Genomic DNA, 56,387 nt, shown 5'->3' with positions numbered 1-56,387 from the left:
TACTCGCCGTTCATCGCGCTGTTCCTGGCGATGGCGCTCTCGCCGCTGTTCGCGGTGCTGACCAAGGGGAAGTACTACATCGCCCGCGTCGACGACCTCGCGGAGCCGCTGCTGGACGCGGACGGGCTGCCGTCGGCGGTCACGCTGACGTGCACGGTGTGCGCGACCGACTTCGAGCGGCCGGACGTGGCGAACTGCCCGTTCCACTCGGGGGCGATCTGCTCGCTGTGCTGCAGCCTGGAGAAGGACTGCCACGACTCCTGCAAGACCGGTCCGGTCGCGCTCGCCATGCCGACGGTGCGGTCCGCGGACTGACCCCTCCCCGAACTACCGCTCCGGCTCGTGCCCTTCGGCGCGGGCCGGAGCTCCTGTGTACAGGCCGTCCATCAGGAGCCTGATCTGGCGGTCGGCCTGCCCCTTCCAGTCGCCGGCCACGTCCAGCCGCAGCAGGCCGCCCATGGCCCGGACCACGTCGGCCGTCTCCATGTCGACCCGGAGCGTCCCGGCCGCGACACCCGCGGTGAAGAGGGTGTCGATGGTGTCGTAGACCTTCGAGTACGACTCCTCCGCCCCGCCCGAGCGCAGCGCCTGGGACATGTGCTGCTTCGTGACGAGCAGGCCCGCCAGCCGGCCCATGAACTCGCGCAGCGCCCGGTCCGGCGGGAGGGTCGCGAGGAGGTCCGCCGCGTCGGCGCACAGCTGGTCGACTTCGTGCTCGTACGCCGCGAGGACCAGTGACTCCCGGCTCGGGAAGTGCCGGTAGAGGGTGCCGATACCGACCCCGGCCGCCCTGGCGATGGCGTCCAGCGGCGCGTCCTTGCCGGTGCGCGTGAACTCCTCCAGCGCCGCCGCCACCAGCTTCTCGCGGTTGCGGCGGGCGTGGGCGCGCACGGGCCGTGCGGGTCCCTGTTCGTTCATGCCGTACTCCCCTCCAGGCCGGTCACCGTACCGGGCATCCTGCCCACCTGCTTACCGGAGGATCCTCCGTTAATGTTCCGACTACCGGAGGATCCTCCGGTATCAGTCATCGTAACCACTGCGCACATCGAACGGAGTCATGCCGTGGACACGGTTTCTCTCGGTGACCTCACCACCTCCGCCCAGGGTCTCGGCTGCATGGGCATGAGCGAGGGCTACGGCCCGACCAGCTGGAACGACGCGATCGCCACCGTCCACCGGGCCCTCGACCTCGGGGTCACCCTCATCGACACCGCCGACGCCTACGCCTTCGGGCACAACGAGGTGCTGGTGGGCCGGGCCGTCGCGGGCCGGCGGGACGAGGTCCAGCTCGCCACGAAGACCGGCATCGACCGCATGGGCGGCGACGCCTGGGCGCTGCGCGGCGACCCCGGCTACATCAGGCGCGCCTGCGACGCCTCCCTGCTGCGGCTCGGCGTCGACCACATCGACCTCTACTACCTGCACCGGCCGCCGCAGAACGCCGAGATCGAGGAGTCCGTCGGCGCCATGGCGGAGCTGGTGAAGGAGGGCAAGATCCGGCACATCGGCCTCTCCGAGGTGAACGGCGAACTGCTGCGGCGCGCCCATGCCGTGCACCCGGTCACGGCGGTGCAGAGCGAGTACTCGATCTGGTCCCGGGACCTGGAGACGACCGTCGGGGACGCCCTGCGCGAGCTGGGCGTGGCCCTGGTGGCGTACTCGCCGCTCGGCCGGGGCTTCCTGACCGGCACGGTCGACGTGACCGCGCTGCCGGCGAGTGACGCGCGGCGGCGGCTGCCCCGGTTCCGGACGACGGACAACGACGTGATCGCGGACGCCGTCCGCACCCTGGCGCAGGCCAAGGGCGTGACCCCGGCACAGCTGGCGCTGGCCTGGGTGCGGGCCCGGGGTGCACACCTCGGGGTGCCCGTGGTGCCGATCCCGGGGACGAAGCGGGTGAAGTGGCTGGAGCAGAACGTGGCCGCCGCCGGCATCGAGCTGACCGCCGACGAGGCCGCCACACTGGACGGGCTGGCCGCGCGGACGGTGGGCGGCCGGTACTGAACGGCATCGGCGCCGGAACCGGGGCGAGGCCACACGCGCCGTGGCCGCGGCGCGTGTGACCGCCCTCACACGACCCGGGTCGAACTTCTCCCGCTCCACCCCGTCCTGCCGATGTCCCAAGAACCCACCGGACACGGAGAAGAACATGACCACGCCCCTGACCGATCCCCTGACCACCGGAACGCACACCGTCGAGATCGACGGCCTCGTGCAGCGCTACCACGTGCACGGCACGGGTCCGGTGTGCGTCGCGCACTCCGGCGGCCCGGGGATCGACTGGGAGTACCTGCGGATGCCCGAACTGGAGCGGCACCTGACGGTCGTCTACCCGGAGCCGGTCGGCAGCGGGGCCTCGGGCCGGCTGCCGTCCCACCCCAACGGCTACACGCGGGCCCGCTACAGCCGGTTCCTCGGCGCGCTCCTCGACCACCTCGGCGTTCCCGGGGTGCACCTGCTGGGCCACTCGCACGGCGGCTTCGTCGCCCAGTACCACGCCCTGCACCACCCCGAGCGGCTCGCCGGGGTGATCCTGTACGAGAGCCTGCCGGTGACCGGTCCCGAGCACACCGACGAGACCGTGCGCCAGGTGGAGGCGTTCGCCGCGCGGCACGCCGGCCACCCCGGGCTCCCCGAGGTCCTGGCCGCCTTCCAGGCCATCCCCACCGTCACCGACGACGCCGCGCAGACCGCCGTCGCCCGGGGGCTGTTCCCCGCCTACTTCGCCGACTACTGGGGCCGGGAGCAGGAGTTCGCGCCCATCCGGGCGGCGGTGCGGGCCACGTACGTCTCCGGCGTGGACGAGGACCTGTCCCCGATCGTCTTCGACGACCGGGCCGGACTCGGCAAGATCACCGTGCCCACCCTGGTGCTGGCCGGCCGCCACGACTTCATCTGCGGGGTGCGGTGGGCCGAGGAACTGCACAGCCTGGTCCCCGGCTCGGAGCTGGTGATCCTGGAGAACAGCGGGCACTTCGGCCACATCGAGGAGCCGGAGGCCTTCACGGCGGCGGTGACCCGGTTCGTGACGAGCGGCCGCTAGGCGAGCCGACTTCCCGAGAGAGAACGTTCCGAAAGAGAATCGGAGTCATGAGCACAGTCGTTGAGCCGTCCGTCGCCGAACAGTCCGAGGCCGAGGCGCTCTTCCAGTTCGAGACCCGGGCCCCCGAGTCCGTCCGCACCGCGCTCGGCATGAGCGCCGCACGCATCGGCGGCGGAGTGGTGCTGTCGATGACCGACGACGTCACCCACTTCTGGAGCAAGGCCCTCGGCTTCGGCGTCGCCACCCCCGTCACCGCCGAACTCGTCAAGGAGGTCTGCGACTTCTACCGCGCCGCGGGCACCCCGCAGGCCGTCCTCCAGATCGCCCCGGCCTTCCTGCCCGAGGACTGGGCGGACATCTGCGAGCGGGAGGGCATCACCGCGTCGGGCTCGGCCTGGGTGAAACTCGTCTGCCCGGTCGACGAGGCCGTCGCCCGCGCCGACGCGTCCGGCCGGTCCCCCGACGGGATCCGCGTCGCCCCGGTGGAGGCCGAACAGGCCGACGTATGGGGCGAGGTGATGATGACGGCGTTCGGCATGCCGGTCGAGCCCTACGCGCGGATGGCGGCCGGCAGCGTGGGGCAGCCCGGCTGGCATCCCCACGCGGCCTGGCTGGACGGGGAGTTGGTCGGCACGGGCACGATGTACGTCCGCGACGGGACGGCCCAGTTCTTCGCCGGCTCCGTCGCGGCGCACGCCCGCAACCGCGGCGGCCAGACCGCGCTGCTGGCCGCCCGGGCCCGCCGGGCGCAGCAGCTGGGGTGCGGGACGCTCGTCGCCGAGACCGGCGCCGAGACCCCCGGCACCCACAACCCCTCCCTGCACAACATGCTCCGCCTGGGCTTCGAGGTGGCCTACGAGCGCCGCAACTGGCCCTGGAAACCGACCGCCTGATCCGGCGGACCCGCCACCCGGACGCTGCGTGCCGCCACCGCTCCGGCGGCACGCAGCGCGGCCGTGCGTCCGGTGCGGCCGTGCGTCCGGTGCGGACCGGCTCGTCGGCCACGGCCACCGGCTCGCCCGCGCACCGGACGTCCCGGAGCGCGCGGGAGCCGGCCGCCTGCGCAAGGCCGTCGGGCAGCCGCTCGTCCACCGACGTCCACCGCGCGGACCGGACGCGGACCCGTCCGCGAGTCCGCCTCCGCCGGTGTGCGACCGGTCGTGGCGGCGTACCGGGTGGATGCCCGGGCCGGGCTCGCTCCCGGCGGCCTACGATGAGGCGCGTGTACTCCTGGAGCGAAGCCCTCACCCTGACCTCGGCGAGTGCCTGGGACGAGCTCTTCACCGGTCTGCACGGAGCCAGCCGGATCAGCGTGCCCGACCACGACGCGGCGTGGCGCGCCCGCCTGGAGTGGCAGCAGTCGACGGCGTACGGCGTCGCCCTGTGCGGCGGCGGGCGGGAGGTGGTGCAGCGGGAGACCCGGCACATCCGGTCCGACCCGCGGGGCACGTACGAACTCCTCGTCCCGCTCGCCGGTACCGCCTGGGTGGAGCAGGGGCCGTCGGCCGCGGAGATCCGGGCCGGGAGCATGGTGCTGTGCGACATCGACCGTCCGATGAAGTTCGCACACGACGCGGACTTCCTGTCGATCGCCTTCATCATGTCCGGCGAGGACGTCTCCGCGCGCAGCCGGATCGCGGCCGGCGAACCGCAGTTGCTCGGGGCCGAGCGCGGACTGGGCCGGATCGTCCGGCAGTTGACCACCACGCTCCACGAGGAGCGCGAGGAACTGTCGGAGACCACCTTCGACCTCGCCTGCGACCGGCTGCTCGACCTGGTGTGCCTGGCCGCGGAGGGCGGCACCGACACGGCGCCCGCCGGGCAGCGGGCGACGGTCGAGGCCGCGGTGCGCCGCTACGTACGGCAGCACGCCTGCGAACGGGACCTGGACGTCGTCGCCGTCGCGGGGGCGCTCGGCTGGTCGGTGCGCTATGTCCAGCAGGTGCTCCAGGAGGCCGGCACCACGGCCCGGGACCTGATCCGCCGCGAACGGCTGAACGCGGCCCGCGAACGGCTGGCCGGGCCGGGCTGGGCGTCGTACTCGATCGCGCAGATCGCGCACTCCTGCGGCTTCGGCAGTCACGCGTCGTTCGCGACCGCGTTCCGGGCGGAGTTCGGGACGACCCCGAGCGAGGCCCGGCGGCGACGCGCTAGCTGAAGTAGCGGCGCGGGTTGTCGACCAGCATCGTGGTCAACTGCTCCTCCGTGACGCCCGCTCGGCGCAGGGCCGGGAGGACCTGGTCGTGCAGGTGGGTGTAGTGCCAGTCCGGTGCGATCTGCTCCTTCACGCCGGGCGGGAACCAGTCGATGTGGCAGGACGCGTCGTGGGACAGCACCATCCGCCCGGCGAGCCCCCCGGCGGCGAGGGCCGCGACGGTCGCCACCCGCTGGTCGCCGGGGAGCAGGATGTCGAGGCCGAAGCGGTCCATGCCGACGTACGAGCCGTTGTCGATGAGTTCGTGCAGGTAGTCCAGGTCGGCGGTGTCGCCGCTGTGCCCGACGACCACCTTGCCGAGGTCCGCGCCCTCGCTGCGCAGGATCTCCTGGGCGACCAGGCCGGTGCGTGCGGTGGCGCTGGTGTGCACGGTGATCGGGGCGCCGGTCCGCAGCTGGGCCTGGGCCACGGCGCGCAGCACCCGCTCCACGCCCGGGGTGAGCCTGTCCTCGATCGCGCACTTGAGGAACGCGGCCCGGATCCCGGTGCCCGCGATACCCACGGTGAGTTCGCGGACGAACAGCTCGGTCATGCCCTCGGCACCGCCGAGCAGGGTGCCCGGGCCGTGGTAGCGGAAGTAGTCGGGGACGTCGGCCAGGGTGTAGATACCGGTGGCCGCCACGATGTTGAGGTCGACCTGCTCGTTGACCCGGGCGACGCGCGCGACGTCGCGGCCGAGGCCGATGCAGGTGGGGTCGACGATGGTGGTGACGCCGGTGGCGGCCAGCGCCTTGAGCCGGGTCACGGCGTCGTCGACGCGCTCCTGCTCGTCCCAGGTCTCCGGGAGGCTCTGCCGGAACTCCTCGCTGAGCACGAAGACGTGCTCGTGCATCAGTACGGTGCCGAGGTCGTCGGCGGGTACCGGGCCGCGGACCGTCTGGACCGTGGGGACCGTCCCGGCCGGGGAGTCGGTGGTCATGGGTTGTTGTCGCCTTCCTGCGCATGACGTGGGAAGACCGACTTTTCCAGCGCGGGGGCCACACCGTCTTTCCCGTCGACGCACGGTTCTTTCGCCTCGGCGTACTCCTCGGACATGAGCGGCAGCGAGAGATGGCCCAGGTCGCCGGGCGGGGGTGTGCGCAGCGACCACAGCGGAGGAGGGGTGCCGTCGGCGACCGCGGCCGGGGCGTCGGTCAGGTTCATGCGCTCGCGCAGGCGGCCGTAGAAGTCCATCGGCGCGAGCCGGACCACCCGCAGCCGGGTCGGGGCGGCGTACACGCCGATCCAGTCCCCCGGCTCCAGTACGCCGCGCACCTGGCCGTCGACGCTGACCGCGGCCTGCCCGGAGCGTTCCAGGACGCGCAGGCCGACCGCCTCGTTCGCGGCCGTGACGACCGAGCGGTTGAACGCCATGTGCGGGGCGACCGCGGTGAAGACGAGGCCCTCCGCGCAGGGCGAGACGACGGGCCCGCCGGCGGCGAAGCTGTAGGCGGTCGAGCCGGTCGGCGTCGCCACCAGCAGCGCGTCGGCGGAGTAGGAGGCGAGCAGCCGGCCGGAGACGTACACGCCGACGGAGACCTGGCGGTCCCGGGACAACTTCTCCAGGACGATGTCGTTGACCGCGGTGACGTGCAGGGGGATGCCCCAGTCGGTGTCCTCCTCGCAGTCCGTGCGCACCTGGGGCGGGGGCAGCAGCGGACCGCGGCCGTACTGCATCAGACGCTCCATGTCGGCGGGCACCTCAAGGCGCCGGGAGGCGCGCATGGTGAGCAGCAGTCTGCTGTCGACGGTGTACCGGTCCTCGCGGATCGCGTCCAGCGCCTCCCGCACCGAGCAGACCGGCACCTCGGTCAGGAAGCCGACCCGGCCCAGGTCGACGCCGAGGACCAGCGCGTCGTTGCGGGCGGCGAGCCGGGCGCCGCGCAGGAAGGTGCCGTCCCCGCCGAGGGTGACGATCAGGTCCGGGTCGCCCGCGGCCGCGACCTCCTCCCCGGAGTGGTGCCGTCCGCCGTCGTGCCACACGTCGATGTCGGTGCACCGCACGTCGTGCTCCGCCGCCCACGCCCGTACCGCGCGGGCCGCGTCCACCGCCTCCGCGCGCCCGCCGTGCACCACAAGTCCGAGCCCGTTCACCGTCATCTCCGCCTCCAGGACACCGTGGCCGGCTGCTGCTCCCACGCTGTCACGGACGGGGCGGATCTGTCGGGCGGAGCGGGATCACAGTCCGAGGGAGATGGCCAGCCGGGTGAGCTCGGCGGTGGTGTTGATGTCGAGCTTGGCGCGGATGCGGCGCAGGTAGGCGTCGACCGTGTGCCGGGAGAGCCCCATCAGCCGGGCCGCCTGGAGGTAGGTGCAACCCGCGGCGATGTGCTTCAGCGTCTCGCGCTCACGCGGGGCCAGCGCGACGGCGACGGTCTCGGTGTGCTGGGTGACTGCGGTGAAGCTCATGGGGGGTCCTTCGCATGCGCTCGGTCGAGATTGACCAATGTCGAGATTGACCAATAGGGGCGATTTGTCCGTTTACAAAACCCTGACAACGCGAGGTCATGACGCTGTCCGCCGACTGTCACAGGCGCGTCACAGGGACCTGGGGCCGGTGTGCCACGCGCCCGGGGTGGCAGCGGCGGCGGATTGGTGCTCATCGGCGGCCGGGATCATCCTGGGGAGAGAGTCGGCCGTGCAGGTTCCGCGAAGGATGAGCGGCGATGGAACGACGTCCCACCCCTCCCAGCCAACCGGCGCAGACGCACGCCGTGCCCCAGGGGGCCCGCACCGCCACGGTCACGGTCGACGAGCGGGGCCTGGTGTCCGGCTGGAGCGACGGTGCCCGGCTGCTGCTGGGGTACCCGCCCGCCGAGATCCTGGGACAGCAGGCCACCGGACTGCTCGCCGACCCCGACCGGGACGCGTGGCGGGAGGCGGCCGCCGGACCGCGCTGGAGCGGGACCGCGGCGCTGCGCCACCGCGACGGGCACCGGCTGGACCTGGACGTCCTGGTCCACCGCAGGCCCTCCGGCGAACGGCCGGGCGGCACGGAGTGGCTGGTGGTGTCCCCCGTGGCCGGCCCGGCGGCGGCCGCCGCGGGCGAGGCGCTCGGCGAGTGGGCCTTCCAGCAGTCGCCGTGCGTCGCGGCCGTCTTCGACGAGAGGCTGCGGCTGGCCCGGGCGAGCGTCGCGACGCAGCGCACGCTGTCGCTGGCGGAGGGGATGATGCGGGGGCTGCGGCTGACGGACGTCGTGCCGTACGAGGGCAGCGCCGAGGCCGAGGCCGGCATGCGACGGGTCCTGGACGGCGCCGGGCCGGAGGAGATCAGTCTCCATCTGGATCCGGCCGACCCGGAGCGCACCTGGCATGCGTGGCTCATGCCGCTGAAGGACGCGGACGGCCGGGTGCGGGCGGTGGCCCTGACGGCCCACGCCGACGCCTCCCAGCAGCTGGTACGGCGCCGGATGCTGCTGCTCAGCGAGGCCGGGGTGCGCATCGGCACCGGCTCCGACGCACAGCGCACCGCGCAGGAGCTGGCCGAGGTCGCCGTCCCCGCGTTCGCCGACGTCTGCGCCGTGGACCTGCTGGACGCCCCCCGGCACGGCGCACCGCCGCCCGACGGCGTCGCCCTGCGCCGGGCCGCCGTGCGCTCGGCACCCGACGGGCCGCCGCTCCCCCGGCCCTCCGGCGAGGTGCTGCGCTGCCCGCCGTGGTCGCCGCCGGGCCGGTGCCTGGCCGACGGGCACGGCAGGGTGTACCCGGCCGGCGACGAGGTCGTGGGCCGCTGGGCTCGGGAGGATCCGCAGGCCGCCGCCTGGGTCCGGGAGAGCGGGGCGCACTCACTGCTGGCGGTGCCGCTCAGGGCGGGCGACCTCACCTTCGGTGCGGCCCTGTTCGGGCGGAGCCGGCGCACCGAGCCGTTCGACGCGGACGACCTGTGGCTGGCCGAACAGCTCGCGGCCCGTACGGCCACCAGCATGCAGGGTGCCGCACGCACCCAGCGGCAGCACACCACCACGATGACGCTGCAGCGCAGCCTGCTCCCCCAGACCCTGCCCGAGCAGGCCGCCCTGGACATCGCCACCCGCTATCTGCCGTCGGTCAGCCAGGCCGGGGTGGGCGGTGACTGGTTCGACGTCATCCCGCTGTCCGGGACCCGGGTCGCGCTCGTGGTGGGCGATGTCGTCGGCCACGGCATGCGGGCCGCCGCCACCATGGGCCGGGTCCGCACCGCCGTCCGCACCCTGGCCGACGTCGACCTGCCGCCCGACGAACTCCTCAGCCACCTCGACGACCTGGTCGTCCATCTCTCCGCCGAGGAGGCCGGTGCCGACAACTCCCCCGACACCGCCGGCGGCGTGGGCACGACCTGCCTGTACGGCGTGTACGACCCCGTCACCCGGCGGCTCTGCGCCGCCCGGGCCGGCCACCCGCCGCCCGCCGTGGTCACCGCGGGCACCGTCCGCTTCCTCGACGTCCCGGCCGGACCCCCGCTCGGCCTGGGCGGGCTGCCCTTCGAGTCGTACGAGACGGAACTCCCCGAGGGCAGCCTGATCGCCCTCTACACCAACGGTCTGCTCGAACCCCGCGAGCACGACATCGACGAGGCCCTCGACACGATGTTCGCCGCGCTCGCCCGCCCCGCCCGGAACCTGGACTCCGTCTGCGACCGGGTCCTGACGTCCATGCTCACCCACCGCCCCGACGACGACATCGCCCTGCTCGTCGCCCGCACCCGGGCCCTGCACACCGACCGGGTCGCCACCTGGGACCTGCCCTTCGACCTCGCCGCCGTCGCCGAGGCCCGCAAACTGGCGACCGAGCAGCTGGCCGCGTGGCACCTGGAGGAGGCCGCGTTCATCACCGAGCTGATCGTCAGCGAGATGGTCACCAACGCGTTCCGGTACGGCCGGCCGCCCGTCCGGCTCCGTCTGATCCACGACGACCACACCCTCACCTGCGAGGTCTTCGACTCCAGCAACACCGCCCCGCACATGCGGCGGGCCCACACCTACGACGAGGGGGGACGCGGCCTCCTCCTGGTCGGCCAGCTGACCCAGCGCTGGGGCACCCGGCACGCAGGCACGGGCAAGACCGTCTGGGCGGAGCAGTACCTTGCCGAGGGCTGAGAGCCGGGGTTGCGTGCGCGGCTGAGCACTCCGCCGGAATTGCAGCGAAGCGCCGTCGTTCGTCTGCGGCGCCGTCGTGGCTGGTCGCGCAGTTCCCCGCGCCCCTTCGGGGCGCTGACCTGCTCAGCGACGGAACACCGGGCGGGCCCAGCCCGGCGGGCGCGGGGTGCGGGCCGCGTCCCGCCCGACCGTCGGCGGGCCGTCGGCCGACCGCTGCTCGGCCGGCTCCTCCGCCGCCCCCGCCGGACCGGCACCGTACGCGGCCAGCCGCAGTTCGCCCACGAACTCCAGGCAGGAGCCGTACCGGTCCTCGGGGACCTTGGCCAGTGCCCTCGCGAACACGTCGTCGAGCGCCGGCGGCAGCCCCGCCCGCACCTCGCTCAGCGCGGGCGGGGCGTCGTACTGGTGCGCCCACAGCAGCGCGATGTCCTCGTCCCGGACGAACGGCGGGCCGCCGGCGAGCATCTCGAAGACCACGCAGGCGAGGCTGTAGAGGTCGCAGCGGCCGTCCACCGGGCGCCCCGAGATCTGCTCGGGGGCCACGTAGTCCAGCGTGCCGACGAACTCGCCGACCGTCGTGAACCCCGTCAGCGACAGCGACTTCTTGGTGAGGCCGAAGTCCGTGAGATAGACGTGCTCCGGGTGGTCGCTGTCGGTGCCCTGCGCCACCAGCACGTTGCCGGGTTTCACGTCCCGGTGCACGAGGTCGTGCTCGTGCGCCGCGTCCAGCGCGGAGGCGACCTGGCCCGCGATCCGCAGCGCCGCGTCCACCGGCAGCACGCCCTCCTTGTCGAGCAGCGCGCGCAGGTCCGGGCCGGACACGTAGCGCATCGCGATGTACAGCACGCCGTCCGTCTCGCCGGCCTCGAAGATCGGCACGATGTGGGGGTGGTCGATGGCGGCGGCGACCCGTGACTCGTGGGTGAAGCGGCGGCGGAAGGTGTCGTTGCGGGCCATCTCGGGGGCCAGCAGCTTCAGGGCGACGGTCCGGTCCAGGCGCAGGTCCGTGGCGCGGTAGACGACGGCCATGCCGCCGCGTCCGATCTCGCCCTGGACCTCGTAGCCCGCGATGCGCGTCGCCATCACCCGTCCGCCCCGTAGCGCCGTAAACCTGCCCAAATCGTATCCAGGGGTGCGGTGCACGCGCGAGGCCGCTTGATCGGCTCCGCCGCCGCGGCCGGCGTCCGTGCCACCCTGCTGGTCGGTCCGCAGTCCCGGGGTGGTCGACCCCGTGCTCTCCAGTAGGCCCGCGGACCGCGAGCGGGGCACGTTCCGACAGTTCGGGACTTGACACGGGGCACAGGCACAGGGCGCGGGCACGGGGAGATCCGCGATCAGGAGGGCGTCGCCTGCCAGCCGGTCCAGCGCGACACTGTCACGAGGACGACCGGGCCGCCGGGTGGGCGCTCCCGGTACTGCGGGTACTTCTCGCACAGCGGCTCGACGACGTCCGCGTCGGCGGGAACCACCCTCGCCTCGCCGTCCGCCCGGACCCACCACAGGCGGTCCCAGTTCTCGTCGTACACGTCCACGAGCAGGCTGACGGCCGGCCGCGCGGCGATGTTGCGCAGCCGCTTGAGGCGGGGTGTGGTCTTGGGCTTGTGGTCCACCGCCGTGACGATCCCGTGGGCGCCGTGCCGTGCGAAGACGACCGGCACCAGATGGGGGCGGCCGGCCTCGTCCACGGTGGCGAGCCGGGCCACCCGGGCCGCGGCGAACCGGCGCCGTGCCTCGTCCCCGGCCAGCTCCGGCACCACGCACCCCGCCTCCCGCCTCCGTCAGACCCGGCCCAGCACGTCGAGCACGTCGGCGTCCGTCAGTTGCCCGAAGTCGTCGTACCACTGTCCGACCGAGCTGAACACGGCCGGCCGGCAGGGGCAGACGACGAGGTCGGCCTCGGCGGCGAGCGCGTCCAGGGAGTCGGGCGCGCCGACCGGGACGGCCAGCACGGTCCGTGCGGGGCGCCGGCCCCGGATGTGGCGCAGTGCGGCGCGGGCGGTGGAGCCGGTGGCGAGGCCGTCGTCGACGACGAGCACGGTACGGCCGCGCAGTTCGGGCGGCGGGCGGCCCTCCCGGTAGCGGCGCTCGCGGCGGCGCAGTTCCTGCCGCTCCCGTTCGACCACGGGGGCGAGGTCGTCCTCGGTCAGGCCCAGGTGGGCCAGGGTGGCCGGGTCGAGGAGCGGAGGGTCGTCCCCGGCGATCGCGCCGACGCCGAACTCCTCGTGGTGCGGGGCACCGATCTTGCGTACGACGAGCACGTCGAGCGGGGCCACAAGCTCCCGCGCCACCTCGGCGGCCACCGCCACCCCGCCCCGGGGCAGTGCCAGGACGACCGGGTCGGGCAGGGCGCCCTCGTCGCGCAACCCGGCCAGTGCGGCGGCGAGTTCGCGGCCGGCGTGCGCGCGGTCCCGGTAGCGCATGGGGCGTCCTCTCCGGCCGGGGTCGGCCCCCCTCCTCCATGGTCACACCGGGTGCGGCGGCGGGTGACATCGGAGGCGGGACGGTACGGCCCGGTGGGCGCCGGTCGCCGGACGAGGTCCGGTCAGTGGCCGGTGGGGGCGTCCCCGCGGAACGCCCCGGCCACCACGGGGACCAGCTGCCGCTCGATCTGCTCGGCGGACAGGGCGGCCAGCTCGGTGCCGATGGGCGCCAGGGCGAGCCAGTTCAGCAGGCCGGCCGCGCACCGCGTACGGAAGATCAGTTCCTCCTCGCCGACCCCGGGCAGGTTCGCGGTCAGCACCCGGAGGGCGTCCCGGCGGCTCCGGTCGAACTTGCCGGCCAGCCGGTCCCATCCCTCGGGCGGGTCGATGCCGACGCGCGCCACGGTCCGCATCATGGCCAGGTCCTGTCCGCCGGCCGCCAGCGCGCGCATCATCGGCCGGGCGAACGCCGTCGCCACGTCCTGCAGTGTCGCGTCGGATCCGAGCGCGTTGAGCTCCAGGAGCTGCGCGTCCAGATACCGCTCCAGCGCGTGCTCTATCGCGGAGTCGCACAGCGCCTTCAGCGACCCGAAGTGATAGCTCACCGCGGCGACGTTGGCTCCGGCGCGATCCGTGATCTCGCGGAGTGTCACGCCTTCCTGGCCTCGCTGCGCGAGCAGCTCCAGGGCGGCCGTCTGAAGGCCGTCCCGGGTACGCTGACCGGCCTCCCGGCGCAGATCCGTCCTTTTCGCCCCTGTCACGCCATGAAGTCAAGCAGTCGCTTGACTTCATTGTCAAACCATGCGCGACACACAATTCAAACAGTCGCTTGACAGCTCGCGCGGCCCGTCCATAAAGTCAATCGAGCGTTTGATTAACCAAGATGCGAGAGACGCCGTCGCGCCGGATCCCGTTCCCGGATCCCGCGCACGAACCTGGAGGAACACGACATGAAGCTGCTCAGCCGGAAGTCGATCACCGCCGCCACCGCAGTGGCGGTCCTGGGAGGTCTGTCCATAGCCGCCGTCCCGTCGCAGGCGGCAAGCCCCGCCCACAGCGGCGCGGCGGCCCACAGCAGTACCGCGGTCCCGGACCTGACCCACCGCCAGCTGGCGGAGCTGCCGCTCACGGACCGTCACCTGACCAGGCACGAGAAGCGGAATCTCGCGATCGTCCTGCGCGACTACCACGTGGCGGAGGGCAAGAGCATCGACGTCAAGACGTTCGTCGACAGCTTCGCCGAGGACGGCGTCTTCAACGGCATGGTCCCCGGCGTGGCCTACCGGGGCGAGGCGCTCGGCAACGTGCTGCCCTACATGGCCAACCTCTTCCCCGACGTCCACCGCGAGCTCAAGCGCATCACCGTGAACGGCGACGTGATCAGCATCGAACTGTCGATCCAGGGCACGTTCGAGGGGCCGCTGCAGTCGCCGGCGGGCACCGTCAAGCCGAACGGCGCGAAGATCGACGTACCGACCGCCGACTTCTGGTACCTGAAGGACGGCAAGGTCGAGCAGTTCAACTGCTTCGTCGGTTACTCGACCATGTACAAGCAGATGGGCATCGACTTCGACTGGGCCTCGGCCGTCAAGAACCACTGAGCCGCTTCCGGCGGGTGATGCGCGGCGCCACCGGCCGCCCATCACCCGCCGGCCCCTGCGGAGGAGGAAGCCGTCCGGCAAGGAGATTTCGATGACCACCGCACCAGATCACGAGTTGACCGCCGGGGTGAAGGTCCCCCTGGTCGGTTTAGGCACTTACCTCATCCCGGACGAGGAGGCCGCGTCCGCCGTCGGGAACGCCCTGGCCGCCGGGTACCGGCACATCGACACGGCCGAGGTGTACGGGAACGAGCGCGGCGTCGGCGAAGGACTGCGACGCGGCATGCGGCAGGAAGGACTCGAACGCGGCGACGTGTTCGTGACGACCAAGCTGTGGCCGCTGACGGAGGAACGCAGCAAGACGGGCGAGGAGACCCTGCGCTCCCTCGACGAGAGTCTCGACCGGCTCGGCCTGGAGCAGGTCGACCTGTATCTGGTCCACGCCACGTTCGGGCACGAGCAGCGCATGGAGCAGTGGCAGGCACTGGCCGAGGCCCACAGGAGCGGCAAGGCGCGTGCGATCGGCGTCTCGAACTTCGACGCCGCCCACATCGACGAGCTGATCGAGGCGGGGCTTCCCGTTCCGCACGCCGACCAGATCGAACTGCACCCCTGGTCGCAGAAGCCCCGGCTCGTCGCCCACCTGCGCCGGAAGGGCATCACGCCCATCGCCTACAGCAGCCTGGTCCCGCTGTCGACCTGGCGCACCGCGCCCGGCCACCTGAGCGGAAAGACGCGGGAGATGCGCGCCGAGGGCGAGCGCCCCGACTCCCCCTTCAAGAGGCTGGCGGAGAAGTACGGCGTGACCGAGGCGCAGCTCCTGCTCGGCTGGGGCGTGCAGAACGGCTTTCCGGTGCTTCCCAAGAGCACCGACCCGGCCCGCATGCGCGAGAACCTCGACGTCTTCTCGTTCCGCATCGACGACGCCGACCTGGACCGCATACGCGACATGGACCGCGGAGCGGGGATCGCCTGGGGCGAAGTGGACCCCACCACACACGGCTGACCAGCACCGGAGCCGCCCACCGCCACTCGGAACCGATCACCAGAAAATTCGTACACGCGTTCTATGCACTGTGTGTATAGTCCCGGCATGCCACTTTGGAGCACGCTTCCGAGCAAGAAGAGGGAAAGACGGCCCTCCGGGTTCCGATCCGCCACCGGAACCCGGTCCGGCCGTTTCCGTCTGCCGGCGCTCACCGCCGCGGCCGTGTCGCTGACCCTCGCCCTGGCGGGCTGCGCACAGGTCGACACGACCTCGCCCGCCGACGCCCGCAACCACGCCGGCACGACGACCCAGGCCCGGTTCGGGACCGTCGACTGCCGCGAGGCGAAGTGCATCGCCCTCACCTTCGACGCGGGGCCCAGCGAGAACTCGGCACGGTTGCTCGACATCCTCAAGGAGAAGCACGTCCCGGCGACCTTCTTCCTGCTGGGCAAGCGGCACATCGAGAAGTACCCGCAGTTGGTGAAGCGGATGGCGGCGGAAGGGCACGAGGTCGCCAGCCACACCTGGGACCACAAGATCCTCACGCGGATATCGGACCGACAGATACGCGAGGAGCTCACCCGCACCGACGACGCGATCGAGCACCTCACCGGGCGTAAGCCCACGCTGATGCGCCCGCCGCAGGGCCGTACCGACGCGAACGTGCACCGCATCTGCCGGCAGCTGGGCCTCTCCGAGGTGCTGTGGAGCGTGACCGCGAAGGACTACATGACCACCGACTCGGCGCTGATCGAGAAGCGGGTCCTGGACCAGGCCTCCCGGGACGGCATCATCCTGCTGCACGATCTCTACAAGGGCACCGTGCCCGCCGTTCCCGGCATCATCGACGCCCTCAAGGCGCGCGGGTACGTGTTCGTGACGGTCCCCCAGCTGCTCGCCCCCGGCAAGGCCGAACCGGGAAAGGTGTACCGGCCCTAGCCCCGCTGGCAAGCTTCTAACAAAATAATCATCGAAATTGTCAACAATCCTGGGCCTCCTTGCCTACAGTCGGGGACTCGACAGAGCCGCACAGCAACCCGCTGTACAAGGAGGTCCACGGGTGGAGATCAACCGCAGAACCGTTGTCCGCGGCGCCGCAGCCATGGCCGCGTTCGGAGTCGCCGAGGGCGCGGCGGGCACGGCCTTCGCCGGTACCGCGTCGTCGGCCGGCTCGTCGACCACGACCTCGGCGTACTCGCTGGAGCTCGACTCCACCGCCTGGTCGTACGACTCGGCCAACGACGTGTACTACCAGCTCGGCAAGGTGTACGTCACCGCCCCGGCCGCCACGGACATCGAGAACCTGTCGATCTACGTGCCGGGCGCCTATCTGACGGCCACCGCCAACAGCGACGGGACCACGTACACCGCGACGGTCAACCCGAAGGGCACCGTCGGCGCGTACTCGGGACGCACCGCGCCGATCGTGATCCCGGTCAACACCCCCGGCTACGCGGCCCAGAAGCCGGCCACGTCCTACAGCTACAGCAGCGTGTCGCAGTACCTCGCGGCCGGGCACATCTACGTGTGGCCGGGCCTGCGCGGCCGGGACAGCTCCACCAGCACCCGTTCCGACGCGGCCCCCTGGGGCGTGACCGACCTCAAGGCCGCCGTCCGCTTCCTTCGCTACAACCGGAGCCTCCTGCCCGGCAGCACGGACGACATCGTCCTGTTCGGCATGAGCGGCGGCGGCGCCCAGGACACCGTGGCCGGCGCGTCCGGCGACAGCCCCCTGTACCACCCCTACCTGCGCACGATCGGCGCGGCGATGGAGGATGCCAAGGGCCGCCCCCTCAGCGACGCGGTCGCCGGCGTCATGGCCTGGTGCCCGATCACCAGCCTGCACGAGGCCAACCTGTCCTACGAGTGGAACATGGGCCAGTTCGCCTCGACGGGCACGCGCGCGACGAGCACCTGGACCAGCGCCTACTCGGCGGACCTCGCGAAGGCCTGGCCCAGGTACGTCAACCGCCTCGGTCTGCGCGACGAGCGGGGCAGGCGTCTGAAGCTGACCGAGTCCGGCAGCGGCACCTACCTGGCCGGCAGCTACTACGACCACCTGATCGAGGTGATCACCACCTCGCTGAACAACTTCCTGGCGGACAACACCTTCCCGTACACCATCACGACGATGGGCGGCCCGCCCGGATCGGGCCAGACGGGCTCCTCCACCACGTACGAGACCGTCGACGACTACATCGCCTACCTCAACACGAACAGCACCTGGGTCACCTACGACGCCACGACCAACACCGCCACGGTGTCCGGCCTCGAAGGCTTCGTCACCAGCCAGAAGACGGCGAACAAGCCGGTCGGCGCGTTCGACGGCTACTCCCGCGCGCAGACCGAGAACGGCGTCTTCGCCATGGGGCTCAACGCCCCGGCGCACTTCGCACCGCTCACCCGTGACGTCGTCGCGGCCAACGAGTCGACGTACGCCACGTACTCCGACTGGAGCTCCGACTACGGCTCCTCGTCGTACGACAGCGACTTCGCGCTGAAGGACAGCGTCGGCAAGGACATGGCCTGGCGGGCCGACGCCTACAACCCGCTGTTCTTCCTCTCGCCCGCCTTCGCCGGCTACCGCCGGTCGCAGGTCGCGCGCCACTGGCGCATCCGCACCGGCATCATGCAGGGCGACACCGCCAACACCACCGAGATCAACATCGCGCTGGCCCTGCAGAACTACGGCATCCGCGACGTCGACTTCGCCACCGTGTGGGCCCAGGGACACACCCAGGCCGAGCGCACCGGCAACTCCACGACGAACTTCATCAGCTGGGTGGAGTCCGTCGTCAGGAAGTGACCCCCGGCCCGGACGGCCCGGGCACCTGACCGGCGAGCCTCGGTCAGGCGCCCGGGCACCGGAGCGGAGACGCCCCCGGCAGCTCGCTCGACGACGCCGCCGCCGGGATCCGAACCCCCAACTGCGCCTAGGACACCGGCCAGGTGAGGTGCAGCTCCTCCGGTGAGCGGTGGATCATCGTCGGCCGCATGGTGACCGGACGGCCCTCCGCCAGCCGCAGGTCCGGGAGCCGACGGGTCAGCTCCTCGACCGTGACCCGGAGTTGCTCGCGGGCCAGCTGGGCGCCGACGCAGGCGTGGGCGCCGAAACCGAAGGCGAGGTGGCGGGCGGGGGCGGCCCGGGTGATGTCGAACGTATCCGGGTCGGGGTGCCGCGCGGCATCCCGGTTGGCCGCCCCGAAGGCGACGAACAGCTCGGCCCCGGCCGGGAGTTCGGTGCCCGCGAGCGTCACCGGGCGGGTGGTGACCCGCCGGAAGCCCTGGAGCGCCCCGTCGTGCCGCGCCGCCTCCTCCACGGCGGCCGGGATCAGGTCGGGCCGCTCGCGGAGCAGGTCCCACGGGCGCCGGTGGCCGAGCAGGTGCAGGACGGTGGTGCCGATCAGCGCGGTCGTGGTCAGGTGCCCGGCGATCAGCAGGTTCTGCAGGTGGGCGACGGCCTCGTGGCGCTGTTCCAGGGGCAGTTCGGTGTGGCCGGGTTCGGTCACGGAGGCGACGATCTCCGTCGCCAGGTCCTCGCGTGGGTGCGTGTAGCGGTCGCGGGCACAGCGGTCGAGGACGTGCTGCATGGCGACGACGTCCTCGGCGGCGGCGATCTGCCCGGCCTCCGGCAGCGGCCGGAACAGCAACTCCTCTGCGCGGCGCCCGCCGTGCACGACGAGGGGCACGTCGGCGGGGTCGAGACCGACGATCCGTCCGATGACCTCGCCGGGCAGCCGCATGGCGTAGGCCGACATCAGCTCCACCCGGCCGTCCGCCACGAACCCGTCGACGAGGGCGGCGGCGCGGTCACGGGCGTACGGCACGGCCGCCGCGACCCGGGCCGGTGACAGCGCCCGCACCAGCGGCGCACGCAGCCGCTGGTGCCGTTCGCCGTCCGAGGTGACCACGACCGGCCGGCCGCCGAAGCCGCCGCCGAGCACGGCGAGCGCGGCGGGCGAGGGCATGACGTCCGGCCGTAACGCGTTCGCCGACGAGAACTCCTCGGTGCGGCGCAGCACTTCGCGGACGTCGGCGTCCCGGGCCACCAGCCAGGCGTCCAGTTCGGGCACCCGCACCAGCCCCTCGGCGGCCCGGGCCCGCGCGTACTGCGGATAGGGATCGCGCATCAGGTCGTCGAGCCTGTCGTGCAGTTCGTGTTCCACGAGACGCCCCCCGGGACGACGACGGCGGTACGGACCGCGCTCATGGTGCCGTACCGCCGTGCCGTCGCGACAGGGCCGTGCGCGGCCCCGGTCAGAAGACGACCCACCACCCTTCGCGGGCCGCCTGCTCGGCCGTGTACGACACCCCGTCGGCCTTGAGTCCGGTGGCGTCGAGGAGGGTGATCTCGCCGCCGTGGTTGCCGAGTCGGGCGCCGCCGGAGAGCGGCACGCCGAGGGCGGCGCCGGCGGCGAGGGGGCCGGCCGGGACCGGGGAGGCCTGGCCGATGCGGTCGAGGAGGCGCCAGCCGGTGAGGTCGACCGGGGCGGACGAGGCGTTGAGGAGGGTGACGGTCTCCGCCTCGGGGGCGGGGCCGACCGGGTTGACCAGCGCGGCGACGATCCGGACCGGCCGGTCGCCGGGGGCGGGGCGGGAGGTGTCGACGTCGGGGAGGGTGTGGCCGGTGACGTCGTCGGTGTGCCAGGCCTGGCTCTGGAAGGCGAGGAAGATCCCGACCCAGCGCTCGGCGGCCTGGTCGTCGCCCGGGAAGCGGATCAGCAGTCCGCCGTCCTGCCAGACCCCGTCGTCGCCGGTGAAGCGGCCGCTGTTGCCCTGGTTCATGTGGATGTCGTGGACGCCGTTGCCGGGCAGGAAGCCGAACACCTTGTCCTTGACGCCGGTCTCGGGCCCCCAGCGCTCGCCGAAGAGGTACAGGCGGGCGCGGGAGTCGTCGACGGCCCGCCGGACGTAGTGGTCGAGAAGGTCGGCCAGGTCGTTGTCGGGTCCGGAGCGGTCCGCCGGCAGGACCCGCATCTTCGCCGGGTCGAAGAGGTTGCCGCGGACGAAGTCGAGGTTGGGGCCGCCGGGCCCGGGCGGCAGCGTGTTCCAGCCGCTCGCCAGACCCGCCAGGCGGGCGGTGAGCGGGTGCTTGAAGTCGTCGTCGACGAGGTAGAGCAGTTCGGCGGGCTTCTGCTGCGAGAGGACGTTGACCGCGGCCCGGTAGTGGACACCGGCGTCGTCGGCGAGGTGGATCTGGTAGTGCGGGCTGTCGGCGGCGCCCTCGCGCCGGGTGTCGACCGCCCTGGTGATCAGTACGCCATAGGTCTTCAACGGCATGATGACCAACTCCCCGTGAAGGCAGGCGGTTTGCCCGCCATGGCGGGAATCGTACGGGTCCCGGACCGGCGGCGGCCGGGGTTGGACGAATCTGCCGTTCATGTGAACATCCCGTGTGCGACCCGCGCCCGGTGGCCGGTTCCCTACGATCGTGCCGTGGTCAATTTCCTCCTTCAGCGGACGGCTCCGCTGCCGATCGACGAGGCGTGGCGCCGGCTCACGGAGTGGTCCCGGCACGCCGACGTGGTCCCGCTGACCCGGGTCACCGTGCTCACCGATCCCCCGACCCACGAGGGCACGATGTTCGTGGCCCGCTCCGGGTTCGGGCCGCTGTCGTTCGACGATCCCATGGAGGTCACCGTCTGGGAGCCGCCGCGGGACGGCGGCTCCGGCCGGTGCCGGCTGGTCAAGCGCGGCCGGGTGGTGCTCGGCTGGGCCGAACTGGAGGTGCACCCCGGCCCCGGCGGCCGTACCCGGGTGGTCTGGCACGAGGAGCTGCGGATCCGGGGGCTGCCGTCGCTCTTCGACCCACTGGTGCGCCGGACGTCCCGGGCCGTGTTCGGACGGGCGGTCAACTCGCTGCTCCGGCGGCCCTGACCGCGGTGCCGTACGACCGCCGGCCCCTTGGCAGACCCCGGCCGCAGGATGGACAGTGGCCGTCCGGTGCCGAACGGTCGCCGTGGGTCGATGCGGCCGGGAGGCTCGAAGGTGGCGTTCTTCTCGCCCGGGGAAGCGAAGCTGTTACGGGAGGCCGGGCATCCGCGCGGGTGGGCCCGCGGCGAGGTGCTGATGCGGGAGGGCGAGGAGGCCCACTCCGTCGTCCTGCTCACCGACGGCCTGGTCAAGGTGACGGTCGACTCGGCCAACGGCTACACCAGCCTGCTCGCCCTGCGCGGCCCCGGTGAACTCCTCGGCGAGTTCTCCTGCATAGACGGCCGGCCGCGGGGTGCCACGGTCACCGCGATGCGCCGCAGCGAGGGCACGGTGGTCGCCGCGGAGGCCTTCCTGCGGCTCCTGGAGCGCGACCCGGGCCTGTGCCTGTCGGTGCTGCGCAGTGTCGTGGGCCGATTACGGGACTCCGACGGGCTGCGCGCCGAACAGGGCGCCCGCACCACCCGCGCCCGGGTCGCCGGGCTGCTCGTGAAACTCGCCGTGCAGTACGGCTCGGCCGCCCCGGAGACCCTGCCGGGTGCCGTCGCCGTGCAGGTCAACCAGCGTGAACTCGCCGCCGCCACCGGGGCGTCCAGGGAATCGGTGGTGCGCTGCCTGCGGGCCATGCAGCAGGAGGGCCTGGTGGCCACCCGCCGGGGACGGACCGTCGTACTCGACCTCGCGGGGCTGCGACGCTGGGCCGAGGACTGAACCGACGCGCTCGCGGCCCCGTGCGACCCGCGTGCAACCCGCGTGCACTCCGGGTGCATGAGAACGGAACTCCCGGCGCCGAATGCGTCATTTGACGCTGTACGGCGGCTGTGAAGGCGCTTCCATCGTCCCCTGGCGCCCGGACCGGTACGGCGATCGGGGGAACGGACCGGGCGCTCCGGGGGAGCACACCGGGACGGCCGCCGACAGGGGGAGCTAGGCCACCGACCCGATCCGCCGCGCCGGGGTCTGTGATGACGTCGCGTCGTGGTGGATCGGGGTGTGCGCCCCGGTCAGGGAGATCCCGCTGCCGCCCCGGCGGTTCGCGACGATCTCGGCGGCGATGGACAGGGCGGTCTCCTCGGGCGTGCGGGCGCCGAGGTCGAGGCCGATGGGCGAGCGGAGGCGGGCCAGCTCCAGCTCGGTGACGCCGACCTCGCGCAGGCGTTCGTTGCGGTCCAGGTGGGTGCGGCGGGAGCCCATCGCGCCGACGTAGGCCACCGGGAGGCGGAGGGCGAGCCGGAGCAGCGGGACGTCGAACTTGGCGTCGTGGGTGAGGACGCACAGGACGGTACGGCCGTCGACCGGTGTGCGCTCCAGGTACCGGTGGGGCCACTCGACGACGATCTCGTCGGCCTCCGGGAAGCGGGCCCTGGTGGCGAAGACGGGGCGGGCGTCGCACACCGTCACGTGGTAGCCGAGGAACTTGCCGACCCGCACCAGTGCGGACCCGAAGTCGATCGCGCCAAAGACGATCATCCGGGGCGGGGGGACGGACGACTCGACCAGCACCATGAGCGGTGCTCCGCACCGAGAGCCCTGCTCTCCGATCTCGAGGGTGCCGGTGCGGCCCGCGTCCAGGAAGGCGGCCGCCTCGGCGGCGACCGTGCGGTCCAGCTCGGGATGGGCGCCGAAGCCGCCCTCGTGGGAGCCGTCGGCGTCCACGAGGAGGGCGCGGCCGAGGAGTTCCGGCGGCCCGGTGACGATCCGTGCGACCGCCGCCGCGTCCCCGTGCGCGGCGGCGGCCAGCGCGGCCGCGACCACCGGACGGACGGGGTCGTCCGCCCGTACCGGTGTGACGAGGATGTCGATGACGCCGCCGCAGGTCAGGCCGACGGCGAAGGCGTCGTCGTCGCTGTACCCGAAGCGCTCCAGGACGGTCTCCCCGTCCTCCAGCGCCTGCCGGCACAGCTCGTACACGGCACCCTCCACACAACCGCCGGAGACCGAGCCCACGGCGGTGCCCTCGGCGTCCACCGCGAGGGCGGCCCCGGGCTGCCGCGGCGCACTGCCGCCGACCGCCACCACGGTGGCCACGGCGAAGTCCCGCCCGTCGGCGACCCACCGGTTCAGCTCCTCGGCGATGTCGAGCATGTCTGGGTCTCCTCACGGAACAACGGATGCGTAGAGGGTGCGGTGAGCCGCGGGCTAGTTCACGCCCAGCCAGCTCTCAATGGGATGGAGGGCGAAATAGACCAGGAAGATCCCTGTGAGACCCCACATGAATGCCCCGATCTCCCGCGCCCTGCCCTGAGCTGCCTTGATGGAGGTGTACGAGATGACGCCGGCGGCCACGCCGGTGGTGATGGTGTAGGTGAACGGCATCAGGACGACCGTCAGGAACACCGGGATGGCGGTGCCCCGGTCGGCCCAGTCGACGTGCCGGGCGTTCATCAGCATCATCGCGCCGATGACCACCAGGGCGGCCGAGGCGACCTCCTGGGGGACGATCGCGGTGAGCGGGGTGAAGAACAGGCAGGCCGCGAAGAAGAGTCCGGTGACGACGGAGGCGAGGCCCGTGCGGGCGCCCTCGCCGACGCCGGTCGCCGACTCGATGAAGACCGTCTGGCCGGAGCCGCCGGCCACTCCCCCGATCGCGCCGCCCGCGCCGTCGATGAACAGCGCCTTGGACAGGCCCGGCATCCGGCCCTTGTCGTCGGCCAGTTTCGCCTCGGTGCCGACGCCGATGATGGTGGCCATCGCGTCGAAGAAACCGGCGAGCACCAGGGTGAAGACGATCACCGCCACCGTCATCGCGCCGACCTTGCCCCAGCCGCCGAACGCGACGTGCCCGAAGAGCGAGAAGTCGGGCATGGAGACGGCGGAGCCGTGCAGTTCGGGAGCCCCGTTGGCCCACTGCCGGGGGTCGACGGCCCCGAGGCCGTTCAGCACGGCCGCCACGAGGGTGCCGCCGATGATGCCGATCAGGATCGCGCCGGGGACGTTCCGGGCCTGCAGCATGAAGATCAGCAGCAGGGTGCCGGCGAAGAGCAGCACCGGCCAGCCGGCGAGTTCGCCCGCGGGGCCGAGGGTGACCGGGGTGGCCTTGCCCTGGTGGACGAAGCCGGACTTGTAGAAGCCGATGAGGGCGATGAACAGGCCGATGCCCATGGTGATGCCGTGCTTGAGGGCGAGCGGGATCGCGTTCATGATCATCTCGCGCAGGCCGGTGACGACCAGGAGCATGATGACGACGCCGTACATCACGCACATGCCCATCGCCTGCGGCCAGGTCATCTCCGGGGCGACCTGCGAGGAGAGCACGCCGGAGACGGAGAGGCCGGCGGCGAGCGCGAGGGGCACCTTGCCGACGAAGCCCATCAGCAGCGTGCTGAAGGCCGCCGCGAACGCCGTCGCGGTGATCAGCGCCTTCTGGCCGAGGGTGTCCCCGGCCGCGTCCTTGCCGGACAGGATCAGGGGGTTGAGCAGGAGGATGTACGCCATCGCCATGAAGGTGGTGACGCCGCCGCGCACTTCACGCGCGACGCTCGATCCTCGCCGGGATATGTGAAAGTACCGGTCGAGCCAGGACCGTCCGGCCGGGACGCGGGTGCCTTCTCCCGCGTCTTCGGCCGTCGCCCTGGGTTCGAGTGACTGCTGGGTCATGATGCCGTCTCCCAAGGTTCACAGGGGCCCCCGCGGCCGCCGCTGGGCAGACGCCTGCGGCGGTACGGGATTTGGGAAGTGCATGACCCGGGGGACGGCCCGGAGGTGCACGCTTGTGGGTTCGGCGCCGGGGAGTTGAGCAACTGCCCGGCGCCGGGCTGCCGTTGTCCGGCGGTGTTACGCGTTGCCCGTCAGGTGTTCCGGGCGGACCGGTGTCCTGTTCAGCTCCAGGCCGGTCGCGTTGCGGATCGCCGCGAGGACGGCCGGGGTCGAGGACAGGGTGGGGGCCTCGCCGATGCCGCGCAGCCCGTACGGGGCGTGGTCGTCGGCGAGTTCGAGGACGTCGACCGGAATGGTCGGCGTGTCGAGGATGGTCGGGATCAGGTAGTCCGTGAAGGACGGGTTCCTGACCTTCGCGGTCTTCGGGTCGACGATGATCTCCTCCATCACCGCGATGCCCAGGCCCTGGGTCGTACCGCCCTGGATCTGGCCGACGACGGAGAGCGGGTTGAGCGCCTTGCCGACGTCCTGCGCGCAGGCCAGCTCGATCACCTTGACCAGGCCCAGCTCGGTGTCCACCTCGACGACCGCGCGGTGGGCGGCGAAACTGTACTGGACGTGGCCGTTGCCCTGCCCGGTGTGCAGGTCGAACGGCACGGTCGCCCGGTGCCGCCACTCCGCCTCGACCTCCACGGCCTCGTCACCGAGGACGTCCGCCAGGTCGGCGAGCACCTCACCGCCGTCGGTGACGACCTTGCCGCCCTCAAGGAGCAGCTCGGCGGTGGCCCAGGCCGGGTGATAGGTGCCGAACTTGCGGCGGCCCAGCTCCAGGACCTTCTCCCGGACCAGCTCGCAGGAGTTCTTCACGGCGCCGCCGGTGACGTACGTCTGCCGGGAGGCCGAGGTCGAACCCGCCGAGCCCACCTGGGTGTTGGCCGGATGGATGGTCACCTGCGCCACGCCCAGCTCGGTGCGCGCGATCTGCGCGTGGACGGTCACCCCGCCCTGCCCGACCTCCGCCATCGCGGTGTGCACGACGGCGACGGGTTCGCCGCCGACCACTTCCATCCGCACGCGTGCGGTCGAGTAGTCGTCGAAGCCCTCGGAGAAGCCCACGTTCTTGATGCCGACCGCGTAGCCGATGCCGCGTACGACGCCCTCGCCGTGGGTGGTGTTGGACAGACCGCCGGGCAGCTGCCGTACGTCCGCGCCCTCGCTGCTCTCCCACTGGCGCTCGGGCGGCAGCGGCATCGCCTTGACCCGGCGCAGGAGTTCGGCGACCGGGGCCGGCGAGTCCACCGGCTGGCCGGTCGGCATGACGGTGCCCTGCTCCATGGCGTTCAGCTTCCTGAACTCCACCGGGTCCATGCCGAGTTGCTCGGCGACCTTGTCCATCTGGGCCTCGTAGGCGAAGCACGCCTGGACCGCGCCGAAGCCGCGCATCGCGCCGCAGGGCGGGTTGTTGGTGTAGAGGGCGATGGCCTCGATGTCGACGTCGTCGACGACGTACGGGCCGATGCCGAGCGAGGAGGCGTTGCCGACGACGGCCGGGGAGGCGGAGGCGTAGGCACCGCCGTCGAGCACGATCCGGCACTTGACGTGGGTCAGCTTGCCCTCGCGGGTTGCCCCGTGCTCGTAGTAGAGCCGGGCCGGGTGGCGGTGCACGTGGCCGAAGAACGACTCGAAGCGGTTGTAGACGATCTTCACGGGCTTGCCGGTGCGCAGGGCCAGCAGGCAGGCGTGGATCTGCATCGACAGGTCCTCGCGGCCGCCGAACGCGCCGCCGACGCCGGACAGCGTCATCCGCACCTTGTCCTCGGGCAGGCCGAGGACCGGGGCGATCTGGCGCAGGTCGGAGTGGAGCCACTGGGTGGCGATGTAGAGGTGGACGCCGCCGTCCTCCTCGGGGACCGCGAGCCCGGACTCGGGGCCGAGGAAGGCCTGGTCCTGCATGCCGAAGTAGTACTCGCCCTTGACGATGACGTCGGCCTTCTTCGCCGCCTCGTCGGCGTTGCCGCGGATGATCGGCTGGCGGTGCACGATGTTGGGGTGCGGGACGTGGCCGATGTGGTGGTCGTCGCGGTTCTCGTGGACGTGGATCGCGTCCGGGGCGGTGGCGGAGGCCTCGTCGGTGATGACGGGCAGCTCGCGGTACTCGACCTTGATCTTCGCGGCCGCGCGGCGGGCGGTCTCCGGGTGGTCGGCGGCGACGATCGCGACCGGCTCGCCGTGGTGGCGCACCTTGCCGTGCGCGAGGACCGGGGTGTCCTGGATCTCCAGGCCGTAGTTCTTCACCTCGGTGGGCAGGTCGTCGTACGTCATGACGGCGTAGACGCCGGGCTGGGCGAGGGCCTCGCCGGTGTCGATCGAGACGATCTCGGCGTGCGCGACCGTGGAGCGGAGGATCTGGCCCCAGAGCATGTCCTCGTGCCACATGTCGGACGAGTACGCGAACTCGCCGGTGACCTTCAGGGTGCCGTCCGGGCGGAGGGTCGACTCGCCGATGCCGCCCTTGGTCTGGGAACCCTGGGTGACCTTGGTGGGAGTGCCGAGGGGGGCGCTGTTGGTGGGCATCCGGTTCAGACCGCCTCTCCCTGCCGGGCGGCCGCGAGGCGGACCGCGTCCATGATCTTCTCGTAGCCGGTGCAGCGGCACAGGTTCCCCGAGAGCGCCTCACGGATGTCCGCGTCGGTCGGGTTGGGGTTGCGTTCGAGCATCTCGTCGGCGGCGACGAGGAGGCCGGGGGTGCAGAAGCCGCACTGGACGGCGCCGGCGTCGATGAAGGCCTGCTGGACGGGGGAGAGTTCGGTGTGTTCGCCGGTCTGGGAGTCGGAGGGGGGCTTGGGCTGCCAGCTCTTTGAAGTGTCACGCGTGACATGTGACATAGCACAGGCATCCGCCCCGCCGCAGGCCCGCTGCCGCGCGAACTCCGCCAGCCCCTCCACGGTCACGACCTCCCGCCCCTCCACCTGTCCGGCCGCGACCAGGCACGAACACACGGGCACGCCGTCCAGCCGGACGGTGCAGGACCCGCACTCCCCCTGCTCGCAGGCGTTCTTGGAACCGGGCAGGCCCAGGCGCTCCCGCAGCACGTACAGCAGGGACTCGCCCTCCCACACGTCGTCGGCTTCCTGCGGACGTCCGTTGACGGTGAAGTTGACGCGCATCAGGCCACACTCCCCTTCTGCTGAGTGGTGCCGCGGTACGACTCCCAGGTCCAGGTCAGGGTCCGGCGGGCCATCACGCCGACCGCGTGGCGGCGGTAGCTCGCGGTGCCCCGGACGTCGTCGATCGGGTTGCAGGCGGCGGCGCACAGGTCCGCGAACTGCTTGGCGACCGACGGGGTGATGATCTTTCCGTTGTCCCAGAAGCCGCCCTCGTCGAGCGCGGCGTTCAGGAAGTCCTCGGCGGTCTTCGCCCGCACCGGCGTGGGGGCGGCCGAGCCGATCCCGGTCCGCACGGTCCGCGTCTCGGGGTGCAGGGCGAGCCCGAAGGCGCACACGGCGATCACCATCGCGTTGCGCGTGCCGACCTTCGAGTACTGCTGCGGTCCGTCGGCCTTCTTCACGTGGACCGCGCGGATCAGCTCGTCGGGCGCGAGGGCGTTGCGCTTGACGCCGGTGTAGAAGTCGTCGATGGGGATGAGCCGGGTGCCGCGTACCGACTCGGCCTCGACCTCGGCGCCGGCCGCGAGCAGCGCGGGGTGGGCGTCGCCGGCCGGGGAGGCGGTGCCGAGGTTGCCGCCGACGCCGCCGCGGTTGCGGATCTGCGGGGAGGCGACGGTGTGCGAGGCGAGGGCCAGGCCGGGCAGCTCGGCGCGCAGATGCTCCATGATCCGGGTGTACGGGACGGAGGCGCCGAGCCGTACGCTCTCCTCGCCGGTCTCCCATTCGTAGAGTTCACCGATGCGGTTGAGGTCGAGGAGGTACTCGGGCCGGCGGTGGTCGAAGTTGATCTCGACCATCACATCGGTGCCACCCGCGATCGGCACTGCGGTGGGGTGCTCGGCCTTCGCGGCGAGCGCCTCCTCCCAGCTGGCGGGGCGAAGGAAGTCCATGACCGGCTCTCTTCTCCGTCTCGTGAGTCTCGTGAGTCGTGCGGATTGAGCCAATCCGTGTGCGGCGGGCCCGGCTCGTTCATGTCCTGTTAACGCGGAACGACGCCAGTACACCGCCCCTTACTCCGGCGGGGTCAGTCACTGAAACCATGAAGGAGTTGGCTGGCCAGCACGGGCATCTTGTAGATTCGTATGAACGGGGGTCATCAGTAACCTCCTGGTCTTCCTGTGGAAACGCAGGAAACGCCCTGGCAGCCGTCGGTTGCGGTCCGGCGACCCTTGGTGACGGCCCGCGGACCCGCCCGTCCGGGCGCCTCACTCGTGACCCTTCATGATTCATCGTAGATTTCGAGACACAGAACGGCGGCGACGAGATGCGGCTGCGCGCACTGCTGGACACCGATGCGCTGGGCCTGCGGCTGCTCGGCGGCGAGGACGAGCTGGACCGTACCGTGCGCGGGGTCATGACCACCGACCTGCGCGACCCGAGCCGCTACCTCTCCGGCGGTGAGCTGGTACTGACGGGCCTGGCCTGGCGCCGGGACGCGGCGGACTCCGAGCCGTTCGTACGACTGCTGGTGCAGGCCGGGGTGGTCGCGCTGGCGGCCGGTGAGGCGGAGCTGGGCGCCGTCCCGGAGGACCTGGTGGTGGCCTGCGCGCGGCACCGCCTCCCGCTCTTCGCGGTCCACGAGTCGGTGGCCTTCGCGACGATCACCGAGCATGTCGTACGGCAGGTCAGCGGCGAGCGGGCCGGGGACCTGGCGGCCGTCGTGGACCGGCACCGGCGGATGATGACGTCGGGTCCGGCGGGCGGCGGCCCGGACGTGGTCCTGGACCTGCTCGGCTCGGACCTCGACCTGCGCGCCTGGGTGCTGTCCCCGGCCGGGCGCCTCATCGCGGGCTCCAAGGTGTCGGGGCCCGCGCTGCCCGCCGACGTCTGCGCCGGGCTGGCCGCCGAGCACCTGGCCGCGACCCGCACCGGCCGCCGCGGCCCGCACCGCGTCCTCCTCGACGGCACGACCTACTCCCTCTTCCCGATCCGTTCCAGCGGCCGTTCCGCGCAGGGTGCCCGGGACGTGCGGGAGACCGTGCTGTCGGACTGGCTGCTGGCCGTGGAGGCGGACGCGGGCGACTGGCCCGAGGAGCGGCTCGACCTGCTGCAGGGCGTCACCCAGCTGATCGCCGTCGAACGCGACCGCCGCGACGCGGCCCGCACGGTGCGGCGCAGGCTCGCGCAGGAGGTCCTCGAACTGGTCCAGACGGGCGCGGCCCCGGCCGAGATCGCCGCCCGGCTGCGGGTGGCCGCCCCGGTCCTGCTGCCGGGCCTGGGCGCGGCCCCGCACTGGCAGGTGGTCGTCGCCCGCGTCGAGTGGGACGGCGGGGAGGTCGAGGGCGGTCCGGTGGCCCAGTCCCTCCTGGAGGAGATCCTGGTCGACCCGCTGGCGACCGGCCCGGAGCCCTCCGACCGGATAGCGGTGGCCCACACCGGCGACGAGGCGATCGCCCTGGTCCCGCTGCCCGCCGTCGTCGCCGAGCACGACGGCTCCGAGTCCGGCATCCATGCCGACGCCCTTCTGGAGGCCGTACGGGCCCCGCTGGCGGCGGGGCTCGACGACGACGGCCGGGTCACCCTGGGCGTCAGCGCGGCCGTGCACTCCGCGGAGGGGTTGCGCGGCGCCCTGGAGGAGGCCCGGCACGCCCGCCGGGTGGCGGCGGCCCGCCCGGGCCGGGTCTGCGCGGCCGGCCACCAGGAGCTGGCTTCGCACGTCCTTCTCCTGCCCTTCGTCCCCGACGACGTCCGCCGCGCCTTCACCGCCCGGCTGCTGGACCCGCTGCGGGACTACGACCGCCGTCACCGTGCCGAGCTGATCCCCACCCTGGAGGCGTTCCTCGACTGCGACGGCTCCTGGACCCGCTGTGCCACCCGTCTCCACCTGCACGTCAACACGCTGCGCTATCGCGTGGGGAGGATCGAGCAGTTGACGGGCCGGGACCTGTCGCGGCTGGAGGACAAGCTCGATTTCTTCTTGGCGTTGCGGATGAGCTGAGGTCACGCGGGCGTGCGACCGGCTCGCGCCAAGTGCCGCCGCCGTCCCACGACTTTGTGAAATTATTCACCCACCCTCTTGGCCCCGCGCGGCGATCAGTGCTGGAATGCGGCCACCACTTCACTGCTCGACGGCGCGCTAGGGGAGGGCAACGTGGCGTACTCCGCCATGTCTGGGAACGGAACGACCGCTGGTGACGATCCGCTCCAGACCGCGGTATGGCGGCTGCGCTCGCGGGCCTGCTGGACCGACGCGGCGGCTTTGCTGCCGTCGGACACCGCGGCGTTCACCCTGCAGCGGGCGGGGCTGATGGTCGAGCGGTGCCTGTACACCGAGCGGGGCTGGGAAGAGGCCGAGGACGCGCTGCGGACGGCGGAGGCGGTGGCCCGGACCGACGAGGAGCGGGGGGCGGCCGCCTGCGAGCGCGGCCAACTCGCCTACGCGGCCACGCTGCACGGTGTCCGTGACCGGGCGGACGAGGCGCGGGCGGCGCTCGGTCGGGCGGCCGCGCTCATCCCTCCGGGGGCGTCGGGGCGGGCCCTCCTCGACTTCCGCCGGGGCCTCCTGGCGGAGAACCTCACCCGCTCACCCCAGGCGGCCCGCGCCGCCTACCGCCGCGCCCACGCCGCCGCCACGGCCCACGCCGACCCGCTCCTGCTCTCCTTCACCTGGCGGCACCTGGCCGGACTGGCGCTGCGGGACGGGGAGTTGGCGGAGGCCCGGCACGGTTTCGCGGAGTCGCTGCGGATCCGGGAGGAACTGGGTTACCTGGTGGGCACGGCCCCGGCCCTCGCCTCCCTCGCCGACACGGAGTCCGAGCCGGAGGCGTCCCGCCTGCGCGAGGAGGCAGGCCGCCTCTTCCGCCTCCTGGGCGGCGTCCCGACGTGGCTGGCCAGGCAGCTCACCCCACCGTCCCCGGGAGCGGCAACGGCGTGACGGCCGGCGGCGGGGGGGTGTCACTTACCGGCGTTAGCAGGGTGCCTCCCCCAGCCTTCGGCCGGGGGGACCCCCAGCGCCCACCCGTGCCGCCCCAGCGGCACGACTGCCCGCGGCTCATGCTTTTAGGGGCGCGGGGAACTGCGCGACCAGCCACGACGCACCCGCGCCCGGCACACGGTCCGCACCCCGACGGCGAGCCGCCGCCGCAAACACCCTCCCCCGTCAGCCCGCGGCAGCGAAATGTCCGGTCACCAGCCGCCGCACGGCATCCAGCTCCCCCGAGATCAACGCCTCCAGCAGCGCCGCATGCTCCGCCGCGTCCGCCATCAGGTCGGCCCGAGCCCCGCGCAGCGGAACCGCACGGCGGTGCAGGTCCTCGGCGATCTGCACCAGCTGCTCGTTGCCCGCGAGGGCCAGCACCGCCCGGTGGAACGCCCGGTCGGCCTCCGCGTACGTCACCCGGCACCCCGTCGCCGCCGCCCGCACCGACTCCTCGGCGAGCGGCCGCAACGCGGCCCACCGCTCGGTCGGCACGCTGCACGCCAGCCGCAGCATCACCGGTGCCTCGATCAGCGCCCGCACCTCGGCGAGTTCCGCGAGCTCGCGAGCGCCCCGCTCGACGACCCGGAAGCCGCGGTTGGGCACGACCTCGACCGCGCCCTCCAGCGCCAGCTGCTGCATCGCCTCGCGCACCGGCGTCGCGGAGACCCCGAACCGCTCCCCCAGCGCCGGCGCCGAGTACACCTCGCCGGGCGCCAGCTCCCCGCCGACCAGCGCGGTGCGCAAGGCGTCGAGGATCTGCCCGCGTACGGACGCCCGCTGCACGGCGGGCCTCGGCTGCGGGATCGGCCGCTCGCTGTGCGTGTGCTCACCCCGCGCGGCCGGCGGGCCGGCGGGGAAACCGGGCGCCTCCCGCGCCGTCTCCTCGGACCGCGACTGCGCCGGCACCCTGGCCGTCTCGGCGGGAGCCGCGTGCGCGCGCTGGTTCACGGGTCCTCCTCCGGGCTCGTCGGCACTTGGGTCATTAACGGCGGGTTGTTACTTGTCCGTCAAGCACCTTAGGCGCACAAGGCGCTGGTTCAAATTTCCGAACGGGTGGGTAAGGTAAGGCTTACTTATCTGGCAGTCGGCCCTCACCCGATCGGCGGTAGTCCATGATCTCCCCCGTCTCCGCCTCCTACGCCCGCCTCACCGAGGTCTGTCCGGACCTGGCGGTCACGGAGCTGGGGCCGGGCGAGGCGGCACCCCGGGGCGGCGACTGGGTCTGCGCGGCCGAGCTGGCGGCGGGCGGTCCCGGTCTGGACGCCTTCCTGGCCTGGGACGAGGACCAGATCCTGCGGGACGAGGGAAGGCCGGCCCGCCCCGACGTGGTCGCGACCTTCGGCCTGCACCGCTACGGCTGGGCCGCCTGCCTCCTGATCACCCTCCCCTGGTTCCTGGACCGCCGGGTCCCCCGCCTGCCCGCGACCGAGGTGTCGTACGACCGCACGGCGGGCCGGATGGCCGTACGGGTCGCCTCCTTCGCCTGCCTCCCGGGCGACCCGGCGGCGGCGCTGCCCGGCGCGGTCGTCGTGGCCGGCGAGGAGGCGCTGCGGGCCGAGGTGCGGGCGGCCGTCGCCGAGCACCTGGAACCGGTCCTCGGCGGCTTCGGACCGCGGATGCGGCGGCGCGGGCGCGCCCTGTGGGGCATGGCGACCGACGAGGTCGTCGAGGGGCTCTGGTACATCGCCGGCCTGCTCGGCGAGGAGGCGCGGGCCGTACGCGAACTCGAACGGCTGCTCCCGGGCGCGACCAAGCCGTACGTGGGCTCGGCCGCCTTCCGGGTGCTGTCAGGACCGGCCGGGGAGCCGCTGCCCACCCGGGACCGGGCGAGCTGCTGCATGTACTACACACTGCGCCCCGAGGACACCTGCGCCACCTGCCCGCGTACCTGCGACGACGTCCGGATCGCCAAACTCGCGGCGGCCGCGGCGGCCTGAGGCTTCCTCAGGCGGGACGCGGTCCCGCCCCCGGGACACAGCACCGCACGGCATCCACTAAGATCGCCATCGGCAGGAGCGTCCCTGCGGGGACAGGGAATTCACAACTTCCTCACTTGCCGCAGGAACTTTCCGAGGAACCACCCGTATGGGTAGTCTTACTCGAACTCAGCTCCCGCCCCTCACGCGGCAGTTCGAGCAGAATGCCGCCCTGGGGCATCCCCTTGCACTTCCTTGGCGGCCTCTTGCCCCGAAACCCCCTGAGGGCCAGTGGGGTTGGGCCACTATGGCGGGCGATACGCCCTATCCCAATGCAAGGGACCCCTAGATGAGACTGACCGACATATCGCTGAACTGGCTGCTTCCCGGCGCCGTACTGCTCCTGGGCATGCTGGTCGCGGTGGCGGTGCTCGCGCGCTCCAAGCGGTCCGGCGGGGAGCACGCGAAGGACGACTCGTGGGAGCGCAGCGAGGAGCGCCGCCGGCGCAAGGAAGCCGTGTACGGCACCGTCTCCTACGCGCTCCTGTTCGCCTCCGCGTCGGTCGCGGCGGCCCTCTCGTTCCGCGGGCTGGTCGGCTTCGGCCAGCAGAACCTCGGCCTCTCCGACGGCTGGGAGTACCTCGTGCCGTTCGGTCTGGACGGCGCGGCGATGTTCTCCTCCGTCCTCGCGGTGCGCGAGGCGAGCCACGGTGACGCGGCCCTCGGCTCCCGGATACTCGTGTGGACGTTCGCGGGCGCCGCGGCCTGGTTCAACTGGGTGCACGCGCCCCGGGGCGTCGACCACGCGGGCGCTCCCCAGTTCTTCGCCGGCATGTCGCTGTCCGCGGCCGTCCTCTTCGACCGCGCGCTGAAGCAGACCCGCAAGGCCGCCCTGCGTGAGCAGGGTCTGGTGCCGCGTCCGCTGCCGCAGATCCGTATCGTCCGCTGGCTGCGTGCCCCCCGCGAGACCTACAAGGCCTGGTCGCTGATGCTCCTCGAGGGCGTGCGCAGCCTGGACGAGGCGGTCGACGAGGTGCGCGAGGACAAGCGGCAGAAGGAGACCAACCGGCTGCGCCGCCGCGAGCAGGACCGTCTGGAGCGGGCCCAGCTCAAGGCCATAAGCCGGGGCCACCGCGGCTTCGTCGGACGTGGCCGGCAGGACGAGGTGCAGCACCAGGTCGAGCGCGCCTCGCAGCCCACTGCGGAGCCTGCCATATCGGCGCCGGAGCAGCTGCCCGTACGCCAGCGGCCCTCCCTTCAGCCCGTCCGCAAAGGGTCTGACCCGATCACGGTCGACCTGACCGCGGAGGACGACACAATGGCGCTGCCGCGCCTCGACTCCCTGGAGCGCAAGCTCAAGGACCTTGAGCAGCAGTTCGGCTGATCACCTGCTGCCGTATACACAACGGGACGGGGGCGTGACCTTCAAGGTCACGCCCCCGTCCCGTTGTGTATACGGCCCCGGCCCCCGTCAGGCGGCCTCCGCGTCCAGTTCGAACCACACCGACTTCCCGACCTCGTGCGCCTGCACGCCCCACGCGTCCGCGAGGGAGTCGACCAGCACCAGGCCCCGGCCGTGTGTGCCGTCGCCGGTGCCCGGGGTGCACACCCGCGGCCTGCGGGCCACGAAGTCCCGTACCTCCACCCGCAGTTGGCTGGGTTCCACGACCGCCGTCAGGACCGCCTCGCGGTCGGTGTGGACGAGCGCGTTGGTGACGAGTTCGCTGGTGAGCAGTTCCGCTATCTCGGAGCGGCCGGGACGCCCCCAGTGCCGCAGCAGTTCCCGCAGTTCCCTGCGCGCCTCGGGCACCGCCCGCAGGTCCGACCGTCCCAGTCGGCGCCTGAGCTGTGACGCGTGCCCCCGTTCCGTCGTGTCGGTCTCTTCCCCCGCCGTCTGCGCCGAGGAGGCCCCGATGGCCACGGGACCGCCCCCTCGTGCCTGACTGTTCATGACCCCCGCCCGCACGCTGTTGCCGGATCCCCTCCTGATCGAACACGTTCACGGGATCCATGCCCGCTCGGGCACGGGCCAGTCATGTCACGTCGATGACGACCGGGTGTTCGGCCAAGTCCCGGGTCCGCTCCGGCCCGTACGTCGCCGCCCGGACCGTCCCGTACGCGCCAAGGGTGCCGCGGACCCGGCGTGATTCAGCCCCGCACGCAACCCCCCGAGCTGTTTCACGCGGTCCGCGGCACCGGCGAACCTGGCCGAAAGCCGACCTCCCGGCTACTTGCCCCCGAGGCCCTTGGTGCCGATGTGAATGATCTTGTGGGTGGAGCGGGTCATGTCGACGACCAGCTTCGTGGTGACGTTGCGGCTCCAGGTGAGGGTGATGGCGGCCTCCGTGTAGTCGGCCGTACCGTTGTCCGTGACCTTCCATTTGAGCGGGGTGTTCTGGGCCCGCAGCACGCCGTCCGCGTGCTCCCGGTTCTCCCAGGCCTTGAGCTTCTTCAGGTAGGTCGGGTCGATGTAGTAGGCGCGCAGCGCGGTGGACAGGTGGCCGCTGCCGTCCGGGGCGCTCTCCGCGTCGATGTAGGCGCCGTAGAAGTCGGCGATGCGGGTGATGTTGTCGGCCGGGCTGCCGGCGACGCTGCGCGGAGCGCCGGCCGAGGCCTGGGCGGTGACGCCGAGCCCCAGGGCCACGGCCACGACGCCGGCGGTGAGGACGGCGCGGGTCTTGCTGCTCATGTCTGATTCCCCGTGTTCTGTGTGTGCGGTGTGCGGTGATGGTCTTCCGGGGCCGTCCTCCCGTCCCCCGAACGGGAGGACGGCCCCGGTTCCTGCGGTGGCCGTGGGTCAGTGGAGCTTGTGCACGGCCGTGACGGTCGTCTTCTTGAACGCCTTCACCGGCGCGTCCGCGAAGCCGCCCATCCGCCCCCAGTCCACGACGGTGACGGTGCGCCCCTCCCGGCCGACCGAGAGCAGCCGGATGTCGGTGGCGCCCCAGGAGGTCACGGTGTGCAGGGCGTAGACATGGGCGCCGTTCCCCACCGGCAGGGTGCCGTGGTCCCGGAACGCGGCCTGCATCGCCGGATCCTCCATCTCGATCCGGTCCGCGCAGGACACGATGTCCTCGTCGAGCTTCGCGAACCGGCCCTTCGCCACCCTGACGCTGGGCAGCTCGGCACTGATCTGACGGGCAGTCGTGTCGAGGTCGGTCCGGAACTCCCGGAACCAGGTGTCCTGGCCGCTGCCGAGCGCGACGCCCACGCAGATGTCCTGCCTGTCCTCCTCCGGTATGCCGGCGATGACTCTGCCTGCGGTCCAGGACGTGCCGGGCTGCGCCGGCAGGTCGGCCGCCGTGAGGAAGCCGGGCGGCTTCGGGGCGGCCGCCGCCGGGGCGGCGAGTGCGGTGCCGACGGCGAGTGCGGCGCCGGCGAGTGCGGTGAGCGCGCCTGCTCGGGTGCGCTTGGGCATGGCTGATCCCCCGTGGGTTCGGTGCATGGGTGCGGGATGCCGCCGACGGCGCCGGATGGTCGGTCCGGCCCTGGTCGGTGCGACACCAGAAGCATCGGCCGTCACCTCGCCGGACGGCAACGGCCACCGGCCGTTTCACCGGCCTGGAACCATCCCAGCCCTGCTGACGTGCAGGTATATGAGTGCCTGGGATACGGACGAGCGGGGGAAGGTGCCGGTGCGCGACGACGTCGGGGAGTTCGCGGCGCTGCTTCGGCAGTTGAAGGACCGTACGGACCGGAGCTACGGCTCCCTGGCCCGCCGCCTGAACATGAACACCTCCACCCTGCATCGCTACTGCGCGGGCGAGGCGGTGCCGCTGGACTTCGCTCCGGTGGAACGCCTGGCCGCGTTCTGCGGGGCGACACCGCAGGAACGGCTCGAACTCCACGAGCGCTGGCTGCGCGCGGTCGCGGCACGCCAGCGACCGCGCGCCACGGAGGGCACGGAGGGCACGGAGGGCACGGACCCCACAGAGACCGCCGGACTCGCGGACAGCTCCGGCTCCGCGGAGGCGGAACCGCAGACCCCGCGAGCCCTCGGCGCAGAACCCTCGACGAAAGCGGCCCCGGCCGCCCGCCCCTGGTACCGGCGGCGCCGCACACTGGTCGCCTCGGCGGTGGCCACCGCCCTGCTGGCGACACTCGGCACCCTGGCCGCCCTCCCGGACGACCGGGCGGCCGGCGGCACCGCGGCCCGGGGCACCGGCTCCTCCGACACCACCGCCGCCGGCGACGCCCAGCGGCACGGCACCGGCCGCACCGGCCCGGCGCCGGATCCCACCTCGGCCACCCCGTCGTCCTCCGCCTCCCCGGACGGCGCCAAGACCTCCTCCCCCACGGACCGGAGCACGCCCGGCACCCCGGTCCCGACCGCCGTCCCCCTCACCTGGACGGCCGACTCGCAGCTCTGGGAACTGGGCTGCGACCACGACTACGTCATCGACAAGCAGCCGGCCCAGGTCCCGCCGCCGCCCGCCCCGCAGGACGCCGGCACCTGGGCGGCCACCCAGAACGCGGTGCACGGCGGCAACACCATGGTGGACGTCTCCGTGCAGGGCCGTTCGTCCACCGCCGTCGTCCTGGAGGACCTGCGGGTGCGTGTCGTCGGCCGTACGGCCCCCGCGCCCGGCATCGCCTACTCCATGGCCGACGGCTGCGGCGGCGGGCTCACCCCGCGCTACTTCGACGTGAACCTGGACAAGGACCGCCCCATCGCCCGCCCGGTGGCCGGTGAGGGCCCCGACGGGAAGACCGTCTCGACGATGCACCTGCCCTACCGGGTGTCCGCCACCGACCCGGAGGTGCTGCGCGTCAAGGCGAGCACGGTCGGCTGCGACTGCCGCTGGTACCTCGAACTCGACTGGTCGTCACAGGGCCGCAGCGGCACGGTCCGGATCGACGACCACGGCCGCCCGTTCCGCACCAGCTCCATCAAGGGCCTGCCGCACTACTGGTACGGCTTCGTGGACGGCGTCCGCCAGTGGGTGCCCACCGACTGAGCGAGGGGTCCTGTCACGGCCTGGGCACGTTGCGCAGGTTGGAGCGGGCCATCTGGACCATCCGGCCCACGCCGCCGTCGAGGACCATCTTGGACGCGGAGAGCGCGAAGCCGGTGACCATCTCGGCCTTGATCTTCGGCGGGATGGACAGCGCGTTGGGGTCGGTGACCACGTCGACCAGGGCCGGGCCCTTGTGGTTGAAGGCGTCCTTCAGCGCGCCCGCGAGCTGCCTGGGCTTCTCGACCCGCACCCCGTAGGCCCCGCAGGCCAGCGCCACGGCGGCGAAGTTGGGATTGGTGTTGGCGGTGCCGTACGCGGGCAGCCCCGCGACCAGCATCTCCAACTCGACCATGCTCAGCGCGGAGTTGTTGAACAGCACCACCTTCACCGGCAGGTCGTACTGGACGAGGGTGAGGAAGTCGCCCATCAGCATGGCGAATCCGCCGTCCCCGGACATCGACACGACCTGCCGTCGCCGGTCGGTGAACTGGGCGCCGATCGCCATCGGCAGCGCGTTGGCCATCGAGCCGTGCGAGAAGGAACCGATGACCCGGCGGCGGCCGTTGGGCGAGATGTAGCGGGCCGCCCACACGTTGCACATGCCGGTGTCGACGGTGAACACCGCGTCGTCGGCGGCGAGTTCGTCGAGGACCGAGGCCACGTACTCCGGATGGATCGGGACGTGCTTCTCGACCTTCCGGGTGTACGCCTTCACCACCCCCTCCAGCGCGTCCGCGTGCCTCTTGAGCATCCGGTCGAGGAACCGCCGGTTCTCCTTGGCCCGCACCCGCGGCACCAGACAGCGCAGCGTCTCGCGCACGTCCCCCCACACCGCCAGGTCGAGGCGGGAGCGGCGGCCGAGGACCTCGGGGCGGACGTCGACCTGCACGATCTGCACGTCGTCGGGGAGGAAGGCGTTGTACGGGAAGTCGGTGCCGAGCAGGATCAGCAGGTCGCACTCGTGGGTGGCCTCGTAGGCGGCGCCGTAGCCGAGCAGTCCGCTCATGCCGACGTCGTAGGGGTTGTCGTACTGGATCCACTCCTTGCCGCGCAGGGCGTGGCCGACCGGGGACTTGATCTTCTCCGCGAGTTCCATGACCTCCGCGTGGGCGCCGGCCGTGCCGCTGCCGCAGAACAGGGTCACCTTGTCCGCCGCGTCGATCATCGCGACGAGCCGGTCGAGTTCCTCGTCGCCGGGGCGGACGGTCGGCCTGGAGGTGACGATGGCCGCCGAGGCCGACTGCTCCGGGGCGGGCTCGTCGGCGATGTCGCCCGGCACCGAGACGACACTCACCCCGCTGCGGCCGACCGCGTGCTGGATGGCGGTCTGGAGCAGCCGGGGCATTTGCTTCGGGCTGGAGATCAGCTCGCTGTAGTGGCTGCACTCCTGGAAGAGCCGGTCCGGGTGGGTCTCCTGGAAGTAGCCCAGGCCGATCTCACTGGAGGGGATGTGGGAGGCGAGGGCGAGCACCGGAGCCATCGAGCGGTGGGCGTCGTACAGGCCGTTGATCAGGTGCAGGTTGCCCGGGCCGCAGGAGCCGGCGCAGGCCGCCAGCGACCCGGTGATCTGGGCCTCGGCGCCGGCCGCGAAGGCGGCGGTCTCCTCGTGGCGGACGTGGATCCAGTCGATGGCGGAGTTGCGGCGGACGGCGTCCACGACCGGGTTGAGGCTGTCGCCGACGACGCCGTAGAGGCGGCGCACGCCGGCGCGGACGAGGATGTCGACGAACTGCTCGGCGACGTTCTGCTTGGCCATGGCGGTCGGGCACCCTTCGGCTGCGCGGATCTCCGGCTCCCCCCTCCCTCCCCCGCGATGCCCTTCCATGTATCCACAGCCGCCGCGCTCACGCCTCCCAGACGGCCGCCGCCGTACGGTCGTCGGCGTACCCCTTGACCCGTACCTGGGCGTCTGCGAGGAACGCGGCGAGGCCCGGCGGGGTGCGGCCGGACCAGCGCCGGGCCAGGTAGGCGCAGAGCGCGGGCTCGCCGCGCAGCGGTTCGGCGAGGCCGCCCGTGCACATCACGAGCGCATCACCCGGGCGGGCTACCGAGGCCCGGAACAGGAACGGGTCGCGGGGCGGTTCGGGGGCCGGTTCGTAGGGGCTCGGCGGGGTCGGGATGCCGAGGTCCATGGTGAGCCGGTCGCCGTCCGGGGTCTCGGAGGGCAGCGAGCCGAAGCCGAGCACGGGTTCGCCGGCGGTGTCGGTGTCGACGCGCGGCTCGATGTCCTGCCACTCGCCGCCCCGGAGCCGGAACAGCCCGCCCTCGCCGACGCCGAAGAAGACCCGGGTGCGGCACTGGGGGTGGGCGGGCAGGAGGAGGCAGCGCAGGCTGGCCGTGTACTCCTCGGTGGCGATGCCCTGTTCGGCGGCGCTGGCGCGGAGCTTGCCGAGGCTGCGGTCGGTGAGCCGGTGCAGCCCGGACTTGAGGTCGCCGCGGCGGGCGGCCTGGATGTCCTCGGTGAGCCGCTGGTGGCTGCGGCCCACGGCCCGGGCGATCCACTCGCACACCTCGGCGGCGGCCCGGTGCGCGCCGGGGGTGGCCCGGGCGCCGGTGGCCATGGCGACGAGGACCAGGGCCTGCTCGCCGGCCCCGAACCGGGCGGTGAGCAGGGCGTCGCGGCGCGGCTCGCCCCGGAACCGGGCGGAGTCGCCGCGCTGGGAGACGGCCCGCAGGGTGCAGGCGCCGTACCGGGCGCCGTCCAGGACGGTGTCGGCGACCAGGTCGTCCAGTTCGTCGGGGTCGGCGGCGGGCAGGGCGGTGGGCTCGGCGTCGTAGGTGGGCGGTCCGGAGCCGACGTAGTCCACGGAGGAGGCCGAGGCGGCGGACCCGGCCGGGGTGGCCACGGCAGCCGAGGCGTCCGGGACCGCCAAGGCGCCCCAGGCGTCCAGGGCGTCCGCGCCCGCCAGGGCTGCCGTTTCCGCCCTTTGCACCGGCGCTGCCATTGCTGCCGGTGCTGTCGGTGCTGTCGGTGCTGTCGGTGCGGCATGCGGCGGCAGCGCCGGCAGGTCGGGGCGGGTCGCGGGATGGGAGTCGGCCGGGGCGTCGTCGTCCGCCTCCAGCAGCTCCTGGTCCTCCTCGTCCCACGGCCAGGTCTTGGGAGCGGCCCTGGTGTCCTCCGCGGGGGCGGCGGCCGCCCGCTGTGCCGGCACGGTCGGCGGTGCCTGCTCGTCGCCCGGTTCCGCGGTGACGCCCCGCCGTCCCCCCACCGTGTTCTTCGCCGAGGCGAAGCGGTCGTCCAGGGAATCGGGTGCGGCCGTGGGTCCGGTGTCCTCGGTGGAGTCGTCGTACAACTGCCCCCACCAGTCGTCGTCATGACGGGTGGGCCTACCCCCTGGCTGGCTCATGCCCCTAATTGTCCACCGCACGGGCCGGATGAAAACGGGGCATCCGGAAAATCCCGCACCCGACCTCGTCTCGAACGGCGTGTCGAGGGACATCTCGAACATCCGTACAAGGAAAGGGAATCGACGACACGCGCGGGACGGGCGGCGCGGACGGTACGGACGACGCGGGCGCGGCGCACGAGAGGGACAGGGCGCGGCCGGCGGAGGTGACGGAAGTGCCGGGGGCTGACACGTGTGAGTCGCCGGGTGGTCCCACCCCCCACGGGAGAACCACCCGGCGACACCGGAGTGACCGGCCCCAGATCCCCTACGCGTACGCGCGTCATGGGGCCGGTCACCGTTCGCACGGCCGAACGCCGGGGCGCCGGCCGGAAGGCCAGATTGTGACGGGTCTTCCTGACGGTCAGCTGTGAACGACGGATCGGTTTCCCGTGCGAAGGTGCTGCGGTGACGTGATCTTGGCAGAGTGACGCGCGGTACGGCGATGATGTGCCCCGGCGGGTTTGCGCCGTGGCCGGTTCCCGCCATGCCATCGGGGATCGAGGGAGGATTGCGGGTCGATGCTGGCAGCGCTGGGGCTGGACGAACGGGACGAGTCGGCGTACCGGGCGCTGGTGTCCGCGGGCGCCGCCGACGTGCCCGGCCTGGCACGGCGGCTGACGCTGGCTGAGCCGGACACCGAGCGGGCGCTGCGCCGGCTGGAGCGGCACGGGCTGGCCGCCCGGTCCTCGGGACGGCCGGGCCGCTGGGTGGCGGCGCCGCCCGGGGTCGCGCTGGGCGCGCTGCTCACCCAGCAGCGGCACGAGCTGGAGAAGGCGGAGCTGGCGGCGGCGCTGCTTGCGGAGGAGTACCGGGCGGCGGCCGCCGAGCCCGCGGTGCGGGACCTGGTGGAGGTGGTGACCGGTGCCCCGGCCGTCGCCCGGCGGTTCCGCCAGCTCCAGCTGGGCGCCCTGGACGAGGTGTGCGCGCTGGTCACGGACAAGCCGGTGGCCGTCACCGGCGCGGAGAACGACGCGGAGGAACAGGCCGCGCACCGGGGTGTCCGCTACCGGGTGGTGGTGGAGCGGCCGGCGCTCGACCTGCCGGACGCGCTCACGGAGCTGACGGCGGCCCTGGGCCGGGACGAGCAGGTGCGGGTGGCGGAGCGGGTGCCGACGAAGCTGGTGGTCGCCGACCGCGCGCTGGCGCTGGTCCCGCTCACCTCCCGCACCGCGGAACCCGCCGCCCTGGTGGTGCACGCCAGCGGCCTGCTGGAACTCCTCTGCGGCCTGTTCGAGTCGGTGTGGCGGGAGGCGCTGCCGCTGCGCCTCGGCGCGAGCGGGGTGCGCGAGGAGCAGCCGGACGGCCCCGACGCCACCGACCTGGAGGTGCTCTCGCTCCTGCTGGCCGGCCTGACCGACGCGAGCGTCGCCAAGCAGCTGGACCTCGGCCTGCGGACGGTGCAGCGCCGGGTGAAGCGGCTGATGGAGCTGGCCGGGGTGGCGACCCGGCTGCAGCTGGGCTGGCACGCGTACGAGCGGGGCTGGGTGACCCGGAACTGACCTGCGCGTCCCGCGGTCGTCCGGCACTCTGGGCAGATGGGAGCAGGGGAACTCCTGCTGGTCGGCCTGGTGCTGGTGCTCGGCCTGTGCGGGGTACTGGTGCCCGGGGTGCCGGGGACGGGACTGGTGTGGGCCGCGGTGCTGTGGTGGGCGCTGTACGACCCGCGCCCGGTGGCGTGGTCGGTCCTGGTCGGGGCCACCGTGGTGCTGCTGACGGCGCTGGTGGTCCGCTGGGTCCTGCCCCCGCGCCGGCTCCGGGCGAGCGGCGCCACCCCCCGGATGGCCGTGTACGCCGGCACCGGCGCCGTCCTCGGTTTCGTCCTGCTCCCCGTCGTCGGCGCGATCCCCGGTTTCATGGCCGGGATCTACCTGCACGAGCGCCTCCGTCTCGGCCGGCCCGCCGAGGCGCGGGCCGCCCTGCGCACCACGATGAACGCGGGCGGCTCCAGCGTGCTGGCCGAGTTCCTCGCCTGCCTGCTGGTCACGGCCGGCTGGCTGACCGCGGTGATCTGGACCGCGGGCTGAGGACTGAGGGCTGAGGGCTCAGAGCAGGTCGGCGAGCGGGACGGCGTCGGCCAGGGCGCGCGCGCCGGCGTCGTTGAAGTGCAGGTGGTCGCCGGGGTCGTAGGCGGGCCGGATGCGGTCGGGCTGCTGCGGATCCCGTACGACGGCGTCGAAGTCGACGTACGCGTCGAAGATCTGCCCGGTGCGGATCAGCGCGTTCACCTGCTGCCGTACCGCCTCCCGGGCGTCGGTGTACGCGCTGTACCCGGCGTACGGCGTCAGGGTCGCGCCGACCACCCGGATGCCCCGCTCGTGGGCACGGGTCACGATGGTCCGGTAGGCCCGGACGAAGTCCTCGGGGTCGGTGGTCTCCGGGGTGCCCTTGATGTCGTTGATGCCTTCGAGGAGGACCAGGGTCCGGACCCCGCTGCGGTCGAGCGCGTCGGCGTCCAGGCGGTTGAGGGCTCCCGGTCCTCCGGTGCTGTCGAGCATGAGCCGGTTCCCGGAGATGCCGGCGTTGAGGACACCGATCGGGAAGGGCCGCAGGCGGTCCGCGAGGCGGTCGGGCCAGCGGTGGTCGGCGTCCATGCTGGTGCCGTTGCCGTCGGTGAGGGAGTCGCCGAAGGCGACCACGGTGCCGCGGGTCACGGCCCGCACGTCGACGCCGGTGACGTAGTACCAGTGGCCGGTGGTGGCGGTGTAGGCGTCCCCGTCCTCGTCGTCGGCCCGCCCGGCGCCGTCCTTGGCGAGGTAGCTGGTCCGCAGCGCGACCCGGTGGTAGGTGGCGGGCCCGGAGTCGCCGGGGGTCTCGACGCTGACCAGCAGATCGGCGGCGGCCGGGACGGCGAGCGGCACCGGGTCGCTGACCAGGTCCTGCCCGACGGGGACGACGGCGGTGCCGGCGCCCGTGAAGGTGGCGGCGCGCATCGACCCGGGTACGGCGTCCGGGCCGGCGCCCTGCCGCAGGGCGACGGTGACGGCTCCGAGCCGGAGCGGGGCGCTGCCGAGCCGGTTGCTGACCCGCACGCGGACCGCGCTGCCGCCGACGCTCAGGTGAACGACGTTGCGGAACGCGGCGCCGGGCACCGCCGGGTCGGTACCGGAGGGCGCGGCCTCCCAGCTTCCCGCCCAGAGCGAGGGCGCGGCGTCGGCACCGGCCCGCCCGGTCACCCCCACCACCGGCAACAACGCCACCGCGAGCAGCCGCCCGACCCTGCGCATCCACACCTGCCCTTCCGAAGGCCCACTGGAGGGGAAGGTGACATACGGGCGATGCCGCGAACGGCAACTCGACCGGGAGACCACTCGGGTGGCGGAGCGCGGACGGGGTCGTCCTTTCGACCAGCCGCGGGCAGTCGTGCCTTACGGAACGCCGTCGAGCGAACCCCGGCTGCTCCCCGGCTCTCCGTCCGCCAGCAGGTGCCGGACGGCGTACGACCGCCAGGGCCGCCACTCGTCCGGTACGTCGAGTCCGGGCGGGGCGACGTCGGGGTCGGCGAGGGCGCGGACGCGGATGGTGGCGAGGGTGCCCGGGTCCATCCCGGGCAGCGCTCGCAGCGCCGCCTCCGCCTCGTCCCGGTCGGTGCCCGGATCCAGCCGTACCGTCCCGTCGGCGAGGGCCGCGGCCAGCGCGCCGAGGCTGCCGTCGGGCTCCGCTTCCGCGAGCACCGCGGGCTCGGGGAAGAGGTGGGTGAGACCGCCGGACGGCGCGTCCAGCGCCTTGCCGTACCGCTGCACCAGCCGCTCGGCGGCCTCGGTGCCGACGAGCGCCCGTACGGCGGCCTCGGCCGGGTCGGCGGCGCCGGGTGACCGCAGCCCCGGCCGGGCGGCGACCAGCGGAGCGAGCCGGGGGTCGTCGGCGAGCCGTTCGTCGACGGCGTACGGGTCGGCGTCGAGGTCGAAGAGCCGGCGCAGCCGCTGTACGGCGGTGGTCAGGTCGCGCGGGTCGGTGAGGCGCAGCCGGGCGTCGAGCCAGCCGCCGGGATGGGCGCCGAGGCCCGTGGCTGTGGTGCCGGTCCGCTCCTCGACGGCGACGACGGCGTGGCCGTACGGCAGTCGCAGGGTACGGCGGTAGGTGCGCGTGCCGGAGAGGCCGGTGACCTCCTCCACGCCGGGTACGGATTCCCGCGCCAGCAGGTCGAAGACGGGGCCGGCCTGGTACGGGCCGCGGTGGGCGAGGCGCAGCGGGATCCCGGTGGCGGGGGAACCGCGCCGTGCGCCCCGGCCGCCGGGTGCGGCCTCGCGCAGCCCGCTCGGGGTGGTGGCGTACACGGCGCGGACGGTGTCGTTGAACTGCCGGACACTGGCGAATCCGCTCGCGAACGCGATCTCCGTGATCGGCAGCTCGGTGGTCTGCAGCAGCGTGCGCGCGGTGTGCGCCCGCTGGGCCCGGGCGAGGGCGACGGGGCCGGCGCCGAGCTCGGCGGTGAGCTGCCGCTGCACCTGGCGAGCGCTGTAGCCGAGCCGGTCGGCGAGCCCGCCGACGCCCTCCCGGTCCACGACACCGTCGCCGATCAGCCGCACGGCCCGGCCGACGACGTCGGCGCGGACGTTCCACTCGGCGGACCCCGGTACGGCGTCCGGCCGGCACCGCCGGCAGGCCCGGAAGCCGGAGCCCTGCGCGGCGGCCGCGGTGGGGAAGAAGCGGACGTTGCGCCGCTTGGGGGTGACGGCGGGGCAGCTGGGACGGCAGTAGATCCCGGTGGTCTCGACGGCGAAGAAGAACGCGCCGTCGAACCGGGCGTCCCGGCTGCGGACCGCCTCGTACCTGGTGTCCTCGTCCATCACGGTTCAAGTGTGGGCGAGGGGAGGAGAGCGGGCTGGCGGGAATCGGACATCACGCTGGAACGCTCCCCGGCCGCTACTGCTACTGCCAACGGCCCCGTTTCGCCTCCATCGCCGCCTTCCCCTCCGCGCCCCTCTTCTTCCAGTCCTTCTTGATCTCGGACCGTAGCCGCGCATCGGTCTTCGCGACGATCCACTGGTTCTCCCGCATGAGCTTGCGGTAGCTCTCCAGCCGGCGTACGGGCAGCTCTCCGGACTCCACCGCGGAGCGCACCGCGCAGCCCGGCTCGCTCTCGTGGCCGCAGTCGGAGAACCGGCACTCCTCCGCGAGTTCCTCGATCTCGGAGAACACCTGCCCGACCCCGGTCTCGGCGTCGAACAGGCCGACGCCGCGCAGCCCCGGCGTGTCGATCAGGACTCCCCCGCCCGGGAGCGCGAGGAGGTTGCGGGTGGTGGTCGTGTGCCGGCCCTTGCCGTCGACGTCCCGGGCGGCCCGGACGTCCATCACGTCCTCCCCGAGGAGCGCGTTGGCGAGAGTGGACTTGCCGGCGCCGGACTGGCCGAGCAGCACGGACGTACCGGAGCCGACGAGGGCGACCAGCGTGTCCAGGCCGTCGCCCGCGTGCGCGCTGACCGTGAGGACGGACACGCCCGGGGCCGTCGTCTCGACGTCCTGGACGAGGTGCGCGAGGGTCACCGGGTCCGGGACCAGGTCAGCCTTGGTGAGGACCACGACCGGCTGCGCCCCGGACTCCCAGGCCAGCGCCAGGAACCGCTCGATGCGGCCGAGGTCGAGTTCGACGGCGAGGGACACCGCGACGATCGCGTGGTCGACGTTGGCGGCGAGGATCTGCCCCTCGGACCGCTTGGAGGAGGTGGAGCGCACGAAGGCCGTGCGCCTGGGCAGCAACGTCCGCACGTACCGCGGATCGTCGGCTTCGGGGTCGACGGCGACCCAGTCCCCCGTGCACACGATCTTCATCGGGTCACGGGGTACGACGAACTCGGTGTCGGCACGGACGAAGCCTGCCGCAGTGACGACATCGCACTGGCCACGGTCGACCCGCAGCACACGGCCGGGTACCAGCCCCAGTTCGGCGTGCGGAGCGAATGCAGTGGTCCAGCCTTCGTCCCACCCGTAGGAAGCGAGGGCGTGCCGGCCATCGGAGGTGGAAGAGGCGTTGAGCGAGGTGTGGAACAAGGGGAACCCTTCGAAGGGTGGCCCCGGCGGCGCGCTCGGCGCGTGGAGGATGTGTCGGGTGTCAGCCGGAGACCACAGGGGTGGAAACGATGATGAACTCCTGAATGCGGGCAGCGCCCGTCACCGTGACAGTCATCAATGTCCTCACCTCCTGCTTTCTCGACGAACCGACACTGGTCCCTCGGGAACGGAACACGACCGTGCCCCGGGAACGGGGAAACCGTAGCCCCGCCCCGGGGCACTGCGCCAGCGATTAACCCGGCCGGGGTCGGGTCAGGCGGTGGCCACCGCGCACTGGCCTCGGTCGGCCTTCGCCGGCCCGGCCGCGCTGGGACGGACCTCGAAGTCGAACATGGCGGTGGGTACGTACAACGAGCAGCAGGCGTTGGGGATGTCGACGATGCCGCTGATACGTCCCTCGATGGGGGAGGAGCCGAGCAGCAGGTAGGCCTGCTCTCCGCTGTAACCGAACTTCTTGAAATACTCGACGGCGTTGAGGCAGGCCCGGCGGTAGGCCAGCGTCGCGTCAAGGTAGTAGTTCGTGTCCGTGTCGTGGTCGACGGAGACCCCGATGAAGGTGAGGAACTCCGTGTACCTCGGCTCGACGTTGCCCGGAATGAACACCGGGTTGGTGGAGATGCCGTACGTCTCCATGCCGCCCTTGATCAGGTCGACGTGGAAGTCGATGAAGCCGCCCATCTCGATGGCACCGCAGAAGGTGATCTCTCCGTCGCCCTGGCTGAAGTGCAGGTCGCCTCCGGAGAGCTTGGCGTCCTTGACGTGCACGGGGTAGAAGACCCGCGAACCGCGTGTGAAGTTCTTGATGTCCTGGTTGCCTCCGTTCTCGCGGGCCGGCACCGTGCGGGCGCCTTCCGCGGCGATGCGCCGGGCGAGGTCCCCGGTGGCCGTGCCCGCCAGTGCGTTGGTGGTGTCCGGCGGTACGGCGAGCGGCGGGACCCGGTTCGGGTCGGTGTCGATCAGCGCCTGCTCGCGGGCGTTCCAGCGGGCGAGCATCTCGGCGGACGGGGCGGTTCCGAACAGCCCGGGGTGAGTGATGCCGGTGAAGCGGATCCCGGGAAGGTGACGGGAGACGGCCTGCTGTCCGTGGAAGTCCCAGATCGCTTTGTAGGCGTCCGGGAAGTAGTCGGTCAGGAAGCCGCCGCCGTTGGCCTTGGCGAAGATGCCGGTGTAGCCCCAGCCCTGTCCTGCCGCGTCCCCGGTCTGCTGCGGCACGGGGCCGAGGTCGAGGATGTCGACGACGAGCAGGTCGCCGGGTTCGGCGCCCTCCACGCCTATCGGTCCGCTGAGCATGTGAGGGATGGTCAGGTCGATGTCGCGTACGTCGTCGGCGGTGTCGTTGTTGCCGACCTGGCAGTCGGTCCAGTCGCGGCACTCCATGCGGAACTCCGCTCCCGGCTTCACCATGGCGACGGCGGGGACGTCCGGGTGCCACCTGTTGTGTCCGGGGACATCCTGGTCACGCATCGACTTGCTCTGGTCCACACTGAAGAGAATTTCAGGCATGAGAACTCCTCTTTTCTGATCCGGTCACGTTGCTGCGCCCGCGCCTCCGACCCGCGGGGCGGCCTGGGTCGGCCGCGGCGTTCTGTGGGTGCGCGGCCACAGCCCCGCGAACGCCACCAAGCCGAAGACCGCCAGTGCGATGGCGATCTCGGTGGGGTGTTTCCAGTAGCCGGAGAGCAGCAGGCCGGCGGGAATCACACCGGTGACCCAGCCTTCGATCGCCGTGACCCAACCGGTATAGATCTTGAGGTCGTCCTTCTTGAGACCGAGCAGCAGGAAGAACAGGAACCACAGGTAGGCCCAGTAGAGCCAGATGACTCCGAAGGGGTAATCCTTGAAGAGCCGGAAATTGACGAACGAATACCCCAGGGCGACAACTGCCACGAACAGCGAGTAGTAGCCGACGCCGGTGCTGTCGAGACCGGCGAGCAGGCCGATGCCCACGTAGAGGTAGGTGAAGCCGAAGAGGTAGATTCCGGATGCCGCCAGGATCTTCATGGGGTCGTCGGCGGCGGTGAAGATGAGGTAAGTCGGCGTCAGCACCTGCAGTGCGCCCACGAAAAGGTTGAACACCGCACCCGATCGGGCGTCGACCTTCCCGAGCAGCAGCAATCCGTTCATGAAGAGCACCGCACCGACAAAGAGCAGTCCCACGTTTCCCACGGGGACGCACCTCCTCAGTCCGCGTGGGGAGTGGAATCGCGTGGCGTCAGAGCCGCTGACGAGCTGCCGAGGGCACGGCTCGGCTTCCGGCCCGCGTTGCGTGATTCCGCATTCCGCACACCGCTGCGGGAACGACGTCGTGTTCCGACGCCGAAACCCGCGTGAGACGTTCTGCCTTGTCCACCACCGCCTTCACCACCGACTTCAGGGACGCGGCAGCCGCGAGAGTGCGGGGTGCGGCGGCACCCTTCTGCGGGGCGGCAGTTGGGAGACCACTGCCGGGGCTTCACGCGCTCGCTCCTCCTGGAGACGGAGGGCGGCGACCGCGTGCGAGGTCCGCGTGAGGCCGGGCGAGGAGTACACACGTCTCGCGGCGCCTGCGCACACAGGGCAGCCGAAAGCGGTGGGCGCGGTCCCGATGGCCAACTTCACATCGAAAGGCCCACATCGGCTGCAGAGATATCCGTAGGTTGCCATCAGCAGCCTCCGGATGCCGGTGTTCACCGGCACATCCGGGTGCGTGCGATGCGCGCGGCACAGCGCACAGCGCATTTCCTACCTTCAAGGAGACGTCTCGCACATCCCGATGTCAAGGAGCGGACGACGGGGCGCGGGATTGCAGTGGCGACGCGCGCTCGACTAAAATTCAAGATCATCGGTGTCAGACCGGTTTGCCGGTGCCCTGCCCGTCCTGTCGGAGCAGTGGCCCCGCCGATGGAGGACGGCCATGGCAAAAATCCTTGCGGTGCTCTATCCGGATCCCGTGGGCGGTTATCCCCCCGACTACGCCCGCGACGAGATTCCCACCATCACCGGCTATCCGGGCGGTCAGACCGCGCCGACCCCGCAGGCCATCGATTTCGCCCCGGGACACCTCCTCGGCTGCGTCTCAGGGGAACTGGGACTGCGCCGGTTCCTGGAGGACCGGGGTCACACCCTCGTCGTCACAAGCGACAAGGAAGGGGCGGACTCCGCCCTGGACCGCGAGCTGCCCGACGCCGACGTGGTCGTCTCGCAGCCGTTCTGGCCCGCCTACCTCACCGCCGAACGCATCGCCGCCGCTCCCCGGCTCCGGCTCGCGATCACCGCGGGGATCGGGTCGGACCACGTCGACCTGCCGAGCGCCATCGCCCACGGCATGACCGTGGCCGAGGTGACGTTCAGCAACAGCATCAGCGTGTCGGAGCACGCCGTGATGCAGATCCTCACCCTGGTGCACAACTACCTACCGGCTCACGAGTGGGTGACCGCCAGGAAGGGCTGGAACATCGCCGACAGCGTCTCGCGCGCCTACGACCTCGAGGGCATGGACGTCGGCGTCCTCGGCTCCGGCCGCATCGGCAAGGCGGTACTGCGCCGCCTCAAGCCGTTCGACGTCACGCTGCACTACTGCGACGTGCACCGGCTGCCCAAGGAGGTCGAGGAGGAACTGGAGCTGACCTGGCATCCCGACGCCCGTTCGCTGGCCTCCGCCGTCGATGTGCTCTCCATCCACACCCCGCTGCACCCACAGACGCAGAACCTCTTCGACGACGAGCTGATCGGGGCCATGAAGCGCGGTTCGTACATCGTGAACACCGCCCGGGCACTCATCGTCAACCGGGACGCCGTCGTGCGGGCCCTCGACAGCGGCCAACTGGCCGGTTACGCCGGCGACGTCTGGTACCCGCAGCCGCCACCGCCGGACCATCCCTGGCGCACCATGCCCCACGAGGCGATGACACCGCACGTGTCCGGGTCGACCCTCTCGGCGCAGGCACGCTACGCAGCCGGTACGCGGGAGATCCTGGAGTGCTGGTTCGACGGCCGTCCCATCCGCCCGGATTACCTGATCGTCGAAGGCGGCGGGCTCGCCGGGACGGGAGCGAGTTCCTACACGGTCGCCGGATGACCGCGACGGGCGAGCGCGCCGTCCGACGGGCGGGAAAACAACCGCGGATTCAATGGAAGATCTACCGCTCCGGCTGTGAGCCGGTTCACCCGGAATTTACTGGACGGGCCCGGGCGGAGCCTTTAGCGTCCATAAAAAGATTGCTTTTCATTATCTGGAGACACCGGCGCCGCGGGTAATCCCGCGTAAAAAACCAGGCGACCGCCGGAAAGGTGGACCAGTGAGCATGGACGCGGTATGGGTCCGGGGCGTGACCGGCATTCAGATGCACCACGTGACCGACCTTCAGGATGCCGGCAGGTTTTTGGGCAATGCGGCGATGGCGCTGCGGGCCGCGCACGTGAGGACCGGCGCCGACCGGTACTCCGGCATCGCCGCCGAACTCAAGGCTCTGGTGGAGCGAGTGCGTGAGCTGGAGGACGAGGCGCGGTCGAGCATGCATGAACTGCACTCCACCGACCCCGAGCGGTTCATCCGGTGCCGGGACGGCCACGAGCCGTGGCCGGGTGAGATCCCGGCCGGCTTCATCCCGCGCCACACCTGCAAGGACGAGTGTCTCTACCACGACCGCGAAGTCCTCGACGCCATCATGCAGTGCACCTGCGGCCGGCCGCCGTGCCGGGCCTGTGAGATCGGCGGGAAGCTCTGACGAGCCCCTGGGCTCCGATGGCCGAGCCGGATCGAAACACCACCTGATCACGTAAGGTCGCACATCCCACGCGCATCCCCCTCGGGGTGATCCGGACCGGCCGTCGTCCGCCGGAACGCCGGTCGATGCCGGCGACGCTCCCGCGCGGCCCGCGGCTGGTGTCGTACCGGGCACGGAATGGTTGCGGCACGGGCTTCCCGCCGTACCGGCGTCCGGGGTGGGGAAGCATGACGGCCATGAGCCGAGACCGCTACGTCGACTTCCTGCGCGCGTGGGCGATCGTGCTGGTGGTGCTCGGCCACTGGCTGATCACCGCCCTGGTCCGGGAGCCCGGCGGCCGGATCACCGCCCCGGAGCTGCTGGCGGACGTTCCCTGGACCCAGTGGCTGACCCTCGCGTTCCAGATCATGCCGCTGTTCTTCCTGGCCGGGGGCCATGCCGCGGGCGGTTCCTGGTCACGTGCCCGGGCGGCCGGGGGCACGCCCGCGGGCTGGCTGGGGCGGCGGGCGCTGCGGCTGCTTCTTCCGGTGGCCGTCTACAGCGGTGCAGTGTTCCTCGCGGTCGGTGTCTGCTCGGCGGTCGGCGTGGACCCGGACACGCTGGCGCTGGTGGGCTGGGCGATGGCGATGCAGTTCTGGTTCCTGCCGGTGTATCTGCTGCTCAGCGCCCTGACGCCGGCGCTGTACGCGGCGCACCGGCGCTGGGGGCCGCGCGTCCCGCTCGCGATGGGGGCGGTCGCCGTGGCGGTCGACGCGCTCGTGGTGACGGTGCACGCTCCCTATGCGGGCCTGCTGAACTACGTGCTGGTGTGGGGTGTCGCCTACCAGCTGGGGTTCTGCTGGCGGGACGGTCTGCTGACCGGCCGCCGGCTCGTGCCGCTCGCGATGGCGGCGGGCGGCGGGCTGGCGTTCGCCGCGCTCGTGGCCCTCGGGCCGTTCCCGGTCAGCCTGATCCTGGTGACCGGGCAGAACCCCGGCAACACCGATCCGCCGTCGGCCGCGATGCTGGCGTGGCTGGTCGCCCAGGTCGGCCTGAGCCTCCTCGCCGCGCCGCCGCTGCGGCGGCTGCTGGACCGCGAGCGGGTGTGGCGGGTGGTCCGTCCCGTGGGCGGGGCCAGCATGACGCTGTATCTGTGGCACATGCTGCCGGTGCTGGTCGTCGCCGCCGCGTTCTACCTGACCGGCCTCGCGCCCGAGCCGACGCTCGGGTCCGCGGCGTGGTGGGGGCTGCGCGTGCCGTGGCTGCTGGTACTCGGCGCGGTCCTGGCCTGCGTCGTGTCCGCGCTGCGGCCGCTGGAGCGCGGGCTGGGCGCGGTGTACGGGCGGACCGTTCCGGACGCCGGCCTGCGCCGTGCCTGGCCGCTGTGGCTCGGCCTGGCCATGAGCGTCGCCGCGCTGGGCCGCCTCGCCGTGCAGGGCTTCGCGCCGGACGGCCGGCTCCCCGTGCTGCCCGCACTGGGCCTGGTGCTGGGCACGGCGTTGGTCATGCTGCCCCGGTGGACGGCGGCGGACCTGCGGGAACGGTCCCGGGCCACGAGGACTCCGGACCGGGTGTGAGAGTGCCCGGCGCGCCGCGGTGATCCGCCCCCGGACCGCCGGGCTGTGCTACGGTTGTCGAGTTGCAGTTGTGGTACCCATGAACCTATGTGCACCTGACGGGAATGATTCTCTCCTGCAGGTGCATTATTTGTTTTCCGGCATCTCCGGATGGGGCCTCTGCCTACAGAAGGAGAAGGTCATGGCACAGGGAACCGTGAAGTGGTTCAACGCCGAAAAGGGTTTCGGCTTCATCCAGCAGGACGGCGGCGGCCCCGACGTCTTCGCTCACTACTCGAACATCCAGTCCCAGGGTTTCCGTGAGCTCCAGGAGGGCCAGCGGGTCTCCTTCGACGTCACGCAGGGCCAGAAGGGCCCGCAGGCGGAGAACATCGTCCCCGCCTGATCGCCGGACGCGTATCCACTGACCGGGGTCCGTACCGTCATGGTGCGGACCCCGGTTTGTGCTGTTTCCAGGAAGGCAGAGCAACCGCATGTCCCGCAGGCCCCAGAAGCCGAACCGGCGTACCTCGCCGTCCCGGCAGTCCCCGCCGTCCGCGTCGTCACCGCGTGAGTTCCGGGTGCCGGAGAGCACAACACCCGCGCTCCCCGCCGTCGAGGACTTCGCCGCTCTGGACATGCCCGCGGCGCTGCTGAAGACCCTCACCGCGCAGGGTGTGACCACCCCGTTCCCGATCCAGGCCGCCACGCTGCCCAACTCGCTGGCCGGCCGTGACCTGCTGGGACGCGGACGCACCGGCTCCGGCAAGACCCTCGCGTTCGGACTGGCGCTCCTGGCCCGCACGGCCGGGCTGCGCGCGGAGCCCAGGGCGCCCCTCGCTCTCGTGCTGGTGCCCACCCGGGAACTCGCCCAGCAGGTGACGGATGCGCTGACCCCCTACGCGACGGCCGTGAACCTCCGGCTGGCCACCGTGGTCGGCGGGCTGTCGATCACCAAGCAGGCCGCCACCCTCCGGCGCGGCGCCGAGGTGGTCGTGGCGAGCCCCGGCCGGCTCAACGACCTGGTGGAACGCGGGGACTGCGTCCTCGGCGACGTGCGCATCACGGTGCTGGACGAAGCCGACCAGATGACCGACATGGGCTTCCTGCCGCAGATCACCAAGCTGCTGCAGCAGGTACGGCCCGGCGGACAGCACCTGCTCTTCTCGGCCACCCTCGACGGCAACATCGACCGCCTGGTGCAGCGGTTCCTGACCGATCCCGTGGTGCACTCCGTGGACCCGTCCGCCGGGGCGGTCACCACCATGGAGCACCACGTGCTGCACGTCCTGGACGAGACCGACAAGAAGGCGGTCACCACGCGCATCGCGGCCCGCGACGGCCGGGTCATCCTCTTCCTCGACACCAAGAGGTCCGCCGACCGGCTCGCCAAGCGGCTGCTGTCCGTCGGCGTGCGCGCGGCGGCCCTGCACGGCGGCCGCTCCCAGCCGCAGCGCAACCGCACCCTGGAACAGTTCAAGAACGGCCAGGTGACCGCCCTCGTGGCGACGAACGTCGCGGCCCGGGGCATACACATCGACGACCTCGACCTCGTGGTGAACGTCGATCCCCCCACCGACCACAAGGACTACCTCCACCGGGGCGGCCGCACGGCCCGGGCCGGCGGCTCCGGCAGCGTGGTCACGCTGGTCCTGCCCGACCAGAAGCGGGACATCACCCGGCTCATGTCGGACGCGGGCATCCGCCCCCGGTCGGCCCGCATCACGTCGAGCGACGCGGAGCTGGCCACCCTCACCGGGGCCCGCGAGCCTTCCGGTGAGCCCGTCGTCATCGAGGTGCCCCAGCCCCAGCCGGCCGCGCCGAAGGCGTCCCGCCCGGACCGGAAGGCCGGCGCCGAAGGCGGCGGGCGGTCCGGCCGCCGACCGCTTGCGAAGGTTTTAGGTTCGTCGAGCTTGGTCCAGTGGCCGACGGGCCAGCC

The 56,387-nt window shown here is 72.3% G+C and carries 51 protein-coding genes (1 of these 51 running past the window's edge); 24 read left to right on the top strand and 27 right to left on the bottom strand.

What is annotated here, in order from left to right:
* A protein-coding gene (locus ABZ887_RS39530; RefSeq protein WP_361301085.1) for a hypothetical protein crosses the window boundary here: on the top strand, positions 1-315 show its 3' end. It extends 1,410 nt beyond the left edge of the window; only the last 315 of its 1,725 coding nucleotides appear in the window; the start codon falls outside the window, past its left edge; its stop codon occupies positions 313-315.
* A 12-nt stretch (positions 316-327) separates the two neighbouring features.
* Here ABZ887_RS39530 and ABZ887_RS39525 read toward each other — a convergent pair whose 3' ends face one another.
* Positions 328-918 (bottom strand): TetR/AcrR family transcriptional regulator, encoded by a 591-nt coding sequence (locus ABZ887_RS39525; protein WP_361301082.1) that lies wholly within the window; start codon positions 916-918, stop codon positions 328-330.
* A gap of 198 nt (positions 919-1,116) precedes the next feature.
* Here ABZ887_RS39525 and ABZ887_RS39520 point away from each other — a divergent pair, with 198 nt between their 5' ends.
* The 4 genes from ABZ887_RS39520 to ABZ887_RS39505 all read left to right on the top strand — a co-directional run bounded on the left by ABZ887_RS39520 (position 1,117) and on the right by ABZ887_RS39505 (position 5,201).
* Positions 1,117-2,004: an aldo/keto reductase gene (locus ABZ887_RS39520; protein WP_361301210.1), complete on the top strand. Its 888-nt coding sequence runs from the start codon at positions 1,117-1,119 to the stop codon at positions 2,002-2,004.
* 145 nt (positions 2,005-2,149) lie between these two features.
* A complete protein-coding gene (locus ABZ887_RS39515) occupies positions 2,150-3,043 on the top strand; it encodes an alpha/beta hydrolase (protein ID WP_361301079.1) in 894 nt (297 codons plus the stop codon).
* Positions 3,044-3,090: 47 nt separating this feature from the next.
* Positions 3,091-3,936, top strand: coding sequence for a GNAT family N-acetyltransferase (locus tag ABZ887_RS39510; protein WP_361301076.1), 846 nt, complete (start codon positions 3,091-3,093; stop codon positions 3,934-3,936).
* 329 nt (positions 3,937-4,265) lie between these two features.
* Complete coding sequence (locus tag ABZ887_RS39505) at positions 4,266-5,201, top strand: AraC family transcriptional regulator (RefSeq protein ID WP_361301073.1); 936 nt, start codon at positions 4,266-4,268, stop codon at positions 5,199-5,201.
* Here the strand turns inward: ABZ887_RS39505 and ABZ887_RS39500 are convergent.
* The 3 genes from ABZ887_RS39500 to ABZ887_RS39490 form a co-directional block, all read right to left on the bottom strand.
* Entirely contained in the window at positions 5,194-6,177 is a 984-nt protein-coding gene (locus tag ABZ887_RS39500; protein WP_361301070.1) for a phosphotriesterase-related protein, read from the bottom strand. The two genes, ABZ887_RS39505 and ABZ887_RS39500, sit on opposite strands and share 8 nt — an antisense overlap.
* Entirely contained in the window at positions 6,174-7,337 is a 1,164-nt protein-coding gene (locus ABZ887_RS39495) for an NAD(+)/NADH kinase (RefSeq protein WP_361301207.1), read from the bottom strand. The genes ABZ887_RS39500 and ABZ887_RS39495 overlap by 4 nt, the downstream gene beginning before the upstream one ends.
* Positions 7,338-7,415: 78 nt before the next feature.
* Entirely contained in the window at positions 7,416-7,646 is a 231-nt protein-coding gene (locus tag ABZ887_RS39490; protein ID WP_361301067.1) for a helix-turn-helix transcriptional regulator, read from the bottom strand.
* 257 nt (positions 7,647-7,903) lie between these two features.
* Between ABZ887_RS39490 and ABZ887_RS39485 the strand changes: the two genes are divergently transcribed.
* Positions 7,904-10,312 (top strand): SpoIIE family protein phosphatase, encoded by a 2,409-nt coding sequence (locus ABZ887_RS39485; protein ID WP_361301064.1) that lies wholly within the window; start codon positions 7,904-7,906, stop codon positions 10,310-10,312.
* A 123-nt stretch (positions 10,313-10,435) separates the two neighbouring features.
* Here the strand turns inward: ABZ887_RS39485 and ABZ887_RS39480 are convergent, their stop codons facing one another.
* From ABZ887_RS39480 to ABZ887_RS39465, 4 genes are all read right to left on the bottom strand, one after another.
* Complete coding sequence (locus ABZ887_RS39480; RefSeq protein ID WP_361301061.1) at positions 10,436-11,395, bottom strand: serine/threonine-protein kinase; 960 nt, start codon at positions 11,393-11,395, stop codon at positions 10,436-10,438.
* Positions 11,396-11,646: 251 nt separating this feature from the next.
* Positions 11,647-12,066, bottom strand: a complete 420-nt coding sequence (locus tag ABZ887_RS39475) for a TIGR03668 family PPOX class F420-dependent oxidoreductase (protein ID WP_361301204.1) — start codon at positions 12,064-12,066, stop codon at positions 11,647-11,649.
* 24 nt (positions 12,067-12,090) lie between these two features.
* The gene (locus ABZ887_RS39470; RefSeq protein ID WP_361301058.1) at positions 12,091-12,732 is read right to left on the bottom strand and encodes a phosphoribosyltransferase family protein; all 642 of its coding nucleotides are present in this window, start codon (positions 12,730-12,732) and stop codon (positions 12,091-12,093) included.
* A 122-nt stretch (positions 12,733-12,854) separates the two neighbouring features.
* Positions 12,855-13,493 carry a TetR family transcriptional regulator gene (locus tag ABZ887_RS39465; RefSeq protein WP_361301055.1) on the bottom strand — a complete coding sequence of 213 codons (639 nt, stop codon included), beginning with the start codon at positions 13,491-13,493 and terminating at the stop codon, positions 12,855-12,857.
* Positions 13,494-13,682: 189 nt separating this feature from the next.
* On the opposite strand from ABZ887_RS39465, the gene ABZ887_RS39460 reads away from it, so the two are divergent.
* The 4 genes from ABZ887_RS39460 (at position 13,683) to ABZ887_RS39445 (ending at position 18,127) form a co-directional block, all read left to right on the top strand.
* On the top strand, positions 13,683-14,333 hold the full coding sequence (locus tag ABZ887_RS39460; RefSeq protein ID WP_361301052.1) for a nuclear transport factor 2 family protein: 651 nt from the start codon (positions 13,683-13,685) through the stop codon (positions 14,331-14,333).
* Positions 14,334-14,424: 91 nt separating this feature from the next.
* Positions 14,425-15,339: an aldo/keto reductase gene (locus ABZ887_RS39455; RefSeq protein ID WP_361301049.1), complete on the top strand. Its 915-nt coding sequence runs from the start codon at positions 14,425-14,427 to the stop codon at positions 15,337-15,339.
* Between the two features lie 87 nt (positions 15,340-15,426).
* A complete protein-coding gene (locus ABZ887_RS39450) occupies positions 15,427-16,260 on the top strand; it encodes a polysaccharide deacetylase family protein (protein WP_361301046.1) in 834 nt (277 codons plus the stop codon).
* A 121-nt stretch (positions 16,261-16,381) separates the two neighbouring features.
* Entirely contained in the window at positions 16,382-18,127 is a 1,746-nt protein-coding gene (locus ABZ887_RS39445) for an esterase (protein WP_361301043.1), read from the top strand.
* Between the two features lie 127 nt (positions 18,128-18,254).
* Here the strand turns inward: ABZ887_RS39445 and ABZ887_RS39440 are convergent, their stop codons facing one another.
* Positions 18,255-19,487 carry a cytochrome P450 gene (locus ABZ887_RS39440; protein WP_361301040.1) on the bottom strand — a complete coding sequence of 411 codons (1,233 nt, stop codon included), beginning with the start codon at positions 19,485-19,487 and terminating at the stop codon, positions 18,255-18,257.
* Positions 19,488-19,578: 91 nt separating this feature from the next.
* Positions 19,579-20,601, bottom strand: a complete 1,023-nt coding sequence (locus ABZ887_RS39435; RefSeq protein WP_361301037.1) for a DUF2278 family protein — start codon at positions 20,599-20,601, stop codon at positions 19,579-19,581.
* Between the two features lie 156 nt (positions 20,602-20,757).
* On the opposite strand from ABZ887_RS39435, the gene ABZ887_RS39430 reads away from it, so the two are divergent.
* Both ABZ887_RS39430 and ABZ887_RS39425 read left to right on the top strand, forming a co-directional pair.
* Entirely contained in the window at positions 20,758-21,198 is a 441-nt protein-coding gene (locus tag ABZ887_RS39430; protein WP_361301034.1) for an SRPBCC family protein, read from the top strand.
* 111 nt (positions 21,199-21,309) lie between these two features.
* Positions 21,310-21,963 (top strand): Crp/Fnr family transcriptional regulator, encoded by a 654-nt coding sequence (locus tag ABZ887_RS39425; RefSeq protein WP_361301031.1) that lies wholly within the window; start codon positions 21,310-21,312, stop codon positions 21,961-21,963.
* 216 nt (positions 21,964-22,179) lie between these two features.
* On the opposite strand, the gene ABZ887_RS39420 is transcribed toward ABZ887_RS39425, so the two are convergent.
* The 5 genes from ABZ887_RS39420 to ABZ887_RS39400 form a co-directional block, all read right to left on the bottom strand.
* The gene (locus ABZ887_RS39420; RefSeq protein ID WP_361301028.1) at positions 22,180-23,337 is read right to left on the bottom strand and encodes an XdhC/CoxI family protein; all 1,158 of its coding nucleotides are present in this window, start codon (positions 23,335-23,337) and stop codon (positions 22,180-22,182) included.
* Positions 23,338-23,391: 54 nt separating this feature from the next.
* The gene (locus tag ABZ887_RS39415; RefSeq protein WP_361301025.1) at positions 23,392-24,849 is read right to left on the bottom strand and encodes an NCS2 family permease; all 1,458 of its coding nucleotides are present in this window, start codon (positions 24,847-24,849) and stop codon (positions 23,392-23,394) included.
* Positions 24,850-25,026: 177 nt separating this feature from the next.
* Positions 25,027-27,423, bottom strand: coding sequence for a molybdopterin cofactor-binding domain-containing protein (locus tag ABZ887_RS39410; RefSeq protein WP_361301022.1), 2,397 nt, complete (start codon positions 27,421-27,423; stop codon positions 25,027-25,029).
* A gap of 5 nt (positions 27,424-27,428) precedes the next feature.
* Positions 27,429-28,016 (bottom strand): (2Fe-2S)-binding protein, encoded by a 588-nt coding sequence (locus ABZ887_RS39405; protein WP_361301018.1) that lies wholly within the window; start codon positions 28,014-28,016, stop codon positions 27,429-27,431.
* Positions 28,016-28,906 carry a xanthine dehydrogenase family protein subunit M gene (locus ABZ887_RS39400; RefSeq protein WP_361301015.1) on the bottom strand — a complete coding sequence of 297 codons (891 nt, stop codon included), beginning with the start codon at positions 28,904-28,906 and terminating at the stop codon, positions 28,016-28,018. Before ABZ887_RS39400 ends, ABZ887_RS39405 begins: the two co-directional genes overlap by 1 nt.
* Positions 28,907-29,280: 374 nt before the next feature.
* Between ABZ887_RS39400 and ABZ887_RS39395 the strand changes: the two genes are divergently transcribed.
* Both ABZ887_RS39395 and ABZ887_RS39390 read left to right on the top strand, forming a co-directional pair.
* Positions 29,281-30,954, top strand: a complete 1,674-nt coding sequence (locus ABZ887_RS39395; RefSeq protein WP_361301012.1) for a PucR family transcriptional regulator ligand-binding domain-containing protein — start codon at positions 29,281-29,283, stop codon at positions 30,952-30,954.
* A gap of 168 nt (positions 30,955-31,122) precedes the next feature.
* On the top strand, positions 31,123-31,890 hold the full coding sequence (locus tag ABZ887_RS39390) for a hypothetical protein (RefSeq protein ID WP_361301009.1): 768 nt from the start codon (positions 31,123-31,125) through the stop codon (positions 31,888-31,890).
* 225 nt (positions 31,891-32,115) lie between these two features.
* On the opposite strand, the gene ABZ887_RS39385 is transcribed toward ABZ887_RS39390, so the two are convergent.
* A complete protein-coding gene (locus ABZ887_RS39385) occupies positions 32,116-32,883 on the bottom strand; it encodes a GntR family transcriptional regulator (protein WP_361301006.1) in 768 nt (255 codons plus the stop codon).
* Positions 32,884-33,047: 164 nt separating this feature from the next.
* Between ABZ887_RS39385 and ABZ887_RS39380 the strand changes: the two genes are divergently transcribed.
* Complete coding sequence (locus ABZ887_RS39380; RefSeq protein ID WP_361301003.1) at positions 33,048-33,872, top strand: (2Fe-2S)-binding protein; 825 nt, start codon at positions 33,048-33,050, stop codon at positions 33,870-33,872.
* A gap of 328 nt (positions 33,873-34,200) precedes the next feature.
* Positions 34,201-35,235, top strand: coding sequence for a DUF2637 domain-containing protein (locus tag ABZ887_RS39375; protein ID WP_089104555.1), 1,035 nt, complete (start codon positions 34,201-34,203; stop codon positions 35,233-35,235).
* 87 nt (positions 35,236-35,322) lie between these two features.
* Here ABZ887_RS39375 and ABZ887_RS39370 read toward each other — a convergent pair whose 3' ends face one another.
* The 3 genes from ABZ887_RS39370 to ABZ887_RS39360 form a co-directional block, all read right to left on the bottom strand.
* The gene (locus ABZ887_RS39370) at positions 35,323-35,772 is read right to left on the bottom strand and encodes an ATP-binding protein (RefSeq protein WP_361301000.1); all 450 of its coding nucleotides are present in this window, start codon (positions 35,770-35,772) and stop codon (positions 35,323-35,325) included.
* Between the two features lie 306 nt (positions 35,773-36,078).
* Positions 36,079-36,540, bottom strand: coding sequence for a hypothetical protein (locus ABZ887_RS39365; protein ID WP_361300998.1), 462 nt, complete (start codon positions 36,538-36,540; stop codon positions 36,079-36,081).
* A gap of 108 nt (positions 36,541-36,648) precedes the next feature.
* Positions 36,649-37,269, bottom strand: coding sequence for a hypothetical protein (locus ABZ887_RS39360; RefSeq protein WP_361300995.1), 621 nt, complete (start codon positions 37,267-37,269; stop codon positions 36,649-36,651).
* Positions 37,270-37,447: 178 nt separating this feature from the next.
* Here ABZ887_RS39360 and ABZ887_RS39355 point away from each other — a divergent pair, with 178 nt between their 5' ends.
* A complete protein-coding gene (locus ABZ887_RS39355) occupies positions 37,448-38,809 on the top strand; it encodes a helix-turn-helix transcriptional regulator (RefSeq protein ID WP_361300992.1) in 1,362 nt (453 codons plus the stop codon).
* A 13-nt stretch (positions 38,810-38,822) separates the two neighbouring features.
* On the opposite strand, the gene ABZ887_RS39350 is transcribed toward ABZ887_RS39355, so the two are convergent.
* Both ABZ887_RS39350 and ABZ887_RS39345 read right to left on the bottom strand, forming a co-directional pair.
* The gene (locus ABZ887_RS39350) at positions 38,823-40,565 is read right to left on the bottom strand and encodes a pyruvate dehydrogenase (protein ID WP_361300989.1); all 1,743 of its coding nucleotides are present in this window, start codon (positions 40,563-40,565) and stop codon (positions 38,823-38,825) included.
* A gap of 88 nt (positions 40,566-40,653) precedes the next feature.
* Positions 40,654-42,156 (bottom strand): protein phosphatase 2C domain-containing protein, encoded by a 1,503-nt coding sequence (locus ABZ887_RS39345; RefSeq protein ID WP_361300986.1) that lies wholly within the window; start codon positions 42,154-42,156, stop codon positions 40,654-40,656.
* 560 nt (positions 42,157-42,716) lie between these two features.
* Here ABZ887_RS39345 and ABZ887_RS39340 point away from each other — a divergent pair.
* Both ABZ887_RS39340 and ABZ887_RS39335 read left to right on the top strand, forming a co-directional pair.
* The gene (locus tag ABZ887_RS39340) at positions 42,717-43,697 is read left to right on the top strand and encodes a helix-turn-helix domain-containing protein (protein WP_361300984.1); all 981 of its coding nucleotides are present in this window, start codon (positions 42,717-42,719) and stop codon (positions 43,695-43,697) included.
* A 36-nt stretch (positions 43,698-43,733) separates the two neighbouring features.
* Positions 43,734-44,222: a DUF456 domain-containing protein gene (locus ABZ887_RS39335; protein WP_361300982.1), complete on the top strand. Its 489-nt coding sequence runs from the start codon at positions 43,734-43,736 to the stop codon at positions 44,220-44,222.
* A gap of 18 nt (positions 44,223-44,240) precedes the next feature.
* Here the strand turns inward: ABZ887_RS39335 and ABZ887_RS39330 are convergent, their stop codons facing one another.
* From ABZ887_RS39330 to ABZ887_RS39305, 6 genes are all read right to left on the bottom strand, one after another.
* On the bottom strand, positions 44,241-45,422 hold the full coding sequence (locus ABZ887_RS39330; RefSeq protein ID WP_361300979.1) for an SGNH/GDSL hydrolase family protein: 1,182 nt from the start codon (positions 45,420-45,422) through the stop codon (positions 44,241-44,243).
* A gap of 141 nt (positions 45,423-45,563) precedes the next feature.
* Entirely contained in the window at positions 45,564-46,985 is a 1,422-nt protein-coding gene (locus ABZ887_RS39325; RefSeq protein WP_361301201.1) for an AlkA N-terminal domain-containing protein, read from the bottom strand.
* An 82-nt stretch (positions 46,986-47,067) separates the two neighbouring features.
* Complete coding sequence (rsgA, locus tag ABZ887_RS39320) at positions 47,068-48,186, bottom strand: ribosome small subunit-dependent GTPase A (RefSeq protein ID WP_361300976.1); 1,119 nt, start codon at positions 48,184-48,186, stop codon at positions 47,068-47,070.
* A gap of 273 nt (positions 48,187-48,459) precedes the next feature.
* A complete protein-coding gene (gene fmdA, locus ABZ887_RS39315) occupies positions 48,460-49,710 on the bottom strand; it encodes a formamidase (RefSeq protein WP_361300973.1) in 1,251 nt (416 codons plus the stop codon).
* A gap of 24 nt (positions 49,711-49,734) precedes the next feature.
* Positions 49,735-50,373 carry an AmiS/UreI family transporter gene (locus tag ABZ887_RS39310; protein ID WP_361300970.1) on the bottom strand — a complete coding sequence of 213 codons (639 nt, stop codon included), beginning with the start codon at positions 50,371-50,373 and terminating at the stop codon, positions 49,735-49,737.
* 204 nt (positions 50,374-50,577) lie between these two features.
* The gene (locus ABZ887_RS39305) at positions 50,578-50,850 is read right to left on the bottom strand and encodes an FmdB family zinc ribbon protein (protein WP_361300967.1); all 273 of its coding nucleotides are present in this window, start codon (positions 50,848-50,850) and stop codon (positions 50,578-50,580) included.
* A gap of 250 nt (positions 50,851-51,100) precedes the next feature.
* Between ABZ887_RS39305 and ABZ887_RS39300 the strand changes: the two genes are divergently transcribed.
* From ABZ887_RS39300 to ABZ887_RS39280, 5 genes are all read left to right on the top strand, one after another.
* On the top strand, positions 51,101-52,264 hold the full coding sequence (locus ABZ887_RS39300) for an NAD-dependent formate dehydrogenase (protein ID WP_361300964.1): 1,164 nt from the start codon (positions 51,101-51,103) through the stop codon (positions 52,262-52,264).
* A gap of 226 nt (positions 52,265-52,490) precedes the next feature.
* Entirely contained in the window at positions 52,491-52,913 is a 423-nt protein-coding gene (locus tag ABZ887_RS39295; RefSeq protein WP_361300961.1) for a hypothetical protein, read from the top strand.
* Between the two features lie 236 nt (positions 52,914-53,149).
* Positions 53,150-54,469: an acyltransferase gene (locus ABZ887_RS39290; RefSeq protein ID WP_361300958.1), complete on the top strand. Its 1,320-nt coding sequence runs from the start codon at positions 53,150-53,152 to the stop codon at positions 54,467-54,469.
* Between the two features lie 181 nt (positions 54,470-54,650).
* Entirely contained in the window at positions 54,651-54,854 is a 204-nt protein-coding gene (locus ABZ887_RS39285) for a cold-shock protein (RefSeq protein ID WP_016578941.1), read from the top strand.
* Between the two features lie 88 nt (positions 54,855-54,942).
* Positions 54,943-56,387, top strand: a 1,445-nt coding sequence (locus ABZ887_RS39280; RefSeq protein ID WP_361300955.1) for a DEAD/DEAH box helicase, incomplete at its 3' end; no start/stop codon positions are given.

Source organism: Streptomyces sp. NPDC047061 (assembly GCF_040643955.1).
Taxonomy (GTDB): domain Bacteria; phylum Actinomycetota; class Actinomycetes; order Streptomycetales; family Streptomycetaceae; genus Streptomyces.
The sequence above is the reverse complement of the archived record's forward strand: the minus strand, read 5'-3'. Positions and strand labels throughout refer to the sequence as shown.

What these genes read in the sequence shown, in the direction of transcription:
- ABZ887_RS39525 (WP_361301082.1), bottom strand. Translation starts at nt 918, where the DNA reads ATGAACGAACAGGGACCCGCACGGCCCGTGCGCGCCCACGCCCGCCGC.
- ABZ887_RS39520 (WP_361301210.1), top strand. Translation starts at nt 1,117, where the DNA reads ATGGGCATGAGCGAGGGCTACGGCCCGACCAGCTGGAACGACGCGATC.
- ABZ887_RS39515 (WP_361301079.1), top strand. Translation starts at nt 2,150, where the DNA reads ATGACCACGCCCCTGACCGATCCCCTGACCACCGGAACGCACACCGTC.
- ABZ887_RS39510 (WP_361301076.1), top strand. Translation starts at nt 3,091, where the DNA reads ATGAGCACAGTCGTTGAGCCGTCCGTCGCCGAACAGTCCGAGGCCGAG.
- ABZ887_RS39500 (WP_361301070.1), bottom strand. Translation starts at nt 6,177, where the DNA reads ATGACCACCGACTCCCCGGCCGGGACGGTCCCCACGGTCCAGACGGTC.
- ABZ887_RS39495 (WP_361301207.1), bottom strand. Translation starts at nt 7,337, where the DNA reads ATGACGGTGAACGGGCTCGGACTTGTGGTGCACGGCGGGCGCGCGGAG.
- ABZ887_RS39490 (WP_361301067.1), bottom strand. Translation starts at nt 7,646, where the DNA reads ATGAGCTTCACCGCAGTCACCCAGCACACCGAGACCGTCGCCGTCGCG.
- ABZ887_RS39485 (WP_361301064.1), top strand. Translation starts at nt 7,904, where the DNA reads ATGGAACGACGTCCCACCCCTCCCAGCCAACCGGCGCAGACGCACGCC.
- ABZ887_RS39480 (WP_361301061.1), bottom strand. Translation starts at nt 11,395, where the DNA reads ATGGCGACGCGCATCGCGGGCTACGAGGTCCAGGGCGAGATCGGACGC.
- ABZ887_RS39470 (WP_361301058.1), bottom strand. Translation starts at nt 12,732, where the DNA reads ATGCGCTACCGGGACCGCGCGCACGCCGGCCGCGAACTCGCCGCCGCA.
- ABZ887_RS39460 (WP_361301052.1), top strand. Translation starts at nt 13,683, where the DNA reads ATGAAGCTGCTCAGCCGGAAGTCGATCACCGCCGCCACCGCAGTGGCG.
- ABZ887_RS39455 (WP_361301049.1), top strand. Translation starts at nt 14,425, where the DNA reads ATGACCACCGCACCAGATCACGAGTTGACCGCCGGGGTGAAGGTCCCC.
- ABZ887_RS39450 (WP_361301046.1), top strand. Translation starts at nt 15,427, where the DNA reads ATGCCACTTTGGAGCACGCTTCCGAGCAAGAAGAGGGAAAGACGGCCC.
- ABZ887_RS39435 (WP_361301037.1), bottom strand. Translation starts at nt 20,601, where the DNA reads ATGCCGTTGAAGACCTATGGCGTACTGATCACCAGGGCGGTCGACACC.
- ABZ887_RS39420 (WP_361301028.1), bottom strand. Translation starts at nt 23,337, where the DNA reads ATGCTCGACATCGCCGAGGAGCTGAACCGGTGGGTCGCCGACGGGCGG.
- ABZ887_RS39415 (WP_361301025.1), bottom strand. Translation starts at nt 24,849, where the DNA reads ATGACCCAGCAGTCACTCGAACCCAGGGCGACGGCCGAAGACGCGGGA.
- ABZ887_RS39410 (WP_361301022.1), bottom strand. Translation starts at nt 27,423, where the DNA reads ATGCCCACCAACAGCGCCCCCCTCGGCACTCCCACCAAGGTCACCCAG.
- ABZ887_RS39405 (WP_361301018.1), bottom strand. Translation starts at nt 28,016, where the DNA reads ATGCGCGTCAACTTCACCGTCAACGGACGTCCGCAGGAAGCCGACGAC.
- ABZ887_RS39400 (WP_361301015.1), bottom strand. Translation starts at nt 28,906, where the DNA reads ATGGACTTCCTTCGCCCCGCCAGCTGGGAGGAGGCGCTCGCCGCGAAG.
- ABZ887_RS39395 (WP_361301012.1), top strand. Translation starts at nt 29,281, where the DNA reads ATGCGGCTGCGCGCACTGCTGGACACCGATGCGCTGGGCCTGCGGCTG.
- ABZ887_RS39390 (WP_361301009.1), top strand. Translation starts at nt 31,123, where the DNA reads ATGTCTGGGAACGGAACGACCGCTGGTGACGATCCGCTCCAGACCGCG.
- ABZ887_RS39380 (WP_361301003.1), top strand. Translation starts at nt 33,048, where the DNA reads ATGATCTCCCCCGTCTCCGCCTCCTACGCCCGCCTCACCGAGGTCTGT.
- ABZ887_RS39375 (WP_089104555.1), top strand. Translation starts at nt 34,201, where the DNA reads ATGAGACTGACCGACATATCGCTGAACTGGCTGCTTCCCGGCGCCGTA.
- ABZ887_RS39365 (WP_361300998.1), bottom strand. Translation starts at nt 36,540, where the DNA reads ATGAGCAGCAAGACCCGCGCCGTCCTCACCGCCGGCGTCGTGGCCGTG.
- ABZ887_RS39360 (WP_361300995.1), bottom strand. Translation starts at nt 37,269, where the DNA reads ATGCCCAAGCGCACCCGAGCAGGCGCGCTCACCGCACTCGCCGGCGCC.
- ABZ887_RS39355 (WP_361300992.1), top strand. Translation starts at nt 37,448, where the DNA reads ATGAGTGCCTGGGATACGGACGAGCGGGGGAAGGTGCCGGTGCGCGAC.
- ABZ887_RS39350 (WP_361300989.1), bottom strand. Translation starts at nt 40,565, where the DNA reads ATGGCCAAGCAGAACGTCGCCGAGCAGTTCGTCGACATCCTCGTCCGC.
- ABZ887_RS39345 (WP_361300986.1), bottom strand. Translation starts at nt 42,156, where the DNA reads ATGAGCCAGCCAGGGGGTAGGCCCACCCGTCATGACGACGACTGGTGG.
- ABZ887_RS39340 (WP_361300984.1), top strand. Translation starts at nt 42,717, where the DNA reads ATGCTGGCAGCGCTGGGGCTGGACGAACGGGACGAGTCGGCGTACCGG.
- ABZ887_RS39335 (WP_361300982.1), top strand. Translation starts at nt 43,734, where the DNA reads ATGGGAGCAGGGGAACTCCTGCTGGTCGGCCTGGTGCTGGTGCTCGGC.
- ABZ887_RS39330 (WP_361300979.1), bottom strand. Translation starts at nt 45,422, where the DNA reads ATGCGCAGGGTCGGGCGGCTGCTCGCGGTGGCGTTGTTGCCGGTGGTG.
- ABZ887_RS39325 (WP_361301201.1), bottom strand. Translation starts at nt 46,985, where the DNA reads ATGGACGAGGACACCAGGTACGAGGCGGTCCGCAGCCGGGACGCCCGG.
- fmdA (WP_361300973.1), bottom strand. Translation starts at nt 49,710, where the DNA reads ATGCCTGAAATTCTCTTCAGTGTGGACCAGAGCAAGTCGATGCGTGAC.
- ABZ887_RS39305 (WP_361300967.1), bottom strand. Translation starts at nt 50,850, where the DNA reads ATGGCAACCTACGGATATCTCTGCAGCCGATGTGGGCCTTTCGATGTG.
- ABZ887_RS39300 (WP_361300964.1), top strand. Translation starts at nt 51,101, where the DNA reads ATGGCAAAAATCCTTGCGGTGCTCTATCCGGATCCCGTGGGCGGTTAT.
- ABZ887_RS39295 (WP_361300961.1), top strand. Translation starts at nt 52,491, where the DNA reads ATGGACGCGGTATGGGTCCGGGGCGTGACCGGCATTCAGATGCACCAC.
- ABZ887_RS39290 (WP_361300958.1), top strand. Translation starts at nt 53,150, where the DNA reads ATGAGCCGAGACCGCTACGTCGACTTCCTGCGCGCGTGGGCGATCGTG.
- ABZ887_RS39285 (WP_016578941.1), top strand. Translation starts at nt 54,651, where the DNA reads ATGGCACAGGGAACCGTGAAGTGGTTCAACGCCGAAAAGGGTTTCGGC.